The 57,671-nt window shown below is 66.3% G+C and carries 49 protein-coding genes, 1 tRNA gene and 1 other RNA gene (2 of these 51 cut by a window edge); 14 read left to right on the top strand and 37 right to left on the bottom strand.

Annotated elements, in window-relative coordinates:
- The 6 genes from E1J61_RS10750 to E1J61_RS10725 form a co-directional block, all read right to left on the bottom strand.
- Positions 1-653: the 5' portion of an electron transfer flavoprotein subunit beta/FixA family protein gene (locus tag E1J61_RS10750; protein WP_029045694.1), read on the bottom strand. Its footprint begins 97 nt before the window's first position; only the first 653 of its 750 coding nucleotides appear in the window; the start codon lies at positions 651-653; the stop codon falls past the left edge of the window.
- A 238-nt stretch (positions 654-891) separates the two neighbouring features.
- Positions 892-1,689, bottom strand: a complete 798-nt coding sequence (locus E1J61_RS10745; protein ID WP_133094025.1) for a MetQ/NlpA family ABC transporter substrate-binding protein — start codon at positions 1,687-1,689, stop codon at positions 892-894.
- Between the two features lie 33 nt (positions 1,690-1,722).
- Positions 1,723-2,376, bottom strand: a complete 654-nt coding sequence (locus E1J61_RS10740; protein ID WP_133094024.1) for a methionine ABC transporter permease — start codon at positions 2,374-2,376, stop codon at positions 1,723-1,725.
- A complete protein-coding gene (locus tag E1J61_RS10735; RefSeq protein WP_133094023.1) occupies positions 2,366-3,400 on the bottom strand; it encodes a methionine ABC transporter ATP-binding protein in 1,035 nt (344 codons plus the stop codon). Before E1J61_RS10735 ends, E1J61_RS10740 begins: the two co-directional genes overlap by 11 nt.
- Before the next feature lie 164 nt (positions 3,401-3,564).
- On the bottom strand, positions 3,565-4,368 hold the full coding sequence (locus tag E1J61_RS10730) for an enoyl-CoA hydratase (protein ID WP_133094022.1): 804 nt from the start codon (positions 4,366-4,368) through the stop codon (positions 3,565-3,567).
- A gap of 12 nt (positions 4,369-4,380) precedes the next feature.
- Positions 4,381-5,304: a histone deacetylase family protein gene (locus E1J61_RS10725; RefSeq protein WP_133094021.1), complete on the bottom strand. Its 924-nt coding sequence runs from the start codon at positions 5,302-5,304 to the stop codon at positions 4,381-4,383.
- 178 nt (positions 5,305-5,482) lie between these two features.
- Between E1J61_RS10725 and mltB the strand changes: the two genes are divergently transcribed.
- Positions 5,483-6,589, top strand: coding sequence for a lytic murein transglycosylase B (mltB, locus tag E1J61_RS10720; protein WP_133094020.1), 1,107 nt, complete (start codon positions 5,483-5,485; stop codon positions 6,587-6,589).
- A gap of 119 nt (positions 6,590-6,708) precedes the next feature.
- On the opposite strand, the gene cysM is transcribed toward mltB, so the two are convergent.
- The 11 genes from cysM to cmk form a co-directional block, all read right to left on the bottom strand.
- Positions 6,709-7,611: a cysteine synthase CysM gene (gene cysM / locus E1J61_RS10715; RefSeq protein WP_133094019.1), complete on the bottom strand. Its 903-nt coding sequence runs from the start codon at positions 7,609-7,611 to the stop codon at positions 6,709-6,711.
- A gap of 122 nt (positions 7,612-7,733) precedes the next feature.
- Entirely contained in the window at positions 7,734-9,035 is a 1,302-nt protein-coding gene (locus tag E1J61_RS10710) for a solute carrier family 23 protein (RefSeq protein WP_133094018.1), read from the bottom strand.
- Positions 9,036-9,287: 252 nt separating this feature from the next.
- Positions 9,288-9,668 carry a helix-hairpin-helix domain-containing protein gene (locus E1J61_RS10705; RefSeq protein ID WP_133094017.1) on the bottom strand — a complete coding sequence of 127 codons (381 nt, stop codon included), beginning with the start codon at positions 9,666-9,668 and terminating at the stop codon, positions 9,288-9,290.
- Between the two features lie 171 nt (positions 9,669-9,839).
- The gene (gene rfaD, locus E1J61_RS10700) at positions 9,840-10,835 is read right to left on the bottom strand and encodes an ADP-glyceromanno-heptose 6-epimerase (RefSeq protein WP_133094016.1); all 996 of its coding nucleotides are present in this window, start codon (positions 10,833-10,835) and stop codon (positions 9,840-9,842) included.
- Positions 10,836-10,862: 27 nt separating this feature from the next.
- A complete protein-coding gene (rfaE1, locus tag E1J61_RS10695; protein WP_133094015.1) occupies positions 10,863-11,807 on the bottom strand; it encodes a D-glycero-beta-D-manno-heptose-7-phosphate kinase in 945 nt (314 codons plus the stop codon).
- A 78-nt stretch (positions 11,808-11,885) separates the two neighbouring features.
- Complete coding sequence (locus tag E1J61_RS10690) at positions 11,886-13,289, bottom strand: UDP-glucose/GDP-mannose dehydrogenase family protein (RefSeq protein WP_133094014.1); 1,404 nt, start codon at positions 13,287-13,289, stop codon at positions 11,886-11,888.
- Between the two features lie 37 nt (positions 13,290-13,326).
- The gene (lapB, locus tag E1J61_RS10685; RefSeq protein ID WP_133094013.1) at positions 13,327-14,538 is read right to left on the bottom strand and encodes a lipopolysaccharide assembly protein LapB; all 1,212 of its coding nucleotides are present in this window, start codon (positions 14,536-14,538) and stop codon (positions 13,327-13,329) included.
- 3 nt (positions 14,539-14,541) lie between these two features.
- Positions 14,542-14,889, bottom strand: a complete 348-nt coding sequence (locus E1J61_RS10680) for a lipopolysaccharide assembly LapA domain-containing protein (RefSeq protein ID WP_133094012.1) — start codon at positions 14,887-14,889, stop codon at positions 14,542-14,544.
- Positions 14,890-15,161: 272 nt separating this feature from the next.
- Positions 15,162-15,572 carry an integration host factor subunit beta gene (locus E1J61_RS10675; RefSeq protein ID WP_133094011.1) on the bottom strand — a complete coding sequence of 137 codons (411 nt, stop codon included), beginning with the start codon at positions 15,570-15,572 and terminating at the stop codon, positions 15,162-15,164.
- 30 nt (positions 15,573-15,602) lie between these two features.
- Positions 15,603-17,297, bottom strand: a complete 1,695-nt coding sequence (rpsA, locus tag E1J61_RS10670) for a 30S ribosomal protein S1 (RefSeq protein ID WP_133094010.1) — start codon at positions 17,295-17,297, stop codon at positions 15,603-15,605.
- A gap of 170 nt (positions 17,298-17,467) precedes the next feature.
- Positions 17,468-18,136, bottom strand: a complete 669-nt coding sequence (gene cmk / locus E1J61_RS10665; protein WP_063237076.1) for a (d)CMP kinase — start codon at positions 18,134-18,136, stop codon at positions 17,468-17,470.
- Positions 18,137-18,261: 125 nt separating this feature from the next.
- Here cmk and E1J61_RS10660 point away from each other — a divergent pair, with 125 nt between their 5' ends.
- Complete coding sequence (locus E1J61_RS10660; RefSeq protein WP_133094009.1) at positions 18,262-18,498, top strand: DUF2061 domain-containing protein; 237 nt, start codon at positions 18,262-18,264, stop codon at positions 18,496-18,498.
- Here E1J61_RS10660 and aroA read toward each other — a convergent pair.
- The 7 genes from aroA to gyrA form a co-directional block, all read right to left on the bottom strand.
- Positions 18,488-19,792: a 3-phosphoshikimate 1-carboxyvinyltransferase gene (gene aroA, locus E1J61_RS10655; protein ID WP_133094008.1), complete on the bottom strand. Its 1,305-nt coding sequence runs from the start codon at positions 19,790-19,792 to the stop codon at positions 18,488-18,490. The genes E1J61_RS10660 and aroA overlap by 11 nt on opposite strands.
- Positions 19,793-19,828: 36 nt before the next feature.
- On the bottom strand, positions 19,829-20,728 hold the full coding sequence (locus E1J61_RS10650) for a prephenate dehydrogenase/arogenate dehydrogenase family protein (RefSeq protein ID WP_133094007.1): 900 nt from the start codon (positions 20,726-20,728) through the stop codon (positions 19,829-19,831).
- A 105-nt stretch (positions 20,729-20,833) separates the two neighbouring features.
- Positions 20,834-21,961, bottom strand: coding sequence for a histidinol-phosphate transaminase (gene hisC, locus E1J61_RS10645; protein WP_133094006.1), 1,128 nt, complete (start codon positions 21,959-21,961; stop codon positions 20,834-20,836).
- 42 nt (positions 21,962-22,003) lie between these two features.
- Positions 22,004-23,152, bottom strand: a complete 1,149-nt coding sequence (gene pheA / locus E1J61_RS10640) for a prephenate dehydratase (RefSeq protein ID WP_133094005.1) — start codon at positions 23,150-23,152, stop codon at positions 22,004-22,006.
- Between the two features lie 103 nt (positions 23,153-23,255).
- A complete protein-coding gene (gene serC, locus E1J61_RS10635) occupies positions 23,256-24,413 on the bottom strand; it encodes a 3-phosphoserine/phosphohydroxythreonine transaminase (protein WP_133094004.1) in 1,158 nt (385 codons plus the stop codon).
- A 177-nt stretch (positions 24,414-24,590) separates the two neighbouring features.
- The gene (locus E1J61_RS10630; RefSeq protein WP_029045717.1) at positions 24,591-25,154 is read right to left on the bottom strand and encodes a DUF2059 domain-containing protein; all 564 of its coding nucleotides are present in this window, start codon (positions 25,152-25,154) and stop codon (positions 24,591-24,593) included.
- Between the two features lie 113 nt (positions 25,155-25,267).
- Positions 25,268-27,919 (bottom strand): DNA gyrase subunit A, encoded by a 2,652-nt coding sequence (gene gyrA / locus E1J61_RS10625; protein ID WP_133094003.1) that lies wholly within the window; start codon positions 27,917-27,919, stop codon positions 25,268-25,270.
- Between the two features lie 433 nt (positions 27,920-28,352).
- On the opposite strand from gyrA, the gene ompA reads away from it, so the two are divergent.
- The 6 genes from ompA to E1J61_RS10595 all read left to right on the top strand — a co-directional run bounded on the left by ompA (position 28,353) and on the right by E1J61_RS10595 (position 33,010).
- Positions 28,353-29,006 (top strand): outer membrane protein OmpA, encoded by a 654-nt coding sequence (ompA, locus tag E1J61_RS10620; RefSeq protein ID WP_029045719.1) that lies wholly within the window; start codon positions 28,353-28,355, stop codon positions 29,004-29,006.
- Positions 29,007-29,116: 110 nt separating this feature from the next.
- Positions 29,117-29,863, top strand: a complete 747-nt coding sequence (gene ubiG / locus E1J61_RS10615; RefSeq protein ID WP_133094002.1) for a bifunctional 2-polyprenyl-6-hydroxyphenol methylase/3-demethylubiquinol 3-O-methyltransferase UbiG — start codon at positions 29,117-29,119, stop codon at positions 29,861-29,863.
- Positions 29,860-30,534, top strand: coding sequence for a phosphoglycolate phosphatase (gene gph, locus E1J61_RS10610; protein ID WP_133094001.1), 675 nt, complete (start codon positions 29,860-29,862; stop codon positions 30,532-30,534). The genes ubiG and gph overlap by 4 nt, the downstream gene beginning before the upstream one ends.
- An 88-nt stretch (positions 30,535-30,622) precedes the next feature.
- Positions 30,623-30,981: a transfer-messenger RNA gene (gene ssrA / locus E1J61_RS10605) on the top strand.
- A 333-nt stretch (positions 30,982-31,314) separates the two neighbouring features.
- Positions 31,315-31,716 carry a hypothetical protein gene (locus tag E1J61_RS10600; protein WP_133094000.1) on the top strand — a complete coding sequence of 134 codons (402 nt, stop codon included), beginning with the start codon at positions 31,315-31,317 and terminating at the stop codon, positions 31,714-31,716.
- Between the two features lie 382 nt (positions 31,717-32,098).
- Positions 32,099-33,010 (top strand): fimbrial protein, encoded by a 912-nt coding sequence (locus E1J61_RS10595; RefSeq protein ID WP_240745931.1) that lies wholly within the window; start codon positions 32,099-32,101, stop codon positions 33,008-33,010.
- A 27-nt stretch (positions 33,011-33,037) separates the two neighbouring features.
- On the opposite strand, the gene E1J61_RS10590 is transcribed toward E1J61_RS10595, so the two are convergent.
- Both E1J61_RS10590 and E1J61_RS10585 read right to left on the bottom strand, forming a co-directional pair.
- Complete coding sequence (locus E1J61_RS10590; protein ID WP_240745930.1) at positions 33,038-33,544, bottom strand: DUF1854 domain-containing protein; 507 nt, start codon at positions 33,542-33,544, stop codon at positions 33,038-33,040.
- Entirely contained in the window at positions 33,534-35,831 is a 2,298-nt protein-coding gene (locus tag E1J61_RS10585) for an ABC transporter ATP-binding protein (RefSeq protein WP_133093998.1), read from the bottom strand. The genes E1J61_RS10590 and E1J61_RS10585 overlap by 11 nt, the downstream gene beginning before the upstream one ends.
- Positions 35,832-36,085: 254 nt before the next feature.
- On the opposite strand from E1J61_RS10585, the gene cphA (E1J61_RS10580) reads away from it, so the two are divergent.
- Positions 36,086-38,722, top strand: a complete 2,637-nt coding sequence (gene cphA, locus E1J61_RS10580; RefSeq protein ID WP_133093997.1) for a cyanophycin synthetase — start codon at positions 36,086-36,088, stop codon at positions 38,720-38,722.
- Positions 38,723-38,765: 43 nt separating this feature from the next.
- Positions 38,766-41,336 carry a cyanophycin synthetase gene (cphA, locus tag E1J61_RS10575; RefSeq protein ID WP_133093996.1) on the top strand — a complete coding sequence of 857 codons (2,571 nt, stop codon included), beginning with the start codon at positions 38,766-38,768 and terminating at the stop codon, positions 41,334-41,336.
- An 85-nt stretch (positions 41,337-41,421) separates the two neighbouring features.
- On the opposite strand, the gene E1J61_RS10570 is transcribed toward cphA (E1J61_RS10575), so the two are convergent.
- The 4 genes from E1J61_RS10570 to E1J61_RS10555 all read right to left on the bottom strand — a co-directional run bounded on the left by E1J61_RS10570 (position 41,422) and on the right by E1J61_RS10555 (position 45,561).
- The gene (locus E1J61_RS10570) at positions 41,422-42,081 is read right to left on the bottom strand and encodes an amino acid ABC transporter permease (protein WP_133093995.1); all 660 of its coding nucleotides are present in this window, start codon (positions 42,079-42,081) and stop codon (positions 41,422-41,424) included.
- A 149-nt stretch (positions 42,082-42,230) separates the two neighbouring features.
- Positions 42,231-43,052 (bottom strand): transporter substrate-binding domain-containing protein, encoded by an 822-nt coding sequence (locus E1J61_RS10565; RefSeq protein WP_133093994.1) that lies wholly within the window; start codon positions 43,050-43,052, stop codon positions 42,231-42,233.
- 206 nt (positions 43,053-43,258) lie between these two features.
- The gene (locus E1J61_RS10560) at positions 43,259-44,167 is read right to left on the bottom strand and encodes a glutamate/aspartate ABC transporter substrate-binding protein (protein WP_133094231.1); all 909 of its coding nucleotides are present in this window, start codon (positions 44,165-44,167) and stop codon (positions 43,259-43,261) included.
- Between the two features lie 107 nt (positions 44,168-44,274).
- The gene (locus E1J61_RS10555; RefSeq protein WP_133093993.1) at positions 44,275-45,561 is read right to left on the bottom strand and encodes a D-amino acid dehydrogenase; all 1,287 of its coding nucleotides are present in this window, start codon (positions 45,559-45,561) and stop codon (positions 44,275-44,277) included.
- 152 nt (positions 45,562-45,713) lie between these two features.
- Between E1J61_RS10555 and E1J61_RS10550 the strand changes: the two genes are divergently transcribed.
- Together E1J61_RS10550 and E1J61_RS10545 are read left to right on the top strand one after the other, a co-directional pair.
- A complete protein-coding gene (locus E1J61_RS10550) occupies positions 45,714-46,700 on the top strand; it encodes a LysR family transcriptional regulator (RefSeq protein ID WP_133093992.1) in 987 nt (328 codons plus the stop codon).
- A gap of 102 nt (positions 46,701-46,802) precedes the next feature.
- Positions 46,803-48,110 (top strand): hemolysin family protein, encoded by a 1,308-nt coding sequence (locus E1J61_RS10545; protein WP_133093991.1) that lies wholly within the window; start codon positions 46,803-46,805, stop codon positions 48,108-48,110.
- On the opposite strand, the gene E1J61_RS10540 is transcribed toward E1J61_RS10545, so the two are convergent.
- The 6 genes from E1J61_RS10540 to E1J61_RS10515 form a co-directional block, all read right to left on the bottom strand.
- A complete protein-coding gene (locus E1J61_RS10540) occupies positions 48,004-49,140 on the bottom strand; it encodes a phosphatase PAP2 family protein (protein WP_133093990.1) in 1,137 nt (378 codons plus the stop codon). The two genes, E1J61_RS10545 and E1J61_RS10540, sit on opposite strands and share 107 nt — an antisense overlap.
- A complete protein-coding gene (locus E1J61_RS10535) occupies positions 49,133-50,020 on the bottom strand; it encodes a DUF1653 domain-containing protein (RefSeq protein WP_133093989.1) in 888 nt (295 codons plus the stop codon). Before E1J61_RS10535 ends, E1J61_RS10540 begins: the two co-directional genes overlap by 8 nt.
- Before the next feature lie 179 nt (positions 50,021-50,199).
- Positions 50,200-50,289, bottom strand: a tRNA-Ser gene (locus E1J61_RS10530).
- An 80-nt stretch (positions 50,290-50,369) separates the two neighbouring features.
- Positions 50,370-51,674, bottom strand: coding sequence for a serine--tRNA ligase (serS, locus tag E1J61_RS10525; protein ID WP_133094230.1), 1,305 nt, complete (start codon positions 51,672-51,674; stop codon positions 50,370-50,372).
- Positions 51,675-51,790: 116 nt separating this feature from the next.
- Entirely contained in the window at positions 51,791-53,170 is a 1,380-nt protein-coding gene (locus tag E1J61_RS10520; protein WP_133093988.1) for a replication-associated recombination protein A, read from the bottom strand.
- An 80-nt stretch (positions 53,171-53,250) separates the two neighbouring features.
- Positions 53,251-54,381, bottom strand: coding sequence for an ABC transporter ATP-binding protein (locus tag E1J61_RS10515; protein WP_133093987.1), 1,131 nt, complete (start codon positions 54,379-54,381; stop codon positions 53,251-53,253).
- A gap of 124 nt (positions 54,382-54,505) precedes the next feature.
- On the opposite strand from E1J61_RS10515, the gene E1J61_RS10510 reads away from it, so the two are divergent.
- Both E1J61_RS10510 and E1J61_RS10505 read left to right on the top strand, forming a co-directional pair.
- Positions 54,506-56,149, top strand: a complete 1,644-nt coding sequence (locus E1J61_RS10510) for an iron ABC transporter permease (RefSeq protein ID WP_133093986.1) — start codon at positions 54,506-54,508, stop codon at positions 56,147-56,149.
- 150 nt (positions 56,150-56,299) lie between these two features.
- Positions 56,300-56,974, top strand: a complete 675-nt coding sequence (locus E1J61_RS10505) for a HEAT repeat domain-containing protein (RefSeq protein WP_133093985.1) — start codon at positions 56,300-56,302, stop codon at positions 56,972-56,974.
- A gap of 52 nt (positions 56,975-57,026) precedes the next feature.
- On the opposite strand, the gene E1J61_RS10500 is transcribed toward E1J61_RS10505, so the two are convergent.
- Positions 57,027-57,671: the 3' portion of a Fe(3+) ABC transporter substrate-binding protein gene (locus E1J61_RS10500; RefSeq protein WP_133093984.1), read on the bottom strand. The gene runs 393 nt beyond the window's last position; only the last 645 of its 1,038 coding nucleotides appear in the window; its start codon lies beyond the right edge, outside the window; the stop codon is at positions 57,027-57,029.

Genomic DNA, 57,671 nt, shown 5'->3' with positions numbered 1-57,671 from the left:
AGGGTCGACAGGCGCGGCTTCACGTCGACGCCGAGGTCTTCCGGCTTGACGGTATCCAGCGGCTTCTTCTTCGCCTTCATGATGTTCGGCAGCGTGACGTAGCGCGGCTCGTTCAGGCGCAGGTCGGTCGTCACCACGGCCGGCAGCTTCAGCGATAGCGTTTCCAGGCCGCCGTCGACTTCACGGGTCACCGACGCCTTGCCGTCGGCAACCACCACCTTCGAGGCGAACGTGGCTTGCGGCAGGCCGGCCAGCGCGGCCACCATCTGGCCGGTCTGGTTGGAGTCATCGTCGATCGCCTGCTTGCCCAGGATCACCAGCTGCGGCTGTTCCTTGTCGATCAGCGCCTTCAGCAGCTTGGCCACGGCCAGCGGTTGCAGGTCTTCGTTCGACTCCACCAGGATGCCGCGGTCGGCACCGATGGCCATCGCGGTGCGCAGGGTTTCCTGGCACTGCGTGACACCGCACGACACGGCGACGACTTCGGTGACGACGCCGGCTTCCTTCAGGCGCACGGCCTCTTCCACGGCGATTTCGTCGAACGGGTTCATGCTCATCTTGACGTTGGCCAGATCGACGCCCGTGCCGTCCGCCTTGACGCGGACCTTGACGTTGTAATCCACCACCCGCTTGACTGCGACGAGTACTTTCATGCGCTCACTCCACTGATAGCTGATAGTCAGAAATTTTGTTCGCTCGTCATTATAACCACCGGGTTGGCGGCTCTCCTGTTTTTCGAACGATCGTACTATTTTATCGGCAAAATGATGCCGGGCATAGCCCGGCAGCCACCAGCCGTCAGGAGATTGTGCCGGAAATTGAGGCTTACGCGCATCGTCTGATTGGACGGAAGCCTCAAAGTGACCGGTACATAACCGCGATTGCCAAGGATTACCAGGCGGTGATCACGGATTCCTTGAAGGTCGAATTCACGTATTGCTTGATTTCGGGCGAGTGGTACGCCTTCACCAGCTTGGCCACCCACGGCTTGCCCTTGTCGGCCTCGCGGATCGCGATCAGGTTGGCGTACGGACCCTTCGGACCTTCCATGGCGATAGCATCCTTGGTCGGCGACAGGCCGGCCGATTCCGCGTAGTTGCCGTTGATCGCGGCGGCATCCAGATCATCCAGCGAGCGCGGCAGCTGCGCGGCGTCCAGCTCGACGATGCGGATCTTCTTCGGATTCTCGGCGATGTCCAGCGGGGTCGCCTTCAGGCCGGCGTTAGGCTTGAGCTTGATCACGCCCTTGCTCTGCAGCAGCAGCAGGCCGCGGCCGCCGTTGGTCGGATCGTTGGGCACGCCCACGCGCGCGCCCTGCTTGAGCTGGTCGAGCGACTTGATCTTCTTGGAGTACACGCCCATCGGGAAGGTCACGGTGTAGGCGATGTGCGTGAACTTGTAGCCGCGGTCCTTGATCTGGGCTTCCAGGTAAGGCAGGTGCTGGTAGCTGTTGGCATCCAGGTCGCCGGCGGCCAGCGCGGCGTTGGGCTGGATGTAGTCGCTGAACTCGACCACCTGGATGTTCAGGCCGTCCTTGGCGGCGACCTTCTTCACCTGTTCCATGATCTGGGCGTGCGGGCCGCCGGTCACGCCGATCTTGATCGGCTTTTCCTGGGCGATCGCGCCGGTGGCGAGCGACGCGCCGAGCGCGGCGCCGAGCATCCATTGCAGCAGGTTGCGACGTTGCATGATGTACGTTCCTATCTCTAGAAGTAGTTTGGTTCAGCGGTGGCTGATGCGCCGGACCAGCCAGTCGCCGAAGCTCTGCACGGCCTGCACGAAGATGATCAGGATCACCACCACCGCCACCATTACCTCGGTGATGTAGCGCTGGTAGCCATAGCGGATGCCCAGGTCGCCCAGGCCGCCGCCGCCGATCGCGCCGGCCATGGCCGAGTAGCCGACCAGGCTGACAAAGGTAATGGTCAGGCCGGCGACGATGCCGGGCATGGCCTCGGGCAGCAGCACCTTCCACACGATCTGGCCAGTGGTGGCACCCATCGACTGGGCGGCCTCGACCAGGCCTTTGTCGACTTCGCGCAGTGCGCTTTCGACCAGACGGGCAATGAACGGGACCGCCGCGATGGTCAGCGGCACGATCGCCGCGGTGGTACCGATCGACGAACCCACGATAAAGCGCGTGAATGGAATCACCACTACCAGCAGGATGATGAACGGGATCGAGCGCACCGCGTTGACCACCACGCCGATGGTGCGGTTGAACAGCGGGTGCGACAGCACGCCGCCGCGGTTGGTCAGGTGCAGCAGCACGCCCAGCGGCACGCCCAGCAGCGAGCCGACCACGCCGGAGATCGCCACCATCAGCAGGGTCTCGTTGAACGAGGTCAGGAACAGGTCAGACATTTCAGACCACATGCTCGAACTCCTCCACCACGACGCCTTGCGCCTGCAGGTATTCCATGGCTGCCTTCACGTCGGCGAGCTCGCCGGTGGCCATGATCGCGAGCGAACCGAAGGCCTGGCCCTGGATCTCGTCGATGTGGCCGTGCAGGATGTTGAAATCCAGCCCGTAGCGGCGGATCGCCTGCGCCAGTACCGGCTGGTCGACGCCCTCGCCGGTGAAGGCGAGGCGGTAGACGTGGTCGCGGCCATTGCCGAGCCGGCTTTCGACGCGCTTGAGCACGCTCGCCGGCAGCTCCTGCGAAATGACATCGCCGATCATGGCGCGCGTGACGTCGTGCTGCGGACGCAGGAACACGTCGATCACGCGGCCCTGCTCGACCACCTGGCCGGCCTCGAGCACGGCGACGCGGTCGCACACCTGCTTGATGACCTCCATCTGGTGCGTGATCATCACGATGGTCAGGCCCAGTTCGCGATTGATCTGCCTGAGCAGTTCCAGGATGGAACGCGTGGTTTCCGGATCCAGCGCCGAAGTGGCTTCGTCCGACAGCAGCACCTTGGGCTTGCTCGCCAGCGCGCGCGCGATACCCACGCGCTGCTTCTGCCCGCCGCTGATCTGCGCCGGGTGGCGGTCCTTCAGCGCCGACAGGCCGACCAGCTCCAGCAGCGGCAGCACGGTTGCGGCGATTTCCGCCTTGGGCTTGCCCGCCAGTTCCAGCGGCAGCGCCACATTGTCATAGACGGTGCGCGACGACAGCAGGTTGAAATGCTGGAAGATCATGCCGATCTCGCGCCGGGCCAGGCGCAGCGCGCCGTTGTCCAGCGCGGTCAGGTCCTGGCCGTCGACGACGACGCGGCCGCTGCTGGGCCGGTTCAGCAGGTTGATGGCGCGAACCAGCGTGCTCTTGCCGGCGCCGCTGCGGCCGATGATGCCGAAGACTTCGCCCGCTGCAATCGACAGGCTGACGTCCCGCAATGCATGCACGTCGCCAGACGCGCCCGGGAAGCGCTGCGACAGTCCTTGCAGTTCGATCATGTAAAGGTGACCAAAAGAAAACGGCAACAGGCGAGTTTGTCTCGAGCGCTGTTGCCGCACTTATTTTTGTGAAGCCGGTATTTTATGCGATTCGCTTCATACCATAAACGAATTTTTATCGATGTCTTTATGCACACCCAGCATAAAGAACCACAATAAGTCGACTATCCGCCACGCCACGACGGCGTGCGCTTGTCGAGAAAGGCCTGCACGCCTTCCAGCGCCGAGTCATCCATCATGTTGCAGGCCATGGTCTGGCCGGCGAGCTGGTAGGCGGCCTCGATACCCATTTCAAGCTGGCGGTAGAACAGCCCCTTGCCGGCGGCGACCGCCGCTGCCGGCTTGGCGCAGATACTGGCGGCCAGCCGCGCCACCTCGTCGTCCAGTGCGGCGGCCGGCACCACGCGGTTGACCAGCCCGCGCTCGCGCGCGGTGGCGGCATCGATCATATCGCCGGTCAGCAGCATTTCCATGGCCTGCTTGCGGTGCAGGTTGCGAGACAGCGCCACGCCCGGCGTCGAGCAGAACAGGCCGAGGTTGACGCCGGACACCGCAAAACGCGCGTCGTCGGCGGCGACCGCGAGGTCGCACATCGCCACCAGCTGGCAGCCGGCCGCGGTGGCGATACCTTGTACCCGCGCAATCACTGGCTGCGGCATCTTCTGGATCGCCATCATCACGCGCGTGCAGCGGTCGAACAGGCGCCGGTAGTAGTCGTGCGACGGCGTCGCGCGCATCTCGCGCAGGTCATGGCCGGCGCAGAAGGCCTTGCCCGCACCGGCCAGCACCACCACGCGCACGGCGTCGTCGGCGGCTAGCCGGCGGAAGGTCTCGGCCAGCGCGTCCAGCAGGCCTTCGGACAAGGCGTTGAAGGCCTGGGGCCGGTTCATGGTCACCCGCACCACGCCGGCGGCATCGCGCGTTTCGGTCAGCAGCGGCGCGTCCACGCGCGCATCGTTCTCGGCCATGGCGGATGCCTCCTATCGTTCCAGCAGGACTTTCAGGTGGGCCAGCACGCTGCGGCCGAGCGCGCTCAGGTTATAGCCGCCTTCCAGGCAGCTGACGATACGCCCCTGCGCGTGCTTGCGCGCCACGTCGACAAGCTGGCCGGTGATCCACGCATAGTCCTGCTCCACCAGGCCCATCTGCCCGAGGTCATCCTCGCGGTGCGCGTCGAAGCCGGCCGAGATAAACAGCATCTGCGGGCGGAACTCGTGCAGGCGCGGCAGCCAGATGGTCTCGACCACCTCGCGCACGGCCATGCCGTTGGTGTAGGCCGGCAGCGGGATGTTTGCCATATTAGCCGCCAGGTGCTCGGTGCCGCTGTACGGGTAGAACGGGTGCTGGAAGAAACTGCACATGAGCACATGCTCGTCGCCGCGGAAAGCCGCCTCGGTGCCGTTGCCGTGGTGGACATCGAAATCGATGATGGCGACGCGCTCCAGCCCATGCGCCTGCAGCGCGTGGCGTGCGGCAATGGCCACGTTGTTGAAGAAGCAAAAGCCCATGGCGCGGTCCGGCTCGGCATGGTGGCCAGGCGGGCGCACGCAGCAGAAAGCGTTCTCGAACTCGCCCGAGATCACCGCATCGGTCGCTGCCACCGCGGCGCCGGCGGCCAGCTTGGCCGCGCTCAGGGTGTGGGCGTTCATCGATGTATCCGGGTCGATCGGGTAGTAGCCGCTGGCCGGGCTGGTGCTTTCCAGCGAATCGACATAGTCGGGCCGGTGCACGCGCTCGATCTGCTCGCGCGTGGCCGGCGTGGGCTCGCGGCGCTCCAGCAGCCCGTCCAGGCCGTGCGAAATCAGGTGATCCTCGATCGCCTGCAGGCGTTCCGGACACTCGGGATGAAAATGACCCATCTCGTGCCGCTGGAACTCGGGGTGCGTGTAATAGCCTGTCGGCATCTCTTATCGTCGCTCGGTTGTCTCCATTCGCTACGTTAGCACAGGGCGGGCCTTGCCACCCAATGCGCGTCCTCGCTGGCGAGCCCGGGTTAGCCGGTTCGCGCGCCGGGTCGCGCAAGCTGGCGCCGGGTTGCTGCAGTGGCATCCGCTATACTCGGTGCGACTTGCAAAGGACACCATGACCGACCCCCAGCGCTCACTGCGACGCCCCCTGCTGGGCGCCGCGCTTTCCGCTGCCGCACTCGGACTCTGCGGCCTCTCCCCCAGCCTTCTCGCCGCCGGCAAGCGCCGCGTCAGCGTGCGTGAAGAAGAAATCGAGCCCGGCCGCTACCGCGACAACCCGCAAACCCGCGCCTTTATCGATGAAATGGTGGCGCGCCACAGCTTCGACCGCGGCGCGCTGCAGGACTGGTTCGGCCAGGCGGTCTATTCCTCGACCGTGGTGCGTCTGATCATGCCGCCCGCCACCACCGGGCGCAAAAGCTGGCGCGCCTACCGCTCGCGCTTTATCGAGCCGATCCGCATCAATGCCGGCGTGCGTTTCTGGCAGGACAACCGCGACACGCTGCGCCGCGCCGAGGCCGAATTCGGCGTGCCGGCATCGGTGATCGTCGGCATCATCGGCGTGGAGACCATTTATGGGCGCGACATGGGCACGTTCCGCGTACTCGATTCGCTGTCGACGCTGGCCTTCGACTATCCCGACACGCCGAACCGCGCCGCGCGCTCCACGCTGTTCCGCAACCAGCTGGCCGACTACCTGCTGTGGTGCCGCGATACGCGCACCGATGTGTACTCGGTGCTGGGCTCATACGCCGGCGCGATCGGCATCCCGCAGTTCATGCCGACCAGCCTGCGCGAATACGCCATCGACTACGACAACAATGGCCGCATCGACCTGCGCAACAGCCCGACCGATGCGATCGGCAGCGTGGCGCGTTTCCTGCAGCTGCATGGCTGGGAACCGGGCCGGCCGGTGGTATGGCGCATTGCCGGCGACAGCGGCAGCCTTGGCGTCGCCACCGCGGCCGCGGATGGCGAACCGTGGCCGACGCGCACGCTCAACCAGCTGACCCGCGCCGGCCTGCGCGTGGACGAGCCCATCGACACTGCGCGCGAAGGCGAGACCGGCGTGCTGGTGGTGGACCTGCCCACGCCGGACCAGCCGACCGAGTACCTGCTGGGCCTGCGCAACTTCTATGTGCTGACGCGCTACAACCGCAGCTTCTTCTACGCACTGGCGGTGTACCAGCTGGGCGAAGCGGTCAAGGCGGCAATGGGCTGAGCCACGCCTGACACCCAGACGCAAAAAAAACCTCGCTTGCGCGAGGCTTTCTTGTCTGCGGCCGCCGCCCGGATCAGGCCCGGATCAGGCCCGGATCAGGCCGGGAGCAGGCGGGAACATCAGGCCGGAAACACGCCGGTCGACAGGTAGCGGTCGCCGCGATCGCACACCACGAAGACGATGGTGGCGTTCTCCACTTCCTCGGCGATCCGCAACGCCACGCACAATGCGCCGGCCGCCGAGATGCCGCAGAAGATACCCTCCTCAGCCGCCATGCGGCGTGCCATGTGCTCGGCATCGGCCTGGCTCACCGGCTCGGTGCGGTCGATATGCGCGGGATCATAGATCTTGGGCAGGTAGGCTTCCGGCCACTTGCGGATGCCCGGGATGCGCGAGCCTTCGGCCGGCTGGGCGCCAATGACCTGGATCGCCGGGTTCTGCTCCTTCAAATAGCGCGACACGCCGGTGATGGTTCCGGTCGTGCCCATCGCCGAAACAAAATGGGTGACACGCCCGTCGGTATCGCGCCAGATCTCGGGGCCGGTGCCTTCGTAGTGGGCTTGCGGGTTGTCGGGGTTGGCGAACTGGTCGAGGATCACGCCCTTGCCTTCGCGCTCCATCGCGTCCGCCAGGTCGCGGGCGTATTCCATGCCGCCCTTCACCGGCGTCAGGACAATCTCCGCACCGTAGGCCGCCATGCTCTGCCGCCGCTCCAGGCTCAGGTCCTCGGGCATGATCAGCACCATCTTGTAGCCGCGGATGGCGGCCGCCATGGCCAGCGCAATGCCGGTATTGCCCGAAGTGGCCTCGATCAGCGTATCGCCCGGCTTGATGCGGCCCCGCGCCTCGGCGCGGGCAATCATCGATACCGCCGGGCGGTCCTTGACCGACCCGGCGGGGTTGTTGCCTTCCAGCTTGCCGAGAATCACATTGCCGCGCGCGTCGTTGGCGGCACCGGGAATGCGCTGCAGTCTGACCAGCGGCGTATTGCCGATGGTGTCTTCAATTGTCTTGTAAGCCATGGGGGAGGGGGTGGGCGATGGTAGGTCAGGTTCGCCGGCCATTGTAATCCAGTCACCTTTCCCTCGCCGACAGGCGGGATTTGCGCAAACGCGCCCCGCCTCGCTCCCCTTCCCTGCGCTACTCAGTCGGCCTCGTGGTTGCCTTCGCCCAGCAGGTGGTACAGCAGAATGCAGCCAAAGGTTGCGGTACCGATGCCACCCAGCGTCATGCCGCCCAGCTTCAGCGTCAGGTCGCCGGCGGCCACCGTCAAGGTGGCGCCGACCGTGATCAGGTTGCGCGAGCTGGAGAAGTCCACCTTGTTCTGCACCCAGATCCGGCCCGCGGTCGCGGCGATCAGGCCGAACACCACGATGGTCAGCCCGCCGATCACCGGCCCCGGGATGGTCAGGATCAGCGCACCGAACTTGGGCGAAAAGCCCAGCAGGATGGCCACCGCCGCCGCCACCACGAAGATCAGCGTGGAGTAGATCTTGGTGACCGCCATCACGCCCATGTTCTCGGCATAGGTGGTCACGCCGGTGCCGCCGCCGCTGGCCGACAGCATGGTCGCGATGCCGTCGCCGATAAACGCGCGGCCGATATACGGATCGAGGTTGCGGCCCGTCATCACGCCAATCGCCTTGATGTGGCCAAGGTTCTCAGCCACCAGCACGATCGCCACCGGCGCGATCAGCAGCATGGCGCTGACCTCGAACACCGGCGCGCTGAACGCAGGCAGGCCGAACCAGCTCGCCGCGGCAACGCCGGAGAAGTCGATCGGCTTGCCGAGGCCCATCACGCTGGTGCCCACGTAGTAGGCAAGGTACCCCGCCAGTCCGCCGATCAGTACCGGCAGGCGGCCAAGCATGCCCGGCGCGCGCACCGCAACCAGTCCCACGGCAAGCACCGTCAGCAGGCCCACCCAGGTATCGAGCGACGAGCCGCTGACCGCCTTGACCGCAACCGGGGCCAGGTTCAGCCCGATGGCCGCGACGATCGCGCCGGTGACCACCGGCGGCATCAGCTTTTCCACCCAGGCGTAGCCCACTGCCTGCACCACCAGGCCGATCACTGTGTAGAGCGCGCCCGCTGCAATGATGCCGCCCAGTGCCACCGGGATATTGGGGTTGGGGCCGCTGCCGGCATAGCCGGTGGCGGCGATCACCACGGCGATAAAGGCAAAGCTGGAGCCGAGATAGCTGGGCACCCGGCCACGCACGCACAGGAAAAAGATCAGCGTGCCGATACCGGAAAACAGGATGGCGATATTGGGATTGAAGCCCATCAGGATCGGCGCGATGGCGGTCGAGCCGAACATCGCCACCACGTGCTGGATGCCTGCCAGCAGCGTCTGGCCGGCCGGCAGCCGTTCGTCGGGCCCGATTACCCCTTCGGTCTTGAGCCGCCATTTCGGCAGGAAACCCGCGTCCTCGCCATTCGCCATATGTTGTGCTCCCTGTGTCCGGGCGGGCCGCTGCGTCAGCGGCCGCCGCGATTGTGGTTGGTGATCGCCGCCAACCGGCTGCATATTGCCGGCCGGCACGCGCGCGCGGCAGATCCTGCCGGCGCGGCGTCCGCATGATACTCCGCAGCCGGATGGCTGCGAAGCCGCACAGGTGTAGCACGAGACGTACCAGCAACGACGAGCCCGGACGCATCCGGAGCCGGCACAGGGAGACAGGCTCCGGTTGAAGCTTCAGCGCGCTGCCTTGGCGGCACCGGCTGGCGGCGCGGCAGCCGCCTTGGCGGGCTTGGTAGCGGGAGCCGAGGGAGCCGGTGCAGCAGCGGCGGCGGCGCCGAATACCAGCCCCCCTTCCTGCAACCTGGCCACGGACTTCGGCCCTACGCCGCTGACACGCTCGGCAAGATCGGCGGCATCCTTGTACGGACCGCGCTTGTTGCGCTCGTTGACGATATTGCGTGCGGTGGCGGGGCCGACGCCCTTGACCGACGTCAGCGCGGCCTCGTCGGCCGTATTGACGTCGATGGCGGCATGCGCCGCGCCGCCCGCGCACAGGCACATCGCAGCCAGCAGGGAAAAACGACGGACGAGTTGCCAGACCCAATGCTTGAACATGAAAGCTCCTTTGCTGTGGATGGTGTGAAGTACCACCCCGCCATCGCGGCGAGGCCAGCTCAGGATAGGTTCAGCGCGCCACGACGGCGCATACGGCAACACAAGTTGACACCGGCCGCACGAAAACGTGTCGGCCGGTCATCGGGATCGAGGAAATGCTGGATGGGGTCGTCAGCCGTTGCGCCCGATCAGCCAGCGGCAGTAGCGCGCCACGCCTTCCTCGACCGTCAGAAAGGCCTCACCGTAGCCGGCGCCGCGCAGCTTCGACACATCGGACTGCGTAAAGCACTGGTACTTGCCGCGCAGCGCGTCGGGGAACTTGACGTACTCGACCAGGCCTTCCTGTACCAGCTCTTCCAGCGACAGGCTCGGCTTGCCTTCCGCCTCGCGCAGCGTATTGACCACGGTGACGGCGATGTCGTTGAACGGCTGCGCCCGGCCGGTGCCCAGGTTGAAGATGCCGGACTTCTCGGGATGGTCAAGGAAGTACAGGTTGACCTTGACCACGTCCTCGACCGAGATGAAGTCGCGGCTCTGCATGCCGGGACCATACCCGCCGTACTCGCCGAACAGCTTCACGGTACCGTCGGCGCGGAACTGGTTGAAATTGTGGAAAGCCACCGACGCCATGCGGCCCTTGTGGTTCTCGCGCGGGCCATACACGTTGAAATAGCGGAAGCCGACGATCTGCGACAGTGCAGACGGCAGCCTGCGCCGCACAATCTGGTCGAACAGGAACTTGGAGTAGCCGTACACGTTCAGCGGACGCTCGAACTCGCGGTCCTCGCGGAACACCTGCGAGGCGCCGTAGGTCGCGGCCGACGAAGCATAGAGGAACTGCGCGCCCTGCTCCAGGCAACTCTCCATCAGCGACAGCGTGTAGCGGTAGTTGTTCTCCATCATGTAGCGCCCGTCGCTCTCCATGGTGTCGGAGCAGGCGCCTTCGTGGAACACCGCGCGGACCTTGCCGAACTGTCCCTTTGCAAAGCGCTCGAGGAAGTCCTCCTTGTCCAGGTAGTCGGAGATCTCGCAGTCGACGAGGTTGTGGAACTTGTCGGCGCGGGTCAGGTTGTCGACGGCGATGACATTGGTCTCGCCCCGTTCGTTCAGGCCCTTGACGAGGTTGCTGCCGATAAAGCCGGCGGCGCCGGTCACGATGATGGTCATGGTTGCTTCAGTAATGGGCGCCGCGCGTCACGGGGCGGTGCCGAACAATTCAGGGTAGGTAACGACGGCGGTGCCGAGCTTGCCGACCACGATGCCGCCGGCGCGGTTGGCATGCTGCACGGCTTCCTTGAGCGTCACGCCCGCGCCCAGCATGGTCGCCAGCGTGGCGATCACGGTATCGCCGGCACCCGATACATCATAGACCTCGCGCGCCTGGGCCGAGACGTGCAGCACTTCGGCTTCCGTGTAGAGCGTCATGCCCTCCTCCGAGCGCGTCAGCAGCAGCGCCTCCAGTTGCAGTTCGCGGCGCAGGTTCTGCGCGCGGATGGTGAGGTCGGCCTCGGTCTTCCAGGCGCCGACCACGGCACGCATCTCGGAGCGGTTGGGGGTGATCAGCGTGGCGCCGCGGTAGCGCGAGTAGTCGTCGCCCTTGGGGTCGATCAGCACCTTGCGGCCGGCTGCGCGGCCGGCGTCGATCATGCGGGAAACGTGCGTCAGGCCGCCCTTGCCGTAGTCGGACAGCACCAGCACCTGGTAGTCGTTGATCAGGCCCTGGAACCGGTCCTGTACCGCGGCCAGCACTTCGTGCGCCGGGGCGTTTTCGAAGTCCACGCGCAGCAGTTGCTGCTGGTGGGCGACTACGCGCAGCTTGATAGTGGTATTTAGCTTGGAGTCGCGGTGCAGGTAGGGCTCGACGTGGCTCTCGGCGAGCAGCGCCTCGAGCGTGCGCGCCGGCTCGTCGTCGCCGACGACGCCCAGCATGCCCACGCGCGCGCCCAGCGCAGCGGCGTTGCGCGCCACGTTGGCGGCGCCGCCCAGGCGCTCGTCGCTGCGCTTGACCTGCACCACCGGCACCGGGGCTTCCGGCGAGATGCGTTCGACGTCGCCGAACCAGTAGCGGTCCAGCATCATGTCGCCGACCACCAGGATATGGGACTGCCGGATCTGTTCCTGCGGGATGGTCTTGTTCATGAAGATCCTTGGCGATTGCGAGGCAGCCAGCGCCGCCTCGTCAGCATGTCGTTGATCAGTCGTTGACCCGTGCACGCTCTATTTGTTCGCGGAATCGTGCGCCGCCTGTTGTCCGGGCCGGGCCGCGCGGCCGATGGCGTGGTACTCGACGCCGCTCTCGGCCATCGCCTGGGGCTCGTACAGGTTGCGCCCGTCGAAGATCACCGGCGTCTTCAGCCGCCGCTTGATCTGGCCGAAATCCGGGCTGCGGAATACCTTCCATTCGGTCACGATGGCCAGCGCGTCGGCACCGTCCAGCGCATCCATCTGGTTGTCGTGGAAGCTGACGCGCGCCATCGCGTCCGGCAGGTCGGACAGGTCGGACTCCAGTGCGCGGCGTGCTTCAACCATCGACACCGGGTCGTGCACGCGCAGCGCAGCGCCGCGCGACACCAACTCCCGCGCCAGGACCCGCGACGGCGCCTCGCGCATATCGTCGGTATTGGGCTTGAAGGCCAGCCCCCACATGGCAAAGGTGCGGCCGGCAAGGTCGTCGCCGAAGCGGCGCACGATCTTCTCGCCCAGCACGCGCTTCTGCGCACCGTTGACCGCTTCCACCGCCTCGAGCACGCGCATGGACTTGCCATGGTCGGCCGCGGTGCGCATCAGCGCCTGCACGTCCTTGGGAAAGCACGAACCGCCGTAGCCCGCGCCGGCATACAGGAAACTGTAGCCGATGCGGGGATCCGAGCCGATACCCATGCGCACAAGTTCGATATCGGCGCCGACCTCGTCGGCCAGGTTCGCCAGTTCGTTCATGAACGAGATCCGCGTGGCCAGCATCGAATTGGCGGCGTACTTGGTGAACTCGGCGGAACGCACATCCATGTAGAACGTGCGCTCATGGTGCCGGTTGAACGGCGCGTACAGCGTGCGCATGGTGGCCTGCGCATGGCGGCCGGCGGCGTCCGGGTTACAGCCCAGCACGATGCGGTCGGGGCGCATGAAGTCCTCGACGGCGGCGCCCTCCTTCAGGAACTCGGGGTTCGACACCACCGAGAACTGCAGGTCTTCCAGCCCGCGCGCGGCCAGTTCCTCGCGGATCGCGGCCGTGACGCGGTCGCCCGTGCCCACCGGCACGGTGGATTTGTCGACCACGACCTTGAAGCCGGTCATGTGCCGACCGATATTGTGCGCCGCGGCCAGCACGTACTTGAGGTCCGCCGAGCCGTCTTCGTCCGGCGGCGTGCCGACGGCGATGAACTGCACGTCGGCATGCTCGACGCTGGCGGCGACGTCGGTGGAAAAAACCAGGCGGCCGGCGGCGCGGTTGCGCTGGATCAGCTCCTGCAGGCCCGGCTCGTAGATCGGCACGCCGCCCGCATTGAGCAGCGCGATCTTCTTTTCGTCCAGGTCGAGGCAGAACACATCGTTGCCCAGCTCCGCCAGGCAAGCGCCGGTGACGAGGCCGACGTAGCCGCTGCCGATAATGGTGACTTTCATGGCTTCAGGTCAGATTCTGTGGTGCTGCGCGCCGGGCTCAGCCGAGCGTCTCGGAACGCCGCGGGGCGTAGGTTTCCCAGCGGTTGCAACCCGGGCATTGCCAGTAGAACAGGCGCGCGCGGAAACCGCATTCGCGGCAGGTGTAGCGCGCCAGGTTGCGCGTGCGCGCCTGCAGCAGGTCGCGGATCGCGCCGGTTTCCTGATCGCGCTCGCTGGCGCCGTCCTCGGCGGGGGCATCGGCACCTGCCGGCACTTCGGCCGAGGTGACGGCGGCCTGCGCCTCAAAGTACTTTGTCAGCGCCAGCAGCGTGGGCTGGCGCCGCAATTGCTCGCGCATCAGGCGCGCCGCGGCCTCGGGGCCGTTCGTTTCGAGCTCGGCCTTGTAGGCGGTGTCGAGCAGTTCCGGCGCGAGCTTGCCCTTGAGCAGGCCGTGCAGCCACTCCAGCGCCGTACCTTCCTGCTGCAGGCTGGCGTAGGCCTTGACCACGCGGTCGGCGACCAGCGGCAGATAAGAGGCGTCCTGTCGTTCGATGCCCAGCCAGTGGCCGAGCGCGGCACGGGCGTCGCCAGCGGCGGCCGCCACGTCGCCCAGCAGGATGGGCGCGCGCACATTGGCCGGATTTTCTTCGATGGCCTGGTTCAGCCACTTCACCGCATCTTCGGGACGCTTGCGCTGCAGCGCATCCTGCGCCAGTTCGCAGCAGAACTGGGCGATCTGCAGGCTGTAGCTCTTCTGCTCCAGCGTCTGCAGTTCGCGCGCGGCGTCGATGGCCTTCTGCCACTCTTTCTCGACCTCGTACAGCTCGAGCAGCACGCGCTTGGCCGAGGCTGCGTACGGGCCGGACATCAGCCGGCGCAGCGACTCTTCGGCGCGGTCCAGCAGGCCGGCGCGCAGGAAGTCCTGGCCCAGTTCGTAGAGCGCATGTTCGCGCTCCGGCTCGGGCAGGTCGGGACGGGTTGCCAGGTTCTGGTGCACGCGGATGGCGCGCTCGGTTTCGCCGCGGCGGCGGAACAGCGCGCCAAGGGCAAAGTGAAGTTCGGTGGTCTCGGGATCAAGGCGGGCCACCTCGATAAAGGCGTCGATGGCCTTGTCGGGTTGCTCGTTGAGCAGGAAGTTGAGGCCCTTGAAATACGAACGCGGCAGCGCGCCCTGCTCGCTGATAAGCTGCCGCACGTCGAAGCGCGCCGCCATCCAGCCGAGGCCAAAGACAAGTGGCAGCGCCAGCAACCACCAGGTTTCAAACATCATGGATCAGACTTTCGGGCCGACTACGTTGTAAGGGACCGGCTTGGCGTCGCGCGGCGTGGCCGTGCTTGCAGCGGCCGGCTGCGGCGATGCTGAAGCGGCGGCCGCCTGCACCTGCGTCAGCGCGCGGCGCAGCTTGGCGACCTCCATGCGCTGGCGCATCAGGCCGGGCGCCACCGAGGCCAGCGCCGCGACCGCGCCAAGCACGAAGGCGGCGAACAGGATCAGGATCAGCGGGGCGTGCCAGACGGCGTTGAAGAACAGCTGCAGCGAAGCGTCGGCGGTATTGCGCAGCGCCAGCACGAACAGCAGCACGAATACGACGATACGGACGATCCAGGCAAACAGTTTCATGCAGGTAGGCAGCTTGGCAGCGTGACGTTTAAGCGGCGCCGGCGCTTGCGCGCGGGCCGGCAATGACCCCGGCATTGTAGCGGAATCACTTCCTCGATTCGGTAACGCGGCGGTTACGGGAGGCTAACGCGCGTGGCTCTGCGGGCGCTGACACGTATTGCGCGGCGATGCGTCATCGGGCGCGAGCAGCAGGCATAGCGCTGCAGAATAAAAAAAGCGCCCTTTGGGGCGCTTTTTTTGACTTGCCAGACAACTGGGCAGGCAGCCGATGCTCAGGGCCGGACCAGGTTCAGTCCGCCCTCGTGCAGCGCCGCTGCAGCGGCGCCAGTGCTTGCCTTGCCCGGCACGGCCTGGGCCGTACCGACGGAATGGCCGTTGCCATTGACGCCCGCAGGCGCCGGCTGGCTGCGGTCAACCCGTTCGCGCAACTCCTTGCCCGCCTTGAAGTGCGGCACCCGTTTTTCAGGTACCAGCACCCGTTCGCCGGACTTGGGATTGCGCCCCACGCGAGGCGGACGCTTGTTCAGACCAAAACTGCCGAATCCGCGGATCTCGATGCGATGGCCATCGGCCAGCGCCTCGGACATCGCGTCGAGTATCGTTTTGACCGAGATGTCCGCATCCCGCAGCAGCAGCTGCGGGAAGCGGGCAGCCAGTTTTTCGACGAGCTCCGACTTGGTCATGGGCATACGCGCAAGCGCGGGGGCCTGCGATTACTGGTTGTCCTGGCCGAGCTTGGCCTTCAGCAGGGCGCCGAGGTTGGTCGTGCCAGCCGTGCCGGTGTCAGCCTGGAACTTCTGCATCGCTTCTTGCTGCTCTGCGCTGTCCTTGGCCTTGATCGACAGGTTGATATTGCGCGACTTGCGGTCGACGTTCACCACCAGGGCGGTGATCTGCTCGCCTTCCTTCAGCACGTTGCGGGCGTCTTCCACGCGGTCAGCGGAGATTTCCGAAGCACGCAGGTAGCCTTCCACGTCGTCAGCCAGCTGGACCACGGCGCCCTTGGCGTCAACGGCCTTGATGGTGCCGGTAACAATCGAGCCCTTGTCGTTGGCCGAGATGAAGTTGTTGAACGGATCGCCCGACAGCTGCTTGATGCCCAGCGAGATGCGCTCCTTGTCGACGTCGATGCCCAGAACCACGGCTTCGACTTCGTCGCCCTTCTTGTACTTGCGCACGGCGTCTTCGCCGGACTCTTGCCAGGACAGGTCGGACAGGTGCACCAGGCCATCGATGCCACCAGGCAGGCCGATGAACACGCCGAAGTCGGTGATCGACTTGATCTGGCCGCTCAGCTTGTCGCCCTTCTTGTGGTTGCGCGAGAAATCGTCCCACGGGTTGGCCTTGCACTGCTTCATGCCCAGGCTGATACGACGCTTGTCTTCGTCGATATCCAGGACCATGACTTCCACTTCGTCGCCCAGCTGGACAACCTTCGACGGAGCCACGTTCTTGTTGGTCCAGTCCATTTCCGACACGTGCACCAGGCCTTCGATGCCGGCTTCGATCTCGACGAACGCGCCGTAGTCGGTCAGGTTGGTCACCTTGCCGAACAGGCGGGTGCCTTGCGGGTAGCGGCGCGAGATGCCGACCCACGGATCTTCGCCCAGCTGCTTCACGCCCAGCGAGACGCGGTTCTTTTCCTGGTCGAACTTGAGGATCTTGGCGGTGATTTCCTGGCCAACCGACAGCACTTCGCTCGGGTGGCGGACACGGCGCCAGGCCAGGTCGGTGATGTGCAGCAGGCCGTCGATGCCGCCCAGGTCAACGAACGCACCGTAGTCGGTGATGTTCTTGACGATACCGTTGACGATGGCGCCTTCCTTCAGGGTTTCCATCAGCTTCTGGCGCTCTTCGCCCAGGGTCGCTTCGACCACGGCGCGGCGCGACAGCACAACGTTGTTGCGCTTGCGGTCCAGCTTGATGACCTTGAATTCCAGGGTCTTGCCTTCGTACGGGGTGGTGTCCTTGATCGGACGCACGTCAACCAGCGAGCCCGGCAGGAACGCGCGGATGCCGTTGACCATGACCGTCAGGCCGCCCTTGACCTTGCCGGTCACGGTACCCGAGATGATCTCGCCGTCTTCCAGCGCCTTCTCGAGGTTCAGCCACGATGCCAGGCGCTTGGCCTTGTCGCGGGACAGGATGGTGTCGCCATAGCCGTTCTCGAGTGCGTCGATGGCCACGGAGACGTAGTCGCCGGCCTGCACTTCGAGTTCGCCCTGGTCGTTCAGGAACTCCTCCACCGGCACAAATGCCTCGGACTTGAGGCCGGCATTGACGACCACGAAGTTGTGGTCGATGCGCACGACTTCAGCGGAGATCACTTCGCCAGCCTTCATATTGGAGCGGGCGATCGATTCCTCGAACAGTGCGGCAAAGGATTCGTTAGTTTGCAGGTCGGACATAAACGTAAGGTGAAATCCGCAGTACGCTGGCCGGCGCGACTATCGCGCTCAGTCTGCCAGTGCAGCGGGGTCAGGTTTTACACAAGCCAGCGTCGGGCCGATCAGGCATGTCCGGGCTGGCGCCATCTGGTGCGGGCGAGGTCCGTTCGCTTGTCATGCGTCCGATGCATTCATGCACCGGACCGCACAGCGGCAAACCACTCCAGCACCTGCGCCACTGCCTGATCCACCGTCATGTCGGAGGTATCCAGCAGCTTTGCATCCTCGGCGGGACGCAGCGGTGCGGCGGCGCGGTTGCGATCCCGCGCGTCGCGCGCCTCGAGGTCACGCAAAAGGTCTTCGATATTAGCAGAAATTCCCTTATCAATCAATTGTTTATAGCGCCTGCGAGCACGCGCTTCAACACTTGCCGTGAGGAACACTTTCAACTGGGCGTCCGGAAAGATCACGGTGCCCATGTCCCGGCCGTCGGCGACCAGGCCTGGCAGCTTGCGGAAGTCGCGCTGCAGCTGGGTCAGCGCGTCGCGCACCGGCTGGTGCACGGCGATGGCCGAGGCGCGGTTGCCGATGGCCTCCGCACGGATCGCCAGGCTGACTTCCTCTCCCTGCAGCCAGACCCGGTCCGGGCCGAACTTCACTTCAAGGCGCGAGGCGACCTTTGCCAGGGTGTCCACGTCGGCCAGGTCAACGCCGGCGCGATCGCTGGCCAACGCCACCAGCCGGTACAGGGCCCCGCTGTCGAGCAGATGGAATCCCACCGCGTCGGCGACCTTGTGTGCGACCGTTCCCTTGCCCGAGGCGGTCGGCCCGTCAATGGTGATGACGTTGACGATAGTCATTGGTTATGAAACTCAAAGAAACGATTTATTGTTAAACCAACTGAGAATCATTATCATTTGATTCATGGCGCTTCGCCGCAATCGCGGCCAGCACCCTCCAGTTTTCAGTTGCGAGGCAATCTACCATGGCAAAAACCCTGACGTTCGGCATCATGCACCTCGGCATCGCTTTCAGCGTGACGTATGCGCTGACCGGCAGCCTTGCCATCAGCGGTGCCATCACGTTCATCGAACCGGCCGTCAATACCGTGGCGCATTACTTCTTCGATCGCTACTGGGAACGGCGCGAGCGCCGCCAGGCTCCTGCCAGCGGCGAAGCAACCAGGACCCGCGCCACGACCGGCGACCTGGTCAGCGCGTAACGCCGGCAAATACGCTGAAGTAGTCCGGGAACGTCTTCGCCACGCAACCCGGGTCGTTGATCCGCACCGGCAGCGGCCCGAATGCGGCCAGCGAGAAACACATCGCCATGCGATGGTCATCATAGGTGCCAATACCGTCCGCCGGGGTCTGCCAGGCGGGCGGCGGCGTCACACGCAGATAGTCCGCCCCTTCTTCCACGACTGCGCCCAGCTTGCGCAGTTCCGTTGCCATCGCGGCGATCCGGTCGGTTTCCTTGACGCGCCAACTGGCGATATTGGTCAGGGTCGTGGTGCCTTCGGCAAACAGCGCCGCCACCGCCAGCGTCATGGCCGCGTCGGGGATGTGGTTGCAGTCGAGCTCGATGCCGTGCAGCCGGCCATCGTCGCGTTCCGTACCGCGCACTTCGATCCAGTTGTCGCCCGCCATGATGTTGGCGCCCATGCGGTTGAGCGCATCGGCAAAACGCACGTCGCCCTGGATGCTGGTCATGCCCACGCCCTCGACCCGCACCGGCCCGCCGCCGATCGCCCCGGCCGCCAGGAAATACGATGCCGAGGACGCATCGCCCTCCACATAGATCTCGCCGGGTGACTGGTAGGCCGCGCCGGCCGGCAGCACGAAGCGTTCCCAGCCCTGCCGCTCGACCTGGATGCCGAAACGCGCCAGCAGGTTCAGCGTGATCTCGATATAGGGCTTGGAAATCAGCTCGCCCACCACCTCGATCTCGATCCGTCCGCTGTCGCTCTGCGCCATCGGCAGGCTCATCAGCAGCGCGGTCAGGAACTGGCTCGACACATCGCCGCGCACGCGGATCGGCGCGTCGATGCGGATGCCGGCGGGCTGGATATGCAGCGGCGGGAAACCTTCATTGCCAAGGTAGTCGATCACCGCGCCGACCTGGCGCAGGCCGTCGACCAGGTCGCCGATCGGCCGCTCGTGCATGCGCGGCACGCCCGACAGCTTGTAGCTGCCGCCCTGCAGCGCCAGCGCGGCCGTCAGCGGGCGGATCGCCGTGCCGGCGTTGCCCATGAACAGCTCGGCCGACTTGTTCGGGAAATTGCCGCCGGCGCCGGCCACGATGTAATCGGCGCCGTCCTGCCGCCACGCCACGCCCAGCGTGCGCAGCGCCTGCAGCATCACGCGGGTGTCGTCGGAATCGAGCAGGTCGCGCACGCGGGTTTCGCCGGTGGCCAGCGCGGCCAGCAGCAGCACGCGGTTGGAGATGCTCTTCGAGCCCGGCAGCCGCACGGTGCCGGTGGCGCGAGTCAGGGGGCCAAGCGTCAGGTGTTCCATGGTCTCGGTAGGCGCCGGGGCGCCTCGGGGTTCGTATTACGGTTCGATATGGTTGTTGCCCGCGGCGCGTTCGGCGCCCCAGGCCAGCCGGGTCTTGCTGGCGCGCGTGAAGATGCGTTCAAGCGCGTCGCCGTCGCCCTTCTCGATCTGCGTCTTCAGGTGCGCAAGCACCGACTGGTAGGTGCCCAGTTCACGCAGCAGCGCCTCGCGGTTGGCTACGCAGATGTCGCGCCACATTTCCGGCGACGAGGCCGCGATGCGCGTGAAATCGCGGAACCCGCCACCGGCAAAATCCAGCTTCAGCGCAGCGTCTTCGGCATTGGCCACTTGCGCCACCAGCGCGTACGACAGCACGTGCGGCAGGTGGCTGACCGACGCGAACACCGCGTCGTGCTGCACCGCCGACATCACGTGGCATTGCGCGCCGGCTTGCTCCCACATTGCGCGGACCGCCGCGACATCGGCGCGCGAATTCTCCTGCAACGGGCACAGCACGGTTTTCTTGCCGACATACAGGTCGGCGAGCGCGGCTTCCACGCCGTTGAGCTCTCGCCCGGCGATCGGATGCGCCGGCACGAACTGCGCGACCTTGTCGCCCAGCGCGGTCTTGGCCGCCATGATCACGTCGGACTTGGTGCTGCCCGCATCGGTGACGATGGTGCCGGGCTGCAGGTGCGGTTCCAGCGCATGCAGCAGCGCAAAGTTCTGCGCCACCGGCGCGCACAGCACGATTACGCTGGCGCCGCGCGCGGCATCGGCGAGCGTCGCCGCCTCGTCGATCACGCCAAGGTCCAGCGCCTTCTGCAGCGACGCGGGCGAGCGGCCCACGCCGACCACCGTGCCCGCCACGCCGGCACGCTTGAGCGCCAGCGCGAGCGAGCCGCCGATCAGGCCGACGCCGACAATGACAACACGGGAAAAATGCAAAGCACTCACGATTTCAGGCCCGACGGGCAGTGGCTCGGCCGGGCCGAGCGATAGCAAAAAGGCACGGCGCCGGGCACAGCGGCCCGGCGCGAATCGCCGCGATTGTAGCGGGGCTTACGCCAGCGCCCGCTCCAGTGCCGCAATGAAGGCCGCGTTTTCCTCGGGCAGGCCGATGGTCACGCGCAGCCAGCGCGGCAGGTTGTAGTTGCCCACCGGGCGCACGATCACGCCCTGCTTGAGCAAGGCCAGGTTGACACGTGCACCGGCACCGTCGTCGTCGCCGACGCGGACCAGCACGAAGTTGCCCGAGGACGGCACGTATTCGAGCCCGAGACGATCGCAGGCCTCGATCAGCTGCGCCTTGCCCGCACGGTTCAGCTCCGCGCTACGGCGCAGGAACTCGGCATCGCCCAGCGCCGCGATCGCCGCGGCCTGCGCCACGCTGTTGACATTGAACGGCTGGCGGATGCGGTTAAGCAGATCGGTCAGCGCCGGCTGTGCCACTGCATAGCCGATGCGCAGCCCCGCCAGGCCATACGCCTTGGAGAAGGTGCGCGACACCATCAGGTTGGGATAGCGGCGCACCCACTCGATCGAATCGTATTGCTGGCCGGCATCCAGGTATTCGTTGTAGGCCTCGTCCAGCACCACCACCACGTTCGGCGGCACCGAGCGCAGGAAGGCCTCGATCTGCGCAGCCGGCAGGAAGGTGCCGGTGGGATTGTTGGGGTTGGCGATAAAGACCAGCCGCGTATCCGGCGCGATCGCCGCGCCCATGGCATCGAGATCGTGGCCGTAATCGCGCGCCGGCACTTCGATGGCCCGGGCGCCGATCTCCTGTGTCGCCAGCGCATAGACCGCGAACGAGTACTCGGCATAGACGATCGACTGGCCGGGCTCGACCAGCGCATGTGCTGCCAGCTCAAGGATGTCGTTGCTGCCGTTGCCGAGCGTGAGCCAGTCCTCCGGCACGCCGAAACGCGCCGACAAAGCGGCCTTCAGCGCAAAGCAGTTTGAATCAGGGTAGCGCCCCAGGTCGGCGACGGCGGCAGCCACGGCGCGCTGCGCCGACGCCGGCATGCCCAGCGGATTCTCATTGGAGGCGAGCTTGACGATGCCGGCCTCGTCCAGGCCGAACTCGCGCGCGACTTCGGAAATCGGCTTGCCGGCCACGTACGGCGAGATCGCCCGCACATAGTCCGGTCCGAACACCGTGCCGCCATGCTTACCCTGTTCTGCCATCTTGTCTCCTTGCTCCGGTTGCGCTGGCCTTGGTTATTCACCTTACTTGCTCGACGGATACGAGCCCAGCACCTTCAGATAGGCCGCGTTGCGGCGCAGTTCGTCGATGGCGCGTGCCACCGCCGGCTCATGCTGGTGCCCTTCGACGTCGACGTAGAAGTAATACTCCCACGCACCGCTGCGCGCCGGACGCGATTCGAAGCGGCACATCGACACGCCGTTCTCGGCCAGCGGCGCCAGCAGCTGGTACACCGCGCCGGCCTTGTTCGGCACCGACAGGATCATCGAGGTCTGGTCGCTGCCCGACGGCTCGGTCTCGTAGCGGCCGATCACGGCGAAACGCGTGCGGTTGTGCGGATCGTCCTGGATATGCGTGCGCACCAGGTGCAGGTGGTAGCGGTTCGCAGCCGATTCGCCGGCGATCGCCGCGACGGTGGGGTCCTCGCTGGCCATGCGCGCGGCTTCGGCATTGCTCGACACCGCCTGGCGCTCCAGGTGCGGATAGTTGGCCGTCAGCCAGTGCTGGCACTGCGCCAGCGCCTGCGCGTGCGCGCGCACCACGGTCACGCCCTTCATGTCGGGCGTCGACGCCATCAGGTTGTGATGCACCTTCAGCGCGATCTCGCCGCTGATCTTCAGCGACGTCTGCAGGAACAGGTCGAGCGTGCGCGACACCGCGCCCTCGGTCGAGTTTTCCACCGGCACCACGCCGTATTCGACAGTGCCTGCCTCGACCGCGCGGAACACTTCGTCGATGCTGGGGCAAGGCACGCCGCTCACCTCATGGCCGAAGTGCGCATACAGCGCCTGCTCCGAGAACGTGCCGGCCGGGCCCAGGAAAGCGACTTCCAGCGGCTTCTCCAGCCCGCGGCAGGCGGACATCACCTCGCGCCAGATCGCGGCCACGCTCTCGCCCAGCAGCGGACCCGGATTGGCACCCTGCACCTTGCGGATGACCTGCAGCTCGCGCTCCGGGCGGAACACGGGCGCGCCGTACTTCTTCTTGACCTCGCCAACCGCGAGCGCGAGCTTGGCCCGCTGGTTCAGCATGGCCAGCAGTTCACGGTCCACCGTGTCGATCTGCTCTCGCAGCGGCGCCAGCTCGACCGACAGGTTGCGTTCGGCCTCGCTCAGGTGGTTGCCGTTGGGCTGCGTCTCCTCGTGCGCAGGGGTGCTGTCTTGACTTGTCATTGTATGAATCCGGTGGGCCGCCGGGGCGCGGCGGCCGGGGAAAAACCTGTCCGCGCCAGCCCGCGCGCGCGATGGCGCGTGGGCTGTATCGCGGACACGCGCCTCAGGCCGAGGTGCGTTCGAACTCGCGCATGAAATCGATCAGCGCCGTCACACCTTCCAGCGGCATCGCGTTGTAGATGCTGGCGCGCATGCCGCCCACGGTCTTGTGTCCCTTGAGTTGCACCAGGCCATTGGCGCGTGCCTGCGCCAGGAAGGCATCGTTGCGCGATTCGTCGCCGAGGAAAAACGGCACGTTCATGCGCGAACGGCAGCCCGGAGCGATCTCGTTGCGGTAGAAGTCGCTCTGGTCCAGGAAGTCGTACAGCGCCGTAGCCTTGGCGATATTGCGCTGTTCGATCGCCGGCACGCCGCCCTGGCGCTTGAGCCATTTGAAGACCAGCCCGGCGATGTAGATGGCGTACGTCGGCGGCGTGTTGTACATCGAATTGTTCTCGGCCACCTGGCGCCAGTTGAATGCCGACGGGCACAGCGGATGCGCGTGGCCCAGCAGGTCCTCGCGCACGATCACGATGGTGACGCCGGCCGGGCCGATATTCTTCTGCGCGCCGCCGTAGACCACCTGCACGCGCGACCAGTCGATCGGGCGCGACAGGATATGGCTGGAAGCATCGGCCACCACCACGCGCTTGCCCTTGACCTGGCCGATATCGGGAATGTCCTGGAACTCGACGCCAACAATGGTCTCGTTGGTGCACAGGTGCACGTAGGCGGCGTCATCCGACAGCTTCCAGTCGGCAACAGCGGGAATGCGGTGGAATTTTTCCGCCTCGTTGGACGCGGCGATATTGACCGTACCGTAGCGGCGCGCTTCCTGCTCGGTCTTGATCGACCAGGTGCCGGTGACGACGAAGTCGGCCTTGGGCTGCTCGGCATTGCGCAGGCGCATCAGGTTCAGCGGCACGATGCCGTTTTCGCCAATGGCCCCGCCCTGCAGGAACAGCACGCGGAAATTGTCGGGGATATGCAGCAGCTCGCGCAGGTCGGCGATGGCCTCGTTGTGGATGCCCTCGAACTCGCGGCTGCGATGGCTCATCTCCATCACCGAAACCCCGGTCCCGCGCCATGACAGCATTTCCTCGGCAGCCTGTTGCAGCACTTCGGCCGGCAGCATGGCCGGGCCCGGGGAGAAGTTGTAGACGCGTTCGGCCAATGCACGCTGCATCATGCCGGCAAGTGCGGGATTCTGGGGATCGTTCATGAGACGGGGAAAGGAAAAATGGCTGCCGGAGTTACCCAAGCAGCCATTATCCCTCAAACCCGTGCCCGGTTGGGCGCCCGGGGTTGGACCCCGGTGCAGCGCCGGCCCGCGCGAGGCGGCCTTAACGACACATTACGGCGCATTGCGGCGCAATGCCTCAGGCCCCTGCGGCGAAGATCACTTCGACGCGGCGGTGATTTCCTTCTCGGCTGCGTCGCGCATCGACTTGCCGACCTGCGGGCCGTACTTCTGCATCATCGAGCCCCAGATCTCCTGGGTCGCCTTGCCCTGGTTGGCCATGAACTTCTGGCCGGTCGGCGACTTCAGGAACGTGGTCAGATCCTTCAGTTCCTGCGTGGAGTAGTACTTGCCGAAGGCGTCGTAGTGGGCCTGGATGGCGTCCTTGCGGAAACCGTCGGTGTTGAATGCCGTGCCGGCGCCGTCAACCATGCGCTGGACCGCGCCGTTCTTCTTCAGCTTTTCAACCGCGGCCTGCTTCTGCTTGTCGCTCAGGGTCTTGTTCTCGACCAGAACCTGCTCCAGCACCAGCGGGGCTTCCTGCTTGGCGCCTTGTTGCCAGTTTTCTGCCTGGCCCTTGACGGCCTGGTCAGCCTGCATGACGGAAAGCAGTTCCTTGATGGCTGCCGTCTTTTCCGCGTCCTGTGCATGGGCATGCTGCGCCACCATGAAGGTCGGAACGAAAGCGGCCAGAACAGCGATACGTCGATAGGTTTTGAGCATTGTGACTCCCTGGTAAATACGTCCGTTTTAGTCCGGACAGCCGCAAGTCGAGTTCCGGCTGACGTCCTGTTGTTGCAACAATTTACGTTTTAACGCGCGATGGGGCCAATTGGTTACGAATTGGCGTCGGCATCGGCGTTACCGCCCGCCTCTTCCGTCTCTTCCGGGCCGGCGCCATTGTCGGCGTCGCTCTCGACGATGCGCTGCAGGCCGGACAGCTTGGTACCCTCGTCGACGTTGATCAGCGTGACGCCCTGCGTGGCCCGGCCCATTTCACGGATTTCACCGACGCGGGTACGGATCAGCACACCGCCGGTGGTGATCAGCATGATTTCGTCTTCCGGCGAAACCAGCGCCGCCGCCACGACGCGGCCGTTGCGCTCGCTGGTCTGGATCGCGATCATGCCCTTGGTGCCGCGGCCGTGTCGAGTGTACTCGGCGATCGGCGTGCGCTTGCCGTAACCGTTCTCGGTCGCGGTCAGAACGCTGCCACGTCCGCCCGCCTCCGCTTCCTCGGCGGATTCGGCGGGCGCAACCAGCATGGCGATCACGGCCTGGCCGTCCTCCAGGTTCATGCCGCGTACGCCTCGTGCCTGGCGGCCCATGGGGCGCACGTCGTTTTCGTCGAAACGCACCGCCTTGCCGGCATCCGAGAACAGCATCACGTCATGCTGGCCGTCGGTCACGGCAGCACCGATCAGGTAGTCGCCCTCGTCCAGGTCGACGGCAATGATGCCGGCCTTGCGCGGGTTGGAGAACTCGGTCAGCGCGGTCTTCTTGACCGTGCCGCGTGCGGTGGTCATGAAGATAAAGTGCTCGGCGTCGAACTGGCGCACCGGCAGGATCACGTTGATCTTTTCGCCGTCAGACAGCGGGAACATGTTGACGATCGGACGCCCGCGCGAGTTGCGGGAACCCTGCGGCACCTCATAGACCTTCAGCCAGTACAGCCGGCCGCGGTTCGAGAAGCACAGGATGTAGTCGTGGGTATTGGCCACGAACAGGGTGTCGATCCAGTCGTCTTCCTTGGTTGCCGTCGCCTGCTTGCCGCGCCCGCCGCGCTTCTGCGCGCGATACTCGGAGATCGGCTGGCTCTTCATATAGCCGCTGTGCGACAGGGTGACCACCATGTCCTGCGGCGTGATCAGGTCCTCGGTGTCCAGCTCGGTCGCGTTCAGTTCGATCTGCGAACGGCGGTCATCGCCGAACTCGGCGCGGATAGCGGTGAGTTCATCGGTGATGATTGCAGTAATGCGCTCGGGACGGGCCAGGATATCCAGCAGATCGGCGATTTCCGCCATGATGTCGCGGTATTCCTGGACGATCTTGTCCTGCTCCAGCCCGGTGAGGCGTTGCAGGCGCATTTGCAGGATTTCCTGCGCCTGGCCGTCTGACAGCTTGTAGAGGCCGTCAGCCTGCATGCCGAACACCGCCGGCAGGCCGTCCGGCCGGTACGATGCGCGCCCCCCGGGGGTCTCGCTCTCGGCACGTGCAAGCATCTCGCGCACCAGGCCGGAATCCCAGGCCTTGGACATCAGCTCCTGCTTGGCGATCGGCGGCGTGGGCGCGGCCTTGATGATGGCGATGAACTCGTCGATATTCGCCAGCGCCACGGCCAGGCCTTCCAGCACATGGCCGCGTTCGCGCGCCTTGCGCAGCTCGAACACGGTGCGGCGGGTCACGACCTCGCGGCGGTGCGCGAGGAAGTACTCCAGCATCTGCTTCAGGTTCAGCAGGCGCGGCTGGCGGTCGACCAGCGCCACCATGTTCATGCCGAAGGTGTCCTGCAGCTGGGTGTTCTTATACAGGTTGTTAAGAACGACCTCGGGGACCTCGTTGCGCTTGAGCTCGATCACCACGCGCATGCCCGACTTGTCCGACTCGTCGCGGATATCCGAGATGCCCTCGATCTTCTTTTCCGTAACCAGCTCGGCGATGCGCTCAAGCAAGGTGCGCTTGTTCACCTGGTAGGGCAGCTCGTCGACGATGATCGCCTGGCGCTGGCCCCGGTCGATATCCTCGAAGTGCGTCTTGGCGCGCATGACCACGCGGCCGCGGCCGGTGCGATAACCTTCGCGCACACCCTGGATGCCATAAATAATGCCGGCGGTGGGAAAATCCGGAGCCGGAATCAATTCAATCAGTTCATCCACCGTCGCCTGCGGATTGCGCAGCAGATGCAGGCAGCCGTCGACGATTTCATTCAGGTTATGCGGGGGGATATTGGTGGCCATACCCACTGCAATACCCGAGGAACCATTGATTAGCAGATTGGGAATACGGGCCGGGAGAATAGAAGGCTCTTTTTCGGAGCCGTCATAGTTGCTGTCGAAATCGACGGTTTCCTTGTCGATGTCATGCAGCATCTCGTGGGCGATTTTCGACAGGCGGATTTCGGTATAACGCATGGCCGCGGCGTTATCGCCATCGACCGAACCGAAATTGCCCTGCCCGTCCACCAGCATGTAGCGCAGGGAGAAGTCCTGCGCCATGCGGACAATGGTGTCGTATACAGCAGTGTCACCGTGCGGGTGATACTTACCAATCACATCCCCGACGATACGGGCCGACTTCTTGTACGGACGGTTCCAGTCGTTGTTGAGCTCGTGCATCGCAAACAGCACGCGCCGGTGCACCGGTTTCAGGCCGTCCCGCACATCGGGAAGCGCGCGCCCGACGATTACGCTCATGGCGTAGTCGAGATAGGAGCGGCGCATTTCCTCTTCGAGGGAGACCGGAAGGGTTTCTTTTGCGAATGGATCCATTGCGGCGTGGTTTATGCGGCAGGTTTAAGCGAATGACAGGCCCTTTTGCACGTGGCGCCGGCAGGCGCCTGACGGCTGGGCAACGTGCCATTCTAACATGCCGGCACCCCCGGCTTACCGCCCCCGGACAGCCTCGCCGGAGCCAGCCGGCGGCCTTGCCCGAATCCCGGAAACCCTGATGCCACAAGGCTTTGCGGGCGACACAAGACCTATGTTGCACAAACACCACAGGCCCAAAACCCATGGGGCGAATCGAATATATTTACTTCTTAGGAAACGACCCTTGTGGCACAATTCCCCAGCGAAGAGCCAGACATTGTTCGAAGTGGAGCATACACCACATCGAGAATGTTATACTCCGAAGAATGTATGACTTGTTTTCGTCCATTTGCTCGCAGTAACCCTGCGGTGATCTCATCCTGAGAGGAGAAATATGAAAAAATTTGCCAAGCTCGCGCTCGTTGCAGCTACCGCAGTAATGGCTGCATCCGCTCAAGCCCAGTCCGTCCCCTACGAAAAGAAGGCAGTGAACGATAACTGGGGCAACGGTACGAGCGAGTACGTGTGGAAGAATGGCACGAACGAGCTCTGCTGGCGCGACAGCTCCTGGACTCCGGCCACCGCCAACGCCCTGTGCGACGGCGCGCTGGCTCCCGCAGCCCCGGCACCGGCACCGGCCCCGGTGGCTCCGCCGGTCGTGTCGAGCGAGAAGGTCACTTTCGCTGCTGACACCCTGTTCGACTTCGACAAGGCTGTCCTGAAGCCGGAAGGCAAGGCCAAGCTGGACGACCTGGTCTCGAAGCTGCAAGGCATCACCCTGGAAGTCATCATCGCCGTTGGCCACACCGACTCGTTCGGCTCGGACAAGTACAACGATCGCCTGTCGATCCGCCGTGCTGAATCGGTCAAGGCTTACCTGGTGAGCAAGGGCGTTGAAGCCAACCGCGTCTACACCGAAGGCAAGGGCAAGCGCCAGCTGAAGGTCGACCCGAAGTCGTGCAAGGGCAACCGCAAGGCCCAGATCGCCTGCCAGCAGCCGAACCGCCGCGTGGAAGTCGAAGTGGTCGGCACCCGCAGCGCACGTTAATCGGATCCTTTCCGATCAAGAAAGCCCAGCGCAAGCTGGGCTTTTTTTTTGATACAGTTGCCCACACACCTCCTCCGCCGGCGTGGGCAGTTGCCGCCGGCCCGCATACGATGACGTTGCCCTCCCAGACCCTGTCCACCCATCCCGATCCGCTGCGCCGGAACGCCGACCCCAAGGAAATCGACAAGTTCAGCGAGCTCGCCCACCGCTGGTGGGATCCCGAGAGCGAGTTCAAGCCGCTGCATGAACTCAATCCGCTGCGCCTGGGCTGGATCGACGGCATCGCCGGACTGGCGGGCAAGCGCGTGGTCGACGTGGGCTGCGGCGGCGGCATCCTGTCCGAGAGCATGGCGCGCCTCGGTGCGACCGTGCGCGGCATCGATCTCTCCGGCAAGGCGCTCAAGGTCGCGGACCTGCACAGCCTGGAGTCCGGCGTTGCCGTCACCTACGAGGAAATCGCGGCGGAAGCGCTGGCGGCGCGCGAGCCGGGCAGCGTGGAGGTCGTGACGTGCATGGAGATGCTCGAGCACGTACCGGATCCGGCCTCGATCGTGCAAGCCTGCGCGACGCTGGTAAAGCCGGGCGGCTACGTTTTCTTCTCGACCATCAACCGCAACCTGAAGGCCTACCTGCTGGCCATCGTGGGCGCCGAGTACGTGCTGAACATGCTGCCGCGCGGCACGCACGATTATGAAAAATTCATCACCCCGTCGGAACTGGCGCGCTTCGCCCGCAACGCAGGGCTTGACCTGATCGAGATGCGCGGCATGACCTACAACCCGCTGTCGCAGGTCTATGCGCTCGGCCGCGACACGGATGTGAATTACATGATGGCGTTCCGCCGGGTGTCGGCATGAGCGGGGGCATCGCAGGCGTCTTCTTCGACCTCGACGGCACGCTGGCGGACACGGCGCCCGACCTGGCCGCCGCCGCCAACCGGCTGGTCGTCGAGCGCGGCCGCCCGCCGGTGGCGTATGAGAAGCTTCGGCCCGTCGCCTCGCATGGCGCGCGCGGCCTGCTCGGCGCGGCGTTCGGGCTGGTGCCCGACGATGCCGACTTTCCGGCGTTGCGGGATATCTTTCTCGACTATTACGAAGCCGACATCGCCGTGCACACGCGCCTGTTCGACGGCATGCCGCAAGTGCTGTCGGCGCTCGAAGCAGCGGGCATCCCCTGGGGTATCGTCACCAACAAGATTGCGCGTTTCACGGTGCCGCTGGTCGCCGCCATCGGGCTGGCGCCGCGCGCCAGCGCAGTGGTCAGCGGCGACACCACGGCCCACGCCAAGCCCCACCCCGCCCCGCTGCTGCACGCCGCCGCGAGTGCCGGTGTCGACCCACGCCGCTGCGTGTACGTTGGCGACGACCTGCGCGACATCCAGGCGGGCAAGGCCGCCGGCATGATGACGGTCACGGCCGCCTATGGCTACTGCGGCGACGGCGAGCCGCCGGAGGCATGGGGCGCCGACCACCTGGTGCGCCATCCGGCCGAACTGATCCCGCTGCTGGTCCCCGTCGCGGTCGGCTAGCGGCGTGGCGGCCAGCGCACAGCTGGCGGCCATGGAACTCCCCGAGACACTTTCCATCCAACCGGGTACAATCCAGCTTCTTCTCACTGGGGCCGACCTGGTTTCGACGTGGGTTACAAAGCAGTGGAGGGCATACCGAGGACCCGTCACCTCGTTAATCAATGGGAATGCAATAACTGCTAACGACGAACGTTACGCACTGGCAGCCTAAGGGCCGCCGTCCTCGCACTGGCTCGCTGACGGGCTAGGGTCGCAAGACCACGCGAGGTCATTTACGTCAGATAAGCTCCGGAAGTGTCACGGGTCCGGGGACGAAAATTTAGTGACTCGCCGTCGTAGAGCGTGTTCGTCCGCGATGCGCCGGTTAAATCAAATGACAGAACTAAGTATGTAGAACTCTCTGTGGAGGGCTTGCGGACGCGGGTTCGATTCCCGCCGGCTCCACCAGTCAACACTTCGGAGACCTCCATCTCCGAAGCCCGGGAAACCCGTGATGACCAGCGTCTTCACGGGTTTTTTGTTTCCGGCGCACGCGGCGCGGCATGATCGGTTTCCGAGGTGACAACCGGGCGATCAGCATTCCCATGGCTGCGCGATACTACGAGACCAGCCCGGTGGCATCGAGCGGACTCGCAAATATCGTCGCAACGTTCTCGATGAACTACCATTAGCGTTCGCCGAACCGGGAAAGGCGACCGCCGCGCATTGGCTGCGGCACAGCGTTTCCTCGGGCATCCGGACGATTACAATACCCCGCCGAAGTCCTCCACATCTCTCCCCATGTCCGACTATCCCCGCTATACCATCAACCGCGCCATGGTCGCGCTGGTTCCGGAACAGCCGTTCCTGGACTGGATCCAGGCGGTCGATCCACAGCCGGTTGCCGGTCTCACGCTAGAGCAGGTGCGCGAGGACCAGAGCGTGTTCCTGCTGCCCGAAGAACTCGCGGATACGCACGCCAACGCGGTCCACTGGGTCGAGAAGCGCTGGCAGGAGTTCTTCGAATTCATGCTGGGCGAATGGTTCGACGATTCGCTATGGCCCGAGACCCTGACGCTGGAGATGTTCCGGGAGTGGTTCAGCGTACGCTACCACTCCATGGTCTTCGACATGGCGCCAGATGCGCCGATGATGCACGATGATTGGGACGAGGACGACGACTCGTCGGAGATGTTGCATTAGTCCTGCCCGCGCAGGGCACGGGTATTGCATCAACGGGCCGCCGTGGCCCGTTTTTCGTGTCCGCAAGCTGCTGAGCAGCGGTGACATTGTCAGCCTGGGCGCCGCAACTGCCGAAATTTTCCTAACGCATTCGGAATTTTCCGGTCATGGGCACAGAGCGGTACGACTAAAGTTGGCTCGTCCTTCAACCGCAAGGCAGCGCCGACTGCAGCGAACCCGAACTTCGCGCGGTCACAGCCGGCCTCCGCTACTGCCGACACCTATGCACATACCCCTACCCATCGCCGCTCGCCTGCTCCGTGCGCTCAAACGCGGGCTAATGCTCGCCGCCTGGCTGGCAGCCCCGAGCCTCGCTCATGCCGACTGCACTGCCACGCCTGCCATGCCCTACCTCCAGACGATGAACAACATGGCGGTAGCGGTTAACCTGCCGGTGGGGAGCACCATTCCCGGCACGACACGCTACTACACATTCACCGGCGCCTGTACCGAGAAACCGCCTGCCGTGGTAGCCGGCGCGCCCATCATCTCCTGCTACTACGGATCCGGCAGTGAAGTCATGCCTGGCGTCTATTCGACCGGTGTGGCCGGCATCGGCATCCGCTTGCGCAACGCCGCAGGGCAGCCGATGACCAATGCGAAAGGCATCAACTGCGATACGCGGACGGCCAACCTTGGCAGCCTGAATAACGACTTGACCTATTCCGTATCGGTATCGGTTGAGTTCGTCAAGACGGGCCCAATCGCAGGCGGCGATCTTGACCCAACCCAGACACGCTTTGGCTTCGGCGTGTACCAAGGCTCGCTTTCAGGCGCGCTCGGTGGCGGCTACGTCAACTACATCGGCTTTTCGGGCAATGCCTCGCCACGTGAGATTGCCTGCACAGTCAACTACCCCGCCGTGGTGACGTTGCCCAATGTCAGCGCCCGCACGCTGGCCACACAAGGCGCCGCCGGTAATACACCCTTCTCGATCCAACTGACCTGCAGCGGGGCTGCCATCGTCGGCCTGACGCTGGACGGCGGGGGGAGCACGCCGGTGCAGTCGGCACCCAATGGCATCCTCGGCATCGCTGGCGCCGGCACGGGCGGCGTGGCCAGCAACGTGGGCGTGCAGATCGTCGACGCCATCGGCAGCGCGCCCGTGCCGCTGCAAGTACGGAATGCCATGGGCAACGTTGCCGCCAACGTGCCTTCCACCTACCGCTTCGGTGCGCGCTATGTCTCGCTGGGGGGCGCGCCATCGCCTGGCAGCGTGTCGAGCGCCATGATATTTACGCTCGACTACCAGTAAACGAAACGCTGCGTCGCCAGCCTGCCGTCAAAGGAACCGGTCCAGCAGCTTGCGGCTGTGCTTGTCCAGCGCCATCAGGTCACGGATCAGGTAATGAATGCCGTGGCTGTCGGACACCATCAGCGTGTTGCCTGACAGGCGACGAATCGCTTCTTCCCCGCGCAGCACGAGAGAGGTACGCCCGCGATCAGTCTGCACGGTCCATACGCTCGGCGTGGCAAAGGTCGACACCTCAACGATGCGCTCGATCTCCGGCATGAACTCGCGCGATGCGAGTTCTTCTTCGATCATCCTGCGCTCGTTGGCGGGAAGGGCCTCAAGCCGCGGAATCCACACCACCTCGTGCCCATCGGCGCTCATCATGCCGATGCCGCCTTGCGGCGCGGAGATCGGAAAGGCCCGCACCGGCACCACCCCTTCATAGATCGTGCCGTCGCCATGGTTCAGCGTCAGGCGGCCAAACGGATTGCGCGACAGCGTGAAGGCCGCGCTGGCTGCGGCATTGGTGTCCGCCAAGGTCATATCAGTGGGCATTGGCCACCTCCGGCAGTTCGGTCACGGCTTCGCGCTCGTCGTCATCCTCGGTATCGACGTTACGCGCCTGCGCCTGGTACAGCTTGAAGTAAGCGCCCTCGCGCAACAGCAGTTCGTCGTGGCTGCCGACTTCGACGATCTTGCCGCGGTCCATCACCACCAGGCGGTCGGCCTTGCGCAGCGTCGACAGGCGGTGCGCGATGGCGATGGTGGTGCGGCCTTGCACCAGGTTGTCGAGCGCCTTCTGGATTTCCTTCTCGGTCTGCGTGTCCACCGATGACGTCGCCTCGTCCATGATCAGGATGCGCGGGTTGATCAGCAGCGCACGCGCGATCGAGATGCGCTGGCGTTCGCCACCCGACAGCGCCTGGCCGCGCTCCCCTACCAGCGAGTCGTAGCCGTGCGGCAGGCGCAGGATGAACTCGTGCGCATGCGCGGCGCGCGCGGCAGCGATGATCTCCTCGCGCGTGGCATCCGGCTTGCCGTAGGCAATGTTGTCGGCGATGGTGCCGAAGAACAGGAACGGCTCCTGCAACACCAGGCCGATATGGCGGCGGTACTCGGACACCGGCAGCGAGCGGATGTCGACGCCGTCGACACGGATCGCCCCCTCGGAAACATCGTAGAAGCGACAGATCAGGTTGACCAGCGTGCTCTTGCCCGAGCCGCTGTGCCCGACCAGCCCGATCATCTCGCCCGGTGCGATCGACAGGTCCAGCCCGCGGATCACCGCCCGGTTGCCGTAGCGGAAGCCCAGGTCGCGCATGTCGATGGCGCCTTCGACCTTGTCGAGCTTGGTCGGACGCACCGGCTCCGGCACGCTCGAGACATGGTCGAGGATGTCGAAGATCCGCTTGGCCCCTGCCGCGGCCTTCTGCGTCACCGAAACGATGCGGCTCATCGAATCGAGGCGCGTGTAGAAGCGGCTGATATAGGTCAGGAAGGCAACCAGCACGCCCACGGTGATGGCGCTGTGCGATACCTGCCAGATGCCGAACACCCATACGATCAGCAGCCCGATCTCGGTCAGCAGGGTCACGGTCGGCGTGAACAGCGACCATACCGCGTTGACGCGGTCGTTGATGGCCAGGTTGTGCTTGTTGGCCTCGCGGAAGCGCGTCACTTCGCGCTTTTCCTGCGCGAAGGCCTTGACCACGCGGATGCCGGGGATGGTGTCGGCCAGCACGTTGGTGATCTCCGACCAGATACGGTCGATCTTCTCGAAGCCGTGCCGCAGGCGGTCACGCACCAGGTGGATCATCCAGGCGATGAACGGCAGCGGCACCAGCGTCACCAGTGCCAGCCACGGGTTGATCGAGACCAGGATCACGGCCGTCATCACGATCATCAGCACGTCGGTGGCGAAGTCCAGCAGGTGCAGGGACAGGAACACGCAGATGCGGTCGCTTTCCGAGCCGATGCGCGCCATCAGGTCGCCGGTGCGCTTGCCACCGAAATATTCCAGCGACAGCTTAAGCAGATGTTCGTAGGTCGTTGTGCGCAGATCCGCACCGATGCGCTCCGACACGCGTGCCAGCAGATAGGTACGCGCCCATCCCAGGCTCCATGCCACCAGCGCGGCGCCAAGCAGTCCCCCCAGGTACATGCGCACGCGGTCGTAATCGATCGGTACCCCGTTCTGGTACGGAATCAGCACCTTGTCCATCAGCGGCATGGTCAGGTACGGCGGTACCAGCGTGGCGCCGGTGGACAGCACCGTCAGCAGGAAACCGGCCAGCAGCTGCCAGCGGTAGGGCCGGGCAAAGCGCCACAGGCGCAGTAGCGCCCAGGTCGACGGTGGCGTTTCCAGCTCGCGGTTGCACTGCGGGCACTCCTCTTCATCCGGGGGCAGCGGCGCCTTGCAGGTCGGGCACGCCACTTCGCCAGGCTCGCCAATTTCGGTAGCGGAGGTGGCATCGCGGCGCATCTCGAACTGGTCGGCCAGCCGCAGCGCGGCAGGATTGTAACCAAGCGTATATCGCCAGCTGGCCAGCCGACCCTTTGGGCCGGCCAGTTCGAGGGTGCCGACCCCCGCATGATCGGTATGGGAAAGGCGCAGTTCGGGCGAGATGTTCCATTCCCGCACATTTTTTTCACCTGGCGGGCGGGCAACGATGCGCTGCTCCGTCACAACCAGCCACCCTTGGGTAAAATGCAGCCTCGCGTCGAGGTCCAGCACCAGTCCGGCCAGGACGTTTTCGCCGGGACGGAGCCACGTTCCGGATTCGGCACGCCACGGCTCGTCGGCGGGGAAGGTGTTGAGGGCAGGCAGGGAGGACTGGGTCATGGATGGCGCAGCATGCAGCGTCCAGGGGAAAAGGACATAACTTGAAACAAATTTAGGCCGGGCGCCCACTGGCTGCCCGTGAATTCGCCCGCAGTATACATAACGACGTAAATAACAGCGAACCCGCGGGTTGCCCTGATGCACTGCACAAACACTTTTAATCGAAGAAAGTCAACCTGTACTAAGCTGTAACGTTATTGAAAGGTTAGGCTTCCATTTCTCGGGCGTTCCGCCCACTGCCTCAAGCAAATTCAATGAAAAAGAAGGACATTGAGATTTTCGATGTCATGTCGCTGCGCGGCCCGAATATGTGGACATATCGGCCCGTGCTGGAGGCATGGGTCGATATCGGGGAACTGGAGGACTTTCCCTCCAACACGATTCCGGGGTTCTACGAGCGCCTGTCGGCATGGCTGCCCTCGCTGATCGAGCATCGCTGCAGCATCGGCGAGCGCGGCGGCTTCCTGCAGCGCCTGAAGGAAGGCACCTGGCCCGGCCATATCCTGGAACACGTGACGCTTGAGCTGCAGAACCTGGCGGGCATGCCCGGCGGCTTCGGCAAGGCGCGCGAGACTCCGGTGCGCGGCGTGTATAAGGTGATCGTCCGTGCCTGGCACGAAGAAGTCACCCGCGCCGCCCTGTTCAGCGCGCGCGACCTGGTCATGGCCGCGATCGAGGACCGTCCCTTCGACGTCCCCGCCGCCGTGGACAACCTGCGCCGCCTGGTCGACGAGCACTGCCTCGGCCCCAGCACCGCATGCATCGTCGATGCCGCCGACGACCGGGACATCCCCGCCATCCGCCTGTCGGACGGCAACCTGGTCCAGCTGGGCTATGGCGCGCGCCAGCGCCGCATCTGGACGGCCGAGACCGACCGCACCAGCGCCATCGGCGAAAGCATCTCGCGCGACAAGGACCTGACCAAGAGCCTGCTGGAGTCGTGCGGCGTGCCGGTGCCGGAAGGCCGCATGGTCGACTCGCCGCAGGACGCCTGGGACGCCGCCGAAGACATCGGCGTGCCGGTGGTGGTGAAGCCCTACGACGGCAACCACGGCCGCGGCGTCTTTACCAACCTGGTCACCCGCGAGGAAGTCGAGACTGCCTACGCCGTGGCTCTGGACGAAGGCAGCGGCGTCATCGTCGAGCGCTTCATCCCCGGCAACGAACACCGCCTGCTGGTGGTGGGCGGCCGCATGGTTGCCGCCGCGATGGGCGAGACCGCCTGCGTGGTCGGCGACGGCAAGTCCACCATCGACGAGCTGATCGAGCTGCAGATCAATTCCGATCCGCGGCGCGGCAGCACCGAAGATCACCCGCTGAACCGCGTGCGCCTGGATTCCGCCGCGCGGCTGGAGCTGAAGCGCCAGGGCATGGATGGCAGCTCGGTGCCGGCGGAGGGCCGCACCGTGCTGATCCAGCGCAATGGCAACGTCGCCTTTGATGTGACCGACCGCGTCCACCCGAGCGTGGCCGCGCATGCATCGCTGGCCGCGCGCGTGGTCGGACTGGACATCGCCGGCGTGGACCTGGTGGCCGAGGACATCTCGCGCCCGCTGGCCGAACAGCGCGGCGCCATCGTCGAGGTCAACGCCGGTCCCGGCCTGCTGATGCACATCAAGCCGGCCGAAGGCACGCCGCGTCCGGTTGGCCGCGCCATCGTCAACCACCTGTTCCCCGAGTCCGAGCACGACGACTGCGGGCGCATCCCGGTGGTCGGCGTGACCGGCACCAACGGCAAGACCGTGGTGGCGCGCCTGGTCGCGCGCCTGCTGCAGCTGTCGGGCAAGCATACCGGCCTGGCCAGCAGCGACGGCCTGTTCCTGGACCGCCGCCTGGTGCAGGGCGGCGACCGCGCCAACTGGGACGCCGGCCACCGCATCCTGATGAACCGCGCGGTCGAGGCCGCCGTGTTCGAGAACGACAGCGGCAGCATCCTGTCCGAAGGCCTGGTCTATGACCGCTGCCAGGTCGGCGTGGTCACCAACTTCGACCAGCCCGACCACCTCGGCGACTACTACGTCGAGGACGAGGACCGCATGTACAACGTGCTGCGCACGCAGGTCGACGTGGTGCTCAAGGACGGCGCCGCGGTGCTGAACGCGCGCGACGAGCGGCTGGTCGAGATGGCCGAGCTGTGCGACGGCGACGTGATCTTCTTCGGCCTGACGCCCGAGCTGCCCGCGATCATGTCGCATCGCGCCGCAGGCAAGCGCGCGGTGTACGTGCGCGAAGGCAAGATCGTGCTGGCCGTCGGCAGCAAGGAAACGCCGCTGGTCGACGTAGCCGCGGTGCCGCTGACCTACGCCGGCCGCGTGGCGTTCCAGGTCGAGAACGTGCTGGCGGCCGTCGCCGCGGGCTGGGCGCTGGGCATCTCCAACGACCTGATCCGCGCCGGCGTGGTGACGTTCGACGTCGGCCAGGTCGACGTGCCCGGCCGTTTCACGCTGTTCGAGCGCAACGGCGCCACCGTGGTCGTCGATGACGCCCACAACGCGCCCGCGCTGGAAGCGCTGGCGGCCGCGCTGGACCGCTTCCCGTCCGAACGCCGCATGGTCGTCTACGGCGCCGGCGTGCAGCGCCGCGATGAAGACCTGGTGCGCCAGGGCAAGGTGCTGGGCCAGCATTTCGACCGCGTCTTCCTGTGCGAAGACCGCAGCGTCAAGCGCGACCTGCCCGATGCCGAGGCGCGCGCGCTGCTCAAGCAAGGGCTGTACGAAGGCCGCCGCGTGACCAAGATCATCGACGAAGGCGCACGTGCCAATGCCATCGAGACCGCGCTCGGCCAGCTGGTGCCGGGCGACCTGCTGGTGCTGCAGTGCGACGAGGCCGCCACCGCGGCCACCGTCGACCTGGTGCACCACTGGATGGGCCAGCCTGCGCGCCGCGCCTGACGCGGCGCCCGAACACAGCGCATAGAAGACACGGAACCGTTCCATGGAAGTCTCCCGTATCCGGGCCCTGCGGGGCCCGAACCTGTGGTGCCGCCACACCGCCATTGAAGCCATCGTGGCCTGCCAGGACACCGCCGACATGCTGTCGGACCTGCCCGGCTTCGAAGACCGGCTGCGCGCGCGCTTTCCCGAGATCGGGCCGCTGCGCCCGGACGAGGAATCGGGCGAGCTCTCGCTCGCGCACGTGCTCGAAGTCGCCGCGCTGCGCCTGCAGGCGGCCGCCGGCTGCCCGGTCACGTTCAGCCGCACCGCGCAGACGGTGGAGCCCGGCACCTACCAGGTGATCGTGCAGTACAGCGAGGAAGAAGTCGGCCGGCTCGCGTTCGGGCTGGCCGAGGCCCTGTGCCTGGCCGCGCGCGACGACTCCGCCTTCGACCTGGCCGACGCGCTGCATCGCCTGCGCGACCTGGACGAAGACGTGCGCCTGGGGCCCAGCACCGGCTCGATCGTCTACGCCGGCGTGGCGCGTGGCATCCCCTACCGGCGCCTGACGCAGGGCTCGATGGTGCAGTTCGGCTGGGGCAGCAAGCAGCGCCGCATCCAGGCCGCCGAGACCGACCGCACCAGCGCCGTGGCCGAATCGATCGCGCAGGACAAGGAACTGACCAAGAGCCTGCTGCACGCCGCCGGCGTGCCGGTGCCGCTGGGCCGCTCGGTGCGCAGCGCCGAGCAAGCCTGGGCCGCCGCGCAGGAAATCGACGCCCCGGTGGTGGTCAAGCCGCGTGACGGCAACCAGGGCAAGGGCGTGGCGGTGCGGATCCGCACCCGCGAGGAAGTGATGACGGCCTACGAGGTCGCCTCGGACATCAGTTCCGACGTGATCGTCGAGCGCTACATCCCCGGCCATGACTTCCGCCTGCTGGTGGTCGGCAAGCAGCTGGTGGCGGCCGCGCGCCGCGACCCGCCGCAGGTGACCGGCGACGGCGTGCACACCGTGCGCCAGCTGGTCGAGGAAGTGAACCGCGATCCGCGCCGCGGCGAAGGCCATGCCACCTCGCTGACCAAGATCCGCTTCGACGATATCGCGCTGGCCGTGCTGGCCAAGCAGAACCTGACCGCCGACTCCGTGCCGGCCAAGGGCACGCGCGTGGTGCTGCGCAACAACGCCAACCTGTCCACCGGCGGCAGCGCCACCGACGTGACCGACGACGTCCACCCGGACATCGCCGCGCGCGCCGTGGCCGCGGCGCAGATGGTGGGCCTGGACATCGCCGGCGTCGACGCCGTGTGCGAGACCATGCTCAAGCCGTTCGAGGAACAGGCCGGCGGCATCGTCGAGGTCAACGCCGCGCCGGGCCTGCGCATGCACCTGCAGCCCTCGTACGGCAAGGGCCGCGCGGTGGGCGAGGCGATCATCTCGACCATGTTCTCCGATGGCGACGATGGCCGCATCCCGGTGGTGGCCGTCTCCGGCACCAACGGCAAGACCACGACGGTGCGCCTGATCACCCATATCATGGCCACCAGCGGCCTGCGCATGGGCATGACCGGCACCGACGGCGTCTATATCCAGGGCGAGCGCATCGACACCGGCGACTGCAGCGGCCCGCGCAGCGCGCGCAACGTGCTGCTGCACCCCGATGTCGACGCGGCCGTTTTTGAAACCGCGCGTGGCGGCCTGCTGCGCGAAGGCCTGGCCTTCGACCGTTGCGACGTGGCCGTGGTGACCAACGTCGGCGAAGGCGACCACCTGGGCCTGTCGTACATCAATTCGGTGGAAGACCTGGCGGTGCTCAAAAGCGTGATCGTGCAGAACGTCGCGCCGCACGGCATGGCCGTGCTCAACGCCGGCGACCCGATGGTGGTGCGCATGGCCGACGCCTGCCCCGGCAGCGTGACCTTCTTCGCGCACGATCCGAACCAGCCGGCGATGGCCACGCACCGCGCGCAAGGCAAGCGCGTGGTCTTTGTCGACGGCGCCGAGATCGTGGCGTCGGAGGGCGATACCCAGGTGCGCATCGCGCTGGCGGAGATCCCGCTGACGCGCAACGGCACCATCGGCTTCCAGGTCGAGAACGCGATGTCGTCGATCGCCTCGGCGTGGGCGCTGGGCATCGACTGGGCCATCATCCGCCGCGGCCTGGCCACCTTCGTCAACGACGCCGCGACGGCTCCCGGCCGCTTCAACGTGTTCGACTACAAGGGCGCCATGCTGATCGCCGACTACGGGCACAACCCGGACGCGATCCAGGCATTGTGCACCGCGGTCGAGACCATGCCGGCCGGCCGCCGCGTGGTCGTGATCAGCGGTGCCGGCGACCGCCGCGACGAGGACATCCGCCGTCAGACGCAGATCCTGGGCGGCGTGTTCGACGAAGTGGTGCTGTACCAGGACCAGTGCCAGCGCGGCCGTGCCGACGGCGAGGTGCTGGCGCTGCTGCGCGAAGGCCTGCAGGGCGCGCAGCGCACCAGCCAGGTCGAGGAAATCCGCGGCGAATTCCTGGCCATCGATACCGCGTTGTCGCACCTGAAGCCGGGCGACCTGTGCCTGGTCCTGGTGGACCAGGTGGAAGAGGCGCTGGGGCATATTGCCGGGCGCATCGCGCAGGGCTGAGCGCGCGGGCCGGCAACGGCCCGCATTGCCGAAAAGAAGAGCCAGCTCTCCGGAGCTGGCTCTTTTGCTTTGGCAGCGGCGCGGCTCAGTGCCTGCCCGGCAGCGACAGCTTGCGCTCCAGCATATGCTGCAGCCCGGACAGCCCGGTGCTCAACACCCAGTAGATCGCCGCCACCGCCAGGTACAGCGGCAACGGCTGGTATGTCGCTGCGATGACCTCCTGCGCGGTGCGCAGCAGTTCGGTCACCGTGATCACCGACACCAGCGACGTATCCTTGATCAGGCTGATCAGGCTGTTCGACAGGCTCGGCACTGCCAGCCGCAGCGCCTGCGGACCGACCACGTAGCGCAGCGCCTGTGCCGGCGTCAGCCCCAGGCTGTATGCCGCCAGCCATTGGCCCCGCGCCACGCCGAGGATGGCGCCGCGCATGCTTTCCGACAGGTACGCCCCCACGTTCAGGCTCAGCGTCAGCACGCCGGCCGGCGTGGGCTCCAGCGCGATGCCGACGCCCGGCAGCCCGTAGTACACGACGAAGATCTGCACCAGCAGCGGCGTGCCGCGCATGATGCTGACGTAGGCGCGCGCCACCGCCTTGAGCGCGCGGCTGTGGCTGATGCCCATCAGCGCGACCACGGTGCCAAGCACCAGTCCGAACACCATCGACCACAACGCGAACTTGATGGTCAGCAGCGTGCCCTGCAGCAGCACGGGCAGGGAATCGATGACGAGCTGGAGAGCGGACATGGGCGTGGCGGCGGACTGAAGGTAATAAAACAAAGCGGCGCGGCAGCCCTGCAGGCCGCCGCGCCGCGACATGATACCGCCCGCCTCGCGGGCCGGCTTAGTTGATCCGCTTACTTGATGCGCTTACTTGATGCGCTTAGTTGACCGGCTTACTTGACCGGCTTGCCGGCGGGCTTGGTCACGTCGGTGCCAAACCACTTCACCGACAGCTTGCCAAGCGTGCCGTCCTTGCTCAGGTCTTCCAGCGCGTGGTTGATGGCCTGCGCGAACTTGGGATTGTCCTTGCGGAACGGGATGGCCACCTGCGTGGTCGCGCCCGCCACGATCGCGCCCGCCCGCAGCGGCAGGTTGGCGGTCTTGACCAGGTAGGCGACCATGAGCCGGTCATTCAGCGCGGCGTCGACGCGCTGTGCCGCCAGGTCGCGCAGGTACTCGGGCGCGCCGGGATAGGTCTTGACGTCGATGCCGGCCACCGACTTGGCCAGCTCGTTGTAGTTGCTGCCCAGGCTGACGCCGAGCTTGTGGCCCTTCAGGTCTTCCAGCGACTTGAACTGGCGCTTGTCGTCCTTGCGCTGGATCAGCTGCGCATCCGAGTAGACGTAGGGCGTGGAAAAGTCCAGCACCTGCTGGCGCTGCGGCGTGACGTTGACCTGGTTGACGATCACGTCGAACTTGCCCGCCTGCAGTCCGGCAATGATGCCGCTCCATTCAGTGGTGACGAACTCGGGCTTGACCCCCAGCTTGCCTGCGACCGCGCGCGCGACATCGACGTCAAACCCTTCCAGCTCGTTCTTGGCGCCGCGGAAGCCGAACGGCGGGTACGTGCCCTCCAGCCCGATCTTGAGCACGCCGGCCTGCTTGACGGTGTCGAGCAGGTCGGCGGCATGGGCCGCGGTGGCCGCCAGGCCGGCCCCCGCCATCAGCGAGGCCGCCAGCAGCGACTTGAACCAGCCAGTACGAATCGATCGCATATGTTCTCCAGTGGATGCGGATAGGCAGTAAGTGGGCAGGCAACGCCGGCTGGCCTCTCGTGGACGCCTGCCGGCCGGTTGTGCTGCTATGAGCCTATATCGGGCTCTACACTACCGCAAACGCTATCAATGGCGAAATAACGATTCATTATGGCTATATAACCGCCGGGGCGATGCATACGCCACGGCGGCACCGCCCCGCCCGCCTACTGATAGGCCTTGTCGTTGGGCGCCGCGAACAGTGCCTTCATGTCGGCCGACAGCGGGTAGTTCATGTTGATGTTGCGCGGCGGGATCGGCGCCATGAACCACTTGTTGTAGAGCTTCTCCGCGCGGCCAGTGGTCTGCAGGTCGGCGATCACGCCGTCGGCCAGCTTCTTGAACGAAGGATCGTCCTTGCGGAACATGCAGGCGTAGTTCTCGGTCTGCAGCGGCGCGCCAACCACCACCCAGTCGCCGGCGCTCTTGGCCTTGGTGCGCTCGCCGTACAGCAGCGGCTCGTCCATGACGAAGGCAGCGGCGCGGCCGCTTTCCAGGATCAGGAAGGACTGGCCATGGTCCTTGGTGCTGATCAGGTTCATGTTCATCGCCTTCTCGCCGTTCATCTTGACCAGCAGGCGCTCGCCGGTGGTGCCGGCAGTGGTGACCACGTTGCGGTCCTTCAGGTCGGTGAACTCCTTCACGCCCGAGTCCTTCCTGGTCAGCATCTTGATGCCGTAGACGAACAGGCTGTTGGAGAACGCCACCTGCTTCTGGCGCTCCAGGTTATTGGTGGTGCTGCCGCATTCGATGTCGATGGTGCCGTTCTGTACCAGCGGAATGCGGTTCTGCGAAGTGATCGGTGTCAGCCGCACCTGCAGGTTCGGCATCTTCAGCTCGCTCTTCACCTTGTCGACGATCTGCAGCAGGATCTCGTGCGAGTAGCCCATCACCTCCTTGCCGTCGGTGTACGAAAACGGGATCGACGATTCGCGGTAGCCCAGCGAGATCACGCCGCTGTCCTTGATCTTCTTCAGCGTGTCGCCGTCGGCAGCCTGGGCCGCGCCGGCGGCCAGCAACAGCGTGGCAGCCGCGAGCATACGTCGGGTGGCAAGGCGGGTGTGCAATGGTTTCATGTCGCGCTCCTTGTAGTGGGGCTTGGTCATTGAGGCTCGTTTTCTCGAGGTAATGCGGTAATGCGAACTCATGGGTACTGCAGGAACCATTGCTTCATGCCGCTGCGCTACGCGCGCGCGGCATCGAAATCCGCGGCGTCGAGGGCCGGGCGCCGCCCCGCCAGCCGGTCGGCCAGCAGGCCGGCGCTGCCCATCGCCAGCGTGAAGCCCAGCGCGCCATGGCCCAGGTTCAGCCACAGGCCCGACACGCGCGACGGCCCGATCAGCGGCAGCCCGTCCGGCGTGGCCGGGCGCAGGCCCGCCCACGGCTGCAGATGCGCCAGCGGCAGGTCCGGCACGATGCCGTCGAACAAGGCGCGCGTCTGCGCCACCAGCGTGCCGACCCGCTCCGGGTCGATGCGGGTGCCGCCGCGCACCAGGTCGGCCATGCCCGCCACCCGCAGTGTATTGCCGATCCGCGCGTAAACGATCTTGTTGGCGAAATCCGTCACGCTGATATGCGGGGCGCGCGCGCCACTGGCCAGCGGTACGGTGATGCTGTAGCCCTTGAGCGGCCACAGCATCGGCCGCACACCCAGCGGACGCAGCAGCGGCACGCTGCCGATGCCGCCCGCGACCACGACCACGTCGGCCGGCACCTCGCCGGCATCGGTGCGCACCCCGGTCACGCGTCCGCCCTGCTGCTGCAGTCCGTGCACCACGGTGCCGAAGCGCAGCGACACGCCAGTGCGGCCGCCGCCGTGTTGCAGCAACCGTGCCAGCGACACGCAGAAGCGGTGGCAGTCGCCCACCTCCTCGCTCGGCGTATAAATGGCGCCGGCGATCTCTTCGCGGATGCCGGCCAGCGCGGGCTCCAGCGCGACGCAGGCATCGCGGTCCAGCGCCTGCTGCTCGCAGCCCAGGCTGGCCTGGTAATCCAGCAGCCGGCAGGCCGAGGCGAACGCCGCTTCGTCGCGGTGCACCACCAGCTTGCCGCGCCGCGCAAAATCGAAGCCAAAGCCGCTGTCCTCGTGCTCGTGCTGCGCCACGAACGCCTGCAGCTGGTCGCGCGAATAGAAGCCCAGGCGCAGCAGCTTGCGCGTGGTGGCCTCGCTGGTGCCGGCATTGCAGGCGCCCATGAAGGCCGCCAGCCAGCGCCATTGCGCGGGATCGGCCACCGGGCGGAAGCGCATCGGCGAATCGCGCCGCAGCAGCCAGCCCGGCACCTTGCCCATCACGCCCGGCCCGGCCAACGGCGCCACGTAGCTGTAGCTGAGCTGCCCGCCGTTGGCAAAGCTGGTTTCCTCGCCGGGACCCTGGTGCCGTTCCAGCACCGTCACCTCATGCCCGTCCTGGGCCAGGCGCCACGCCGTTGTCATGCCGACCACCCCGGCGCCCACGATCACTACCCGCATTGACTTCCTTGTTGCATCAAAAGACCGATGCCAGAGGGTAGATCAGCGGGGCCGGCTTGCCCAATGCGAATACGTGCCAGAATATGTCTTCAGGCTATGGATGGCCTGTGCCTATCGTTCCAGACGTCCCTAATTCCAGACGCCCTAAGCCAATGCGCCTGCGCCAGATCGAGGTTTTCCGCGCCGTAATGCTGACCGGCACCGTCAGCGAAGCCGCGCGCCTGCTGCACGTGTCCCAGCCCGTGGTCACGCGCGTGCTGCAGCATGCCGAGGCCTCGCTCGGCTTCCGCCTGTTCGAGCGCGTGCGCGGGCGGCTGCAGCCGACTCCCGAGGCCAACGCCTTGTACGGCGATGTCGAAAGGCTATACGGCGAGATCGAGCGCGTGCGCCGCGTCTCGGAAAGCCTGCGCCACAAGGGCGCCGGGCGCCTGCGCGTGGCGGCCACGCCGAGCCTGGCCAACCCGCTGCTGGTGCCGGCGGTGCGGCGCTTCTGCGCGCGCCACCCCGACACCCAGGTGCAGGTGCTGACCCACCATACCGACGAGATCGTCGGCGCGCTGCTGGCCAACCAGATCGACCTGGGTTTCGCCTTCTCGCCGCCGCGCCACGAGGCCATTTCCAGCGAACCGGTGGCCAGCGGCCGCATGTTGCTGGCGGTGCCGCGCGGCCAGCCGCTGCCCGCCGCGGGACGCCGCCGCCAGGTGCCGATGCAGCGGCTGATGGATCGCCCCTTCATCGGCTATGACGACAACAGCTCGCTCGGCCTGCTGGTGCGCCAGACGCTGGCGCGGCACGCGCTCGAGCCGCGCTCGACGCTGGAGGTGCAGACCTATTCGCTGGCGCTGGCGCTGGTCGATGCCGGACTTGGCCTGACGCTGCTGGACCAGTACACCGCGCTCAGCGCCAATCCTGGCCATGTCGCGCTGCATGACGTGGCGCCGGAACTGCCGTTCGAGATCCAGATGCTGCGCGCCAGCCACCGCGCCGGTTCCAGCCTGGCCGACGACCTGCGCGTGCAGTTTGCGCAGGCCGCGCAGGAACTGGCGGCAACGCTGCCGCAACGGCTGGAAGCGCCGGTGGTCAGCCTGGACGGCGCACTGCCGGGCGGCGCCAGGGTGCGCACGGCCATACTGGAATGACGGCCGCGCCGGCGCCGATTTGACAGCTTATTTGACAGCTTCACAGGCGGTGCACCATCATCAAGCCGCCTGCACTCGCTGGCCGCATGCGCCACACCGCCTATGTTCGTCCTGACCCTGACCGCCCTTGTCCTGGTCAGCGCCTTCTTCTCCATCTCCGAGATCGCGCTGACCGCCGCACGCCGCACCAAGCTGCAGGTCTTGTCCGAGCGCGGCGATGGCCGCGCCACGCGCGTACTGCTGCTCAAGGAAGAGCCAGGGAATTTCTTCACCATCGTGCAGATCGGCGTCAACAGCGTGGCCATCCTCGCCGGTATCCTCGGCGAGAAGCACGTGTCCGACCTGCTGCTGGAAACGCTGTCGCCGTATATGCAGGTGGTCCACGCGCAGCGCGTGGCCAATATCGGCTCGTTCCTGATCGTGACGCTGCTGTTCATCCAGTTTGCCGACCTGATCCCCAAGCGCATCGCGATGACATTCCCCGAAGCGTGCGCGCTGGCCGTGATCGACCCGATGCTGACGCTGCTGCGCGTGCTCAAGCCACTGGTGTGGGTCTTCAACGCCGCCGCCGATGCCGCGCTGCGGCTGCTGCGCCTGCCGACCAAGCCGGTCGACCAGATCACCACCGAGGACATCGCCGCCATGGTCGATGCCGGCGCCGAGGCGGGTGTGCTGCACAAGCATGAGCTGCACCTGATCGAGAACGTGTTCGAACTCGGCTTCAAGGGCATCACCGCGATCATGACGCCGCGCGACGACGTGGTCTGGCTGAGCCTGGACGAGCCCGCCGACAGCGTGCGGCGCAAGCTGGTCAACCAGCCGCATGCGCAATACCCGGTGTGCGGGCACGACCTGGACGATGTGCAGGGCTATATCGATTCCAAGGACATCCTGCAGCTGCTGCTGGCCGACGAGAGCGCCGCGGTCATCGGCAATATCGGCCGCCACCATGACAAGAACGTGCTGGTGATCCCCGACACGCTGACGCTGTCCGAGGGACTGACGCGCTTCCGCGAGATGCACCAGAACTTTGCCGTGGTGATGAACGAGTACGGGCTGGTGGTGGGCATCGTCACGCTCGACGATATCGTCGGCGCGCTGATGGGCGACATCCTCTATTCCAGCGAAGACGAGCAGATCGTGCGCCGCGACGACAGCTCGTGGCTGGTCGACGGCCTGACGCCGCTGGTGGACCTGAAGAAAGCGCTGGAACTCGATGCCCTGCCCGGCGAGGACTATGTCGACACCGCCGGCGGGCTGGTGATCTACGCGCTCAAGCGCATCCCGAAGAAATCCGAGTCGATTACCGTGGCGGGCTATCGCTTTGAAGTGCTGGACATCGACCATCACAAGATCGACCAGCTGCTGGTATCGCGCCTGCCCGCGCCAGAAGAGCCTGCTGCGCGGTAACCGTAGCTGTAACCGCGCCTGCCTGCCGATAACGCTCCAGCGTATCCGGCATGCGGAACCAGGCCACGTAGCCGAACGCCACCACCACCGTGGCTGCCGCCACCGCGCCGAGCCGCCACGGCGCCACCGCATCCCGGGGCGCCGGCGCATGCAGCGTATGGTAGGCGGTGCCGAGCAACGCGATCCAAGCCAGTCCCAGCGCGTAGCCCGCGGCCACGTCGGACAGCCAGTGCATGCCCAGGTACAGCCGCGACACCCCGATCGCCGCCACCGCCACCGCGGTCAGCGCCAGCACCGGGATGCGCACGCGCCATGGCTGGCGCAGGCACAGCAGGAACGCCAGGAAACCGTACGTCACCATGCTGCTGGTGGCGTGGCCGCTGGGAAAGGAATACGACTCCAGCCCGCTGTAGATGCTGGCCGGCCGCACCCGCGCCATGCCGAGCTTGAGCGCCATCACGCAGGCGCGCGCGCCAAGCAGCGCCGCGGACCAGTACAGCGCCGTGACCCACGCGCGCAGCCACCACAGCCACGCGAACACCGCCACGCCGACCGCGACCGAGATGCGCGCACCGCCCAGCTCGGTCACCGCGACCATGGCGATATCGAGCCAGTCGCGGCGCCATGCGCGCCCCTGCGCGAACACAAGCTGGTCGAGACGGACCACTTCGTCGCCCTGCGCGATTTCGGCGGCGAGCCAGAACAGCGCTGCCCCGCAAGCCAGCAGCGCGGCGCCGGCCACGAGCACCAGCAGCAATTCGGCGATATCGCGTTCCAGCACGCGCAGCGTCAGCGCGCTCACGCGGCGCGGGCGATCCTGTGCGGCCACGCGCGTCGACAAGGCACCGGCGCCCCAGACGCGCATGCCGTCGAGCCAGCGCACCAGCGGGCGCAACAGCGCCACCAGTAGCGGCACCAGGCACAGCAGCAACACCGTGGCGAGCGTGAACAGGCCGAGCAAACCCAGCGCCGTCCCGGGCGTCAGCCAGGCATCGGCAACCGTGCCCACGCGCGCCGGCAGTTCAGGCACGCGCAGCCTGCGCGCCGCCGATGCGCGCGATATTGGCGCGCGCGGGCGCCTCGCAGTCGGCAAAGGGCGGCGTCAGGAACAGCCGCGGCCGCTGCGCCAGCTCGCCCAGGAAGGCCGCGCGCCGGCGCCCGAACTCCGCCAGCAGCGCATCGCCCTGCAAGCCGGTGCGCGCGGCCAGCATGGCGCGGTTCTCCGCGAAGACATCGGCGCTGTGGGCATCGAATACGTCGGGAGGCGCGGCCAGCCGGAACAGGTCGAGATCGAGCACGCTGTCCGCGCCGTCGATGGTCGGCGTATGCGTGCGCGTGTCGCGCACGATCTGCGCGGCACGATCGAGCGCCGCGCGCTCCAGCGCCGGTGCAATCGTCTCGATCAACGCAGCTGATGCCGATTCGTTGTGCTCGCAGCCCGGCACATAGACCGCGTCGTGGCACAGCACCGCCAGCGCCTGCGCCGGATCCAGCGCGACGCCGCGCGTGTGGGCGACTTCGAACATTTCCAGGATATGGCGGGGGCCGTGGTAGTGCCGGTACGGCGTGTCATGCAGCCCCAGCACATCCAGCACCGTCTTGCGCGGCAGGAAGTCGAGGCAGGCCAGCGCCGCGGGCCAGTCCGGGGCGAAGCGCGGTACCTCTCCATGCGGCGTCGCCACGGGCTCGCTGAACACGTCGGCGCGGCGCACCCAGAGCAATGCGGGATCGCGCAGCGCGCGATAGACGACTGCCGGCGCGAGGTCGGCCTCCAGGCGTCCGATACCGACCACCGCATAGGTACCGCCCTTGTGGTGGCGGTACGGCATACCGGCAATCAGATTGGGGTCGTCGGGAAGTTCCGCGGGGTCGCCGTGGAATTCGGCAGGCGTGGGGGATGGCTGTGTCATCGGTGGCCTCGTTCATGGCGGTCCGCTGGATCGCCATGATAGTGCACCGCCAGGCGCTGGCAGCGATGAAACCGACCGCCGGAAAAAACAAAACCGACGCTCACTTGCGTGGGCGTCGGCCTGAGTTTTACTACACTGTTGTTGCCTGTCCGGTGGTCGAGACCGGGCAGCTTCTTGTCTGGCGGAGAGGGTGGGATTCGAACCCACGGTACCGTCGCCGGTACGCCTGATTTCGAGTCAGGTACATTCGACCACTCTGCCACCTCTCCGGTAACTGCTTTGCCGTGTGGCGAAACCGAGATTATAGCCACACCGCACCGGCCAGCGCAAGAGGCCGGAAACAGATTTTTTACAGCTCCGGTTCCAGACGAGTGACGCCGCCCATGTAAGGCTGCAGCGCGGCCGGCACCGTGACCGAGCCGTCGGCGTTCTGGTAGTTCTCGAGGATGGCCACCAGCGTGCGGCCCACGGCCAGGCCCGAGCCGTTCAGCGTGTGCACCAGCTCCGGCTTGCCCTGCCCCGCGCGCATGCGTGCCTGCATGCGGCGCGCCTGGAAGTCGCCCATGTTCGAGCACGAGCTGATCTCGCGGTAGGTGTTCTGCGCGGGGATCCACACTTCGAGGTCATAGGTCTTGGTGCTGCCGAAGCCCATGTCCCCCGTGCACAGCACGATGGTGCGGAACGGCAGTTCCAGCTTCTTCAGGATCGCCTCGGCGTGGGCGGTCAGTTCTTCCAGCGCGTCGAACGATTGCGCGGCCGGAACGATCTGCACCATCTCGACCTTGTCGAACTGGTGCTGGCGGATCATGCCGCGCGTGTCCTTGCCGTACGAACCTGCTTCCGAGCGGAAGCACGGCGTATGCGCGACGAAGCGCAGCGGCAGCTTCTCGCCGGCGACGATGGCGTCGCGCACGATATTGGTCAGCGGCACCTCGGCGGTCGGGATCAGGTAGAAGTTTTCGATGCGCTCGCCTTCCTCGCTGCCGACCTTGCGCGGCACCTTGAACAGGTCTTCCTCGAACTTGGGCAACTGGCCGGTGCCGCGCATCGACGCGGCGTTGACGATATACGGCACGTACATTTCGGTATAGCCGTGTTCCTGCGTATGGGTGTCGAGCATCAGCTGCACCAGCGCGCGGTTCATGCGCGCCACGCCGCCGCGCAGCATCGAGAAGCGCGAGCCGGTCACCTTGACCGCGGTATCGAAGTCCAGGCCCAGCTTTTCGCCCACGTCGACGTGGTCGCGCACGGCAAAGTCGAACTGGCGCGGCTCGCCCACGCGGCGCACTTCGACGTTCTGGGTCTCGTCATTGCCCACCGGCACGCTTTCGTGCGGCAGGTTGGGGATCGACAACATCAGCTCCGCCAGATGCGCCTGGATCTCGTCGAGCCGCGCGGCCGAGGCCTTGAGTGTGTCGCCGATGCCACCGACTTCGGCCATCACGGCCGAGGCGTCCTCGCCCTTGCCCTTGAGCATGCCGATCTGCTTGGACAGGCTGTTGCGGCGCGCCTGCAGTTCCTCGGTCTGGGTCTGCAGTTGCTTGCGTTCGGCCTCGAGTGCCTGGAACGCCGCCACGTCGAGTTGGAAGCCGCGCGTGGCAAGGCGTTGCGCCACGGCGTCGATGTCTTTGCGGAACAGCTGGATGTCGAGCATGTTGCTTGAGGTGAAGTGCAGGGCCAGCGACATGCCGGCGGACCCGCCATTTTACTGCACCCGCATGGGCCGGGACGAGCGAACTGGCGGCGGAAGACGCCGCTGGCCTGCGGAAGCTACTGGTCCTTGCCGCCGCCCTTGTCACCGTCCTTGCCAGCTTTCTCCCGCGCTTTGACCGCGCGCTGCTCGCGATGCCAGGCGTCGTCCAGCTCGCGCAGGTGGCGCAGCTTCTCGGCGATCTTGCCTTCCAGCCCGCGCGGCACCGGCTGGTACCAGCCCTGCGCCTTCAGGTCGTCCGGAAAATAGTGCTCGCCGGCGGCGTAGCCTTCGGGCTCGTCGTGCGCGTAGCGGTAGGCATGGCCGTAGCCAAGCTCCTTCATCAGCCTTGTCGGCGCATTGCGCAGGTGCACCGGCACCGCTCGCGACTTGTCCTTGCCGACGAAGGCGCGTGCCGCGTTGTACGCGTTGTAGCCGGCATTGGACTTGGGCGCGATGGCCAGGTAGATCAGCGCCTGGCCCAATGCGAGTTCACCCTCAGGCGAGCCCAGCCGCTCATAGGTCTCGGCCGCGTCCAGCGTGATGCGCGCGGCGCGGGGATCGGCCAGCCCGATGTCTTCCCACGCCATGCGCACGATGCGCCGCGCCAGGTAGCGCGGATCGGCGCCGCCGTCGATCATGCGGCAGAACCAGTACAGGGCAGCGTCGGGGTCCGAGCCGCGCACCGACTTGTGCAGCGCGCTGATCTGGTCGTAGAAGGCATCGCCGCCCTTGTCGAAGCGGCGCAGGTTTTCCGACAGCGCGCTGCCCAGCAGCGCGGTATCGATCTGCGCGGCGCCGGCGGTGCGCGCGGCACGCGCCACGATCTCTATGTTGTTCAGCAGCTTGCGCCCGTCGCCATCGGCCGAGGCCACGATCAGCTGCAGCGCCTCGTCCTGCCACGCGATGCCGCCGAGCTCTTCGCTGGCGCGCAGGGCCAGCTGCGTCAGCTCGGCATCGTCCAGGCTCTTGAGCACGTAGACCGCCGCGCGCGACAGCAAGGCGCCGTTGACCTCAAAGGATGGATTCTCGGTGGTCGCGCCGATGAAGGTGAACAGCCCGCTCTCGACGTGCGGCAGGAAGGCATCCTGCTGGCTCTTGTTGAAGCGGTGCACCTCGTCGACGAACACCAGCGTGCGCCGCCCGTGCGCGCGGAACTGCTCGGCGCGCTCCACCGCCTCGCGAATGTCCTTGACGCCCGACAGCACCGCCGACAGCGCGATGAACTCGGCGTCGAAGGCATCGGCCATCAGCCGCGCCAGCGTGGTCTTGCCCACCCCGGGCGGGCCCCACAGGATCATCGAATGCGGCTCGCCCGACTCGAACGCCACGCGCAGCGGCTTGCCCGGGCCCAGCAGGTGCTGCTGCCCGATCACCTCGTCGATGGTGCGCGGGCGCAGGCGCTCGGCCAGCGGTTGCCGGGAACGGTCAGGGGTATCGGAGAACAGCGAGTCCGCCACGTCATCAAACCTTGCGATTGCAGAACGCCACAGTGTAGACCATCGGCGCCCCGCGCCTGGTGCCGGGCCAGGGCGCCGGGCTAGGCGGCAAAGGCGACCACGTCCTCGATCTCCACGCGGATGCCGATGCGCTCGCCCACCGCGTGGTTGTGGTGCGAGGGCACCAGCGCCAGCACCCGGCCGCCGCTGGCCAGCCGCAGCGTGTACAGGATCTCGGCGCCCCGGAAGGCCTTGTGCACCACCTCCGCCTGCATCGGGCTGGCGTCGTCGTGGACGATGTCGTCAGGACGTACCAGCACGTCGACCGGGGCATCCGCGGGCAGCTGCAGGGGCACCGCCGGGTGCAGCATGCCCAGCTCCACTTCGATCCGCCCATCGCCGCGCAGGTGCCCCGGCATCAGCACCCCCTGCCCGATAAAGCCGGCGACGAAGCGCGATGCCGGGCGGTGGTACAACTCGTGCGCACTGCCCCACTGCTCGATCACGCCGTCATGCATCACGCCGATCTCGTCGGCCATGGCAAAGGCCTCGTACTGGTCATGCGTAACCAGGATGGCGGTGGTGCCTTGTGCCTTCAGGATCGCGCGCACTTCCAGGCTCAGGCGCTCGCGCAGATCGACATCGAGGTTGGAGAACGGCTCGTCGAGCAGCAGCAGTTCGGGCCGCGGCGCCAGTGCGCGCGCCAGCGCCACCCGCTGCTGCTGGCCGCCCGAGAGCTCGTGCGGATACTTGCGGCCCGAGCCGGCAAGCCCGACCAGCTGCAGCACCTCTTCCACCCGCTCCGCACGCTCTGCACGGCCGGCGCGGGTCAGACCGAAACCGACGTTGGCGGCCACGTCCAGGTGCGGGAACAGCGCGTAGTCCTGGAACACCATGCCGATGCGGCGCTGCTCCGGCGGCACCAGCGCGTCCGACGACGACACGGTCCTCCCGTCCAGCACAATGCGGCCGTCCTGCAACGGCTCGAAGCCGGCGATGGCGCGCAGCACGGTGGTCTTGCCGCAGCCGCTGGGGCCCAGCAGGCAGGCGATGTTGCCGCGCGCCAGCGCAAACGACAGGCCCTTGACCACTGCTTGCCGGCCGAACGCATGCCGGATACGGTCGACCTCGATGACGGCGGCGCTGGCGGCAGCCTCGTGGGTGCCGCTGCGAGCCATCGGCCGCGTGCGTGCCTGGGCTTCGGGTAATCGGGAATAGGAATCGGTTCGCATGTGCGCATTATAGGGACGTGGCGCCGCGCCGCGGGGCCCTCTCGTGTCGGCATTGCTAGAATGCGGCAGCCCGCTGCCGCGCCGGCGCCACATTGTCCGGGCGCGCTCCCATTGAATCCACCGCATGCTCCTACTCAGCCGCCGCCGCTTCCACCCCCTGACCCTGGCCACGCTCGCGATGGCGCTGCTGATCGCCGTGCCCGTGCTGGTGGTCGCCTCAGCCGTGCTGCTGCCCGCCGGCGAGACCTGGCGCCACCTGATCGACACGGTGCTGGCAGAGTATGTGATCAACACCATCTGGCTGCTGCTGGGCGTGGCCGCGGGCGTGCTGCTGCTTGGCGTAACCACGGCATGGCTGGTCTCGACCTACCGCTTCCCAGGCCATGCCGTGATGGAATGGGCGCTGGTACTGCCGATGGCGATGCCGGCCTATGTGATCGCCTACGCCTACACCGATGCGCTGCAGTTCGCCGGGCCGGTGCAAGGCTGGCTGCGCGAACTGACCGGCTGGAAGGCGCGCGACTACTGGTTCCCGGACATCCGCTCGCTGGGCGGCGCCATCGCGCTGTTTTCGCTGGTGCTGTATCCCTACGTCTACCTGACGGCGCGCGCCGCCTTCCTGCAGCAGACCCAGAACACGATCGAAGCCGCGCGCCTGCTCGGCCACGGCACCTGGAGCCGGCTCTGGCGCGTGGTGCTGCCGCTGGCCCGGCCCGGCATCGTCGCCGGCACCGCGCTGGCGATGATGGAAACGCTGGCCGACTTCGGCACCGTGGCGTACTTTGCCATCCCCACGTTTTCCACCGGCATCTACCGTGCATGGTTTTCGCTCGGCGACAAGAATGCGGCGGCACAGCTGTCGGCATGCATGCTGCTGTTCGTCGCCGCGATCCTGCTGATGGAGCGCGCCAGCCGCGGTCGGGCGCAGGTCTACGGCAACCAGCGCCGCGCCGCGGCATGGACGCTCGGCGGCACGCGCGGCTGGCTCGCGCTGGCGGCCTGCGCCGTGCCGGTGCTGCTGGGCTTCCTGGTGCCGGCGCTGATGCTGTGCCGCATGGCCTTTACCGACGGCGACGCCCAGTTCGGTCCGCGCTTTGTCGGGCTGGTGCGCAACAGCTTCCTGCTGGCCAGCGCGACGGCGCTGGCGGCGGTGCTGGTGGCGCTGGCGATCGGCTACGCCGGACGCGCCGCGAACGGCCGGCGCGGGTGGCTGATGCGCGGGCTGACGCGGCTTTGCGGCATGGGCTATGCGCTGCCCGGGTCGGTCATCGCGGTGGGTGTGCTGGTGCCGGTGGCGCGCTTCGACAATGCCTTGTCGGCATGGCTGCAGCAGCAGTTCGGGCTGTCGGTCGGTTTGCTGCTGACCGGTGGCATCGCGGCGCTGGTGTATGCGCTGCTGGTGCGTTTCCTGGGCGTAGCGCTGCAAACGGTCAATGCCGGCCTGGGCAAGATCACGCCCAGCATGGACGCCGCCGCGCGCAGCCTCGGCCACGGCCCCGGCGCCACGCTGCGGCGCGTGCATTTCCCGATGCTGCGCGGCAGCCTGCTGACGGCGGCGCTGATCGTCTTTGTCGATGTGATGAAGGAGCTGCCGGCTACCTTCGTGATGCGGCCGTTCAACTTCGATACGCTGGCCGTGCAGGCGTACAACCTCGCTGCCGACGAACGCCTGGCCGAAGCCGCGACCGCGTCGCTGGTGATCGTCGCCGTCGGCCTGCTGCCGGTGATCGTGCTGTCGCGCACGATCCGGCGCGAGGCGCAACGCTGAGCCGCCCCACTAGCCCACTCGCTCAGTAGCCCGCTAAAGTCCCGCCGTGCCGCGCCGATAGCCTTTCATGGCCCGGCGCTCGCCCGGGGACAAGAACAGCGGCACGCCGGGTCCTTCGGCGCCTGCCGCCGGAATGCCTGACGGGGGCGTATGCTGCGATACCACATCCTGTTGTTCAAGCTGAACCGGCTGGTCAGCCGCAACACACTGAGCGGCGTGGAAGAAATCTCGCTGGCCGGCCAACTGGCCGAGATGATCGGATCCGCCGATACCGCGGCGCGCATCATCGACGACCTTGCCGACCACGCCAACCCGCAGGTGCGCCGTATCGCGCTCAACGCCATCCGCCGCGGGCGCCAGTTCACCTCGCCCAGCCTGCAGCCCGCGCTGATACGCCGCATGGCGGATGCCGAAGCGGCAGTGCGCCATGATGCGGTGTGGATCGTGCAGGAATCGCGCATGGACGGCGCCGAACTGCGCGCGGCGCTGCGCCGGCTGGCGGGCAAGGTGCGGTTGCCATGGGACGCCGAGCGTGCCCGCGCCAATCCCGGCGACACGGCGCTGGCCGCGCAGGTGCGCGCCCGCATGGCGCTGGACAAGCTGCTGGAAAAGAGTGCGGCGGAGCGCAACCAGGCGCTGGCCGCTATGGCGCTGGGAACAGTCGGGGACCAGTCCTATGCGGAAGGCACAGTCGGCCACAAGGGCCTGCTGCAGCGCGCGCTGATCCGGAGCCAGGCCGGGCGGCGGCTCGACAGCAGCGTCAAGCTGACGTTCCGCAAGGTCGAGCCGGCCGAAGTGAAGGGAAACAAGCGGTTCCTGCTGTAGCGCGGAACCAGCCGGCCATCCTCGTGCAGGGACGGCCGGCCTGACCTGCGGCTTACTTGAAGCCCGCGCGGTCCAGCAGCTTCTGCGCCTGCGGCTGGTACTTGCCCAGCTCGGCCACGTTGATGCTGTCGGCCTTGAACTCGCCCAGCGAATCGAGCGCCGGATTGCTGACCTTCACGCCCTGCACCACCGGCCATTCGTTGTTGCCGTCGGCAAAGTAGCGCTGCGCATCATCGCTGGCCAGGTATTCCAGGAACTTGACCGCGGCCTCCTTGTTCGGCGCGTGCTTCAGCATGCCACCGCCGGAGATGTTCATGTGCACGCCCTGGCTTTTCTGGTTGGGCCACACCACCCCCAGCTTGTCGGCCACGGCCTTGTCTTCCGGCTTGGTCGACTTCAGCAGGCGTGCGATGTAGTAGGTGTTGGAGATCGCCACGTCGCACTCGCCCGCGGCCACGGCCTTGAGCTGGTCGGTATCGCCGCCCTTGGGCGCGCGCGCCAGGTTGGCTGCCACGCCGCGTGCCCATTGCTCGGTGCGCGCCTCGCCGTCGTGCGCGATCAGGCTGGACACCAGCGACAGGTTGTAGACGTGCCCGCTGGAACGCGTGCACACCTTGCCCTTCCACTTGGGATCGGCCAGGTCCTCGTAGGTGGCGATGTCGCCGGCCTTGACCGCGGTCTTGTTGTACGCGATCAC

It is taken from the genome of Cupriavidus sp. L7L, assembly GCF_004353535.1.
In the GTDB taxonomy this organism is placed as follows: Bacteria; Pseudomonadota; Gammaproteobacteria; order Burkholderiales; family Burkholderiaceae; genus Cupriavidus; species Cupriavidus oxalaticus_A.
This window is presented reverse-complemented; position numbering and strand designations above follow the sequence as displayed.

Coding starts and splice junctions, on each gene's coding strand:
- E1J61_RS10680 (WP_133094012.1), bottom strand. CDS start 14,889: ATGAAACTGTTTGCCTGGATCGTCCGTATCGTCGTATTCGTGCTGCTG.
- E1J61_RS10515 (WP_133093987.1), bottom strand. CDS start 54,381: ATGCGAACCGATTCCTATTCCCGATTACCCGAAGCCCAGGCACGCACG.
- lapB (WP_133094013.1), bottom strand. CDS start 14,538: ATGATGTTTGAAACCTGGTGGTTGCTGGCGCTGCCACTTGTCTTTGGC.
- E1J61_RS10675 (WP_133094011.1), bottom strand. CDS start 15,572: ATGACCAAGTCGGAGCTCGTCGAAAAACTGGCTGCCCGCTTCCCGCAG.
- gph (WP_133094001.1), top strand. CDS start 29,860: ATGAGCGGGGGCATCGCAGGCGTCTTCTTCGACCTCGACGGCACGCTG.
- hisC (WP_133094006.1), bottom strand. CDS start 21,961: ATGGCAGAACAGGGTAAGCATGGCGGCACGGTGTTCGGACCGGACTAT.
- E1J61_RS10595 (WP_240745931.1), top strand. CDS start 32,099: ATGCCCTACCTCCAGACGATGAACAACATGGCGGTAGCGGTTAACCTG.
- E1J61_RS10560 (WP_133094231.1), bottom strand. CDS start 44,167: ATGAAACCATTGCACACCCGCCTTGCCACCCGACGTATGCTCGCGGCT.
- E1J61_RS10735 (WP_133094023.1), bottom strand. CDS start 3,400: ATGATCGAACTGCAAGGACTGTCGCAGCGCTTCCCGGGCGCGTCTGGC.
- E1J61_RS10565 (WP_133093994.1), bottom strand. CDS start 43,052: ATGCGATCGATTCGTACTGGCTGGTTCAAGTCGCTGCTGGCGGCCTCG.
- E1J61_RS10660 (WP_133094009.1), top strand. CDS start 18,262: ATGGCAAAAACCCTGACGTTCGGCATCATGCACCTCGGCATCGCTTTC.
- E1J61_RS10690 (WP_133094014.1), bottom strand. CDS start 13,289: ATGAAAGTCACCATTATCGGCAGCGGCTACGTCGGCCTCGTCACCGGC.
- E1J61_RS10710 (WP_133094018.1), bottom strand. CDS start 9,035: ATGGCGAATGGCGAGGACGCGGGTTTCCTGCCGAAATGGCGGCTCAAG.
- cphA (WP_133093996.1), top strand. CDS start 38,766: ATGGAAGTCTCCCGTATCCGGGCCCTGCGGGGCCCGAACCTGTGGTGC.
- aroA (WP_133094008.1), bottom strand. CDS start 19,792: ATGGAACACCTGACGCTTGGCCCCCTGACTCGCGCCACCGGCACCGTG.
- rfaD (WP_133094016.1), bottom strand. CDS start 10,835: ATGACCATCATCGTGACCGGCGCCGCCGGCTTTATCGGCAGCAACCTC.
- E1J61_RS10505 (WP_133093985.1), top strand. CDS start 56,300: ATGCTGCGATACCACATCCTGTTGTTCAAGCTGAACCGGCTGGTCAGC.
- rfaE1 (WP_133094015.1), bottom strand. CDS start 11,807: ATGAACAAGACCATCCCGCAGGAACAGATCCGGCAGTCCCATATCCTG.
- gyrA (WP_133094003.1), bottom strand. CDS start 27,919: ATGGATCCATTCGCAAAAGAAACCCTTCCGGTCTCCCTCGAAGAGGAA.
- E1J61_RS10545 (WP_133093991.1), top strand. CDS start 46,803: ATGTTCGTCCTGACCCTGACCGCCCTTGTCCTGGTCAGCGCCTTCTTC.
- E1J61_RS10730 (WP_133094022.1), bottom strand. CDS start 4,368: ATGGCCGAGAACGATGCGCGCGTGGACGCGCCGCTGCTGACCGAAACG.
- E1J61_RS10630 (WP_029045717.1), bottom strand. CDS start 25,154: ATGCTCAAAACCTATCGACGTATCGCTGTTCTGGCCGCTTTCGTTCCG.
- serS (WP_133094230.1), bottom strand. CDS start 51,674: ATGCTCGACATCCAGCTGTTCCGCAAAGACATCGACGCCGTGGCGCAA.
- ubiG (WP_133094002.1), top strand. CDS start 29,117: ATGACGTTGCCCTCCCAGACCCTGTCCACCCATCCCGATCCGCTGCGC.
- cmk (WP_063237076.1), bottom strand. CDS start 18,136: ATGACTATCGTCAACGTCATCACCATTGACGGGCCGACCGCCTCGGGC.
- pheA (WP_133094005.1), bottom strand. CDS start 23,152: ATGACAAGTCAAGACAGCACCCCTGCGCACGAGGAGACGCAGCCCAAC.
- E1J61_RS10745 (WP_133094025.1), bottom strand. CDS start 1,689: ATGCAACGTCGCAACCTGCTGCAATGGATGCTCGGCGCCGCGCTCGGC.
- E1J61_RS10555 (WP_133093993.1), bottom strand. CDS start 45,561: ATGCGGGTAGTGATCGTGGGCGCCGGGGTGGTCGGCATGACAACGGCG.
- E1J61_RS10740 (WP_133094024.1), bottom strand. CDS start 2,376: ATGTGGTCTGAAATGTCTGACCTGTTCCTGACCTCGTTCAACGAGACC.
- E1J61_RS10585 (WP_133093998.1), bottom strand. CDS start 35,831: ATGACCCAGTCCTCCCTGCCTGCCCTCAACACCTTCCCCGCCGACGAG.
- E1J61_RS10705 (WP_133094017.1), bottom strand. CDS start 9,668: ATGTTCAAGCATTGGGTCTGGCAACTCGTCCGTCGTTTTTCCCTGCTG.
- serC (WP_133094004.1), bottom strand. CDS start 24,413: ATGAACGATCCCCAGAATCCCGCACTTGCCGGCATGATGCAGCGTGCA.
- cysM (WP_133094019.1), bottom strand. CDS start 7,611: ATGGCTTACAAGACAATTGAAGACACCATCGGCAATACGCCGCTGGTC.
- E1J61_RS10550 (WP_133093992.1), top strand. CDS start 45,714: ATGCGCCTGCGCCAGATCGAGGTTTTCCGCGCCGTAATGCTGACCGGC.
- E1J61_RS10570 (WP_133093995.1), bottom strand. CDS start 42,081: ATGTCCGCTCTCCAGCTCGTCATCGATTCCCTGCCCGTGCTGCTGCAG.
- ompA (WP_029045719.1), top strand. CDS start 28,353: ATGAAAAAATTTGCCAAGCTCGCGCTCGTTGCAGCTACCGCAGTAATG.
- E1J61_RS10725 (WP_133094021.1), bottom strand. CDS start 5,304: ATGCCGACAGGCTATTACACGCACCCCGAGTTCCAGCGGCACGAGATG.
- E1J61_RS10590 (WP_240745930.1), bottom strand. CDS start 33,544: ATGCCCACTGATATGACCTTGGCGGACACCAATGCCGCAGCCAGCGCG.
- mltB (WP_133094020.1), top strand. CDS start 5,483: ATGACCGACCCCCAGCGCTCACTGCGACGCCCCCTGCTGGGCGCCGCG.
- E1J61_RS10600 (WP_133094000.1), top strand. CDS start 31,315: ATGTCCGACTATCCCCGCTATACCATCAACCGCGCCATGGTCGCGCTG.
- E1J61_RS10535 (WP_133093989.1), bottom strand. CDS start 50,020: ATGACACAGCCATCCCCCACGCCTGCCGAATTCCACGGCGACCCCGCG.
- E1J61_RS10510 (WP_133093986.1), top strand. CDS start 54,506: ATGCTCCTACTCAGCCGCCGCCGCTTCCACCCCCTGACCCTGGCCACG.
- cphA (WP_133093997.1), top strand. CDS start 36,086: ATGAAAAAGAAGGACATTGAGATTTTCGATGTCATGTCGCTGCGCGGC.
- rpsA (WP_133094010.1), bottom strand. CDS start 17,297: ATGTCCGACCTGCAAACTAACGAATCCTTTGCCGCACTGTTCGAGGAA.